Source organism: Streptomyces sp. NPDC053673 (assembly GCF_055585225.1).
The window spans coordinates 327,056-384,726 of the sequence record NZ_JBVJKN010000002.1 but is presented as its reverse complement, the minus strand read 5'-3'; the positions used below and the strand labels follow the sequence as shown (position 1 = coordinate 384,726).

Here is a 57,671-nt window from a genome sequence, read left to right as displayed (position 1 = left end):
TGATGCGCGGGCCCGTACGACCACCAATTCGCGGTCGGGCACGATGTCTTCAATCACAACTCCTTCGACCTGGTGGAACCACAACACGCTGGGTAGCGCATGGCCTGACCATCTGCTTCGGCGCCGTCCAGGAGTTGGCGGCGACGCAGCATGAGACGCAGGTGGCGTGCCTCGTCGACGTCATCGTCCGGCCCAGGGTCGAGCAGGACCGCACATGGACCGACAGCGCCCTGGGGCCGTACCAGGACGTCGACAGGGTGCCCGTTGACGCTCTCGCCGAGCGCCGCTCTCGTACCAGGCTGTGCGGACATGACTTGGTAGAGGCGCCGCAGCAGGTCACCTCCGCCGCGCTCGTCGACGCGAGGGCCGTTCGTGGTGGCGGCGTTCAGGAGCTCGGCGGCGGCACCGCCCCACTTACGCCACAGGTTCATGTCCCCGACCACGATGAGGTGGCTGCGGGCCCGAGTGATGGCGACGTTCCATAGGTTCAGCTGGCGGTGAACCCAGCCGATCGCGCTGTCATGCATACCCTCACCCAGCGACGAGGGAGAAGATCATGACGTCGCGCTCGCCGCCCTGGAAGGTGTGCACGGTGCCGACACGCAGCCGTTGCCGGCCGTATCGCCTCAACTGGCTGCGGAGTTCGTCGGCCTGGGGTGTGCCGAACTGGAGGTCTTCCAGGGAACCTCTCTGGAAGGCCTTCAGGCATGCATTGGGAGCACCCCGGGAACGCGAAACCGAGAATTGCTCATATTTCGGACACCTTTGCGCTCCCTGGACCGGCTCATCGGCCACTTCGACCGCAGGGTCAACGCAGCGTCCATATCGCCACAAGGTCGAAGTGGCGGACAAGGCCCCGGCCGTCAGCGAGGGGACCTGGGCTGCATCGGCCTTACGGGCCGTCACCCGGACAACGGTGCCTGCGATGCGGGCGGGGAATCAGGGGCTGACCCGCGGCGACCTGCTCGGAGCCTGCGGATGATCACGCCGGTGACGAGCAGGCCCGCGAAGAGGGCGGCGATCAATGCGGGGCCGATCGTGTCCAGCGCGTTGGCGATCGTGCGCTGTACGGCACCCGCAGCGTCGATGACCGGGTCCTGGGCGGTGGGGTCGCGCTGAACGCGGATCTCGTACCAGCCGTAGTAAGCGACGTACACGCCGACGAGAAGGAGGAGCCCGCCGCCGAGGCGCGGGGCAAGAGCGCCGATGCGGCGGAGCCGGGTGACGGCGGTGGTACGGGTGAGGGCGACGGTCAGGGAGGCGGCGCCGACGATCAGGCCCATTCCGCCCGCGTAGGCCGCGAACAGGGCGATGCCCTCTCCGTTGGAACCGCTGCGGAAGGCGGAGACCACGATGGCGAGGAACGGGGCAATGGTGCAGCCCAGGGAGGCCGTTGCGTACGCCATCCCGAACAGCGCCATGGAGGGGAGTGAGCGGGTGACGGTCGGAGCCCGCCTGATCTTCGGGGTCAGGGCGGGGAGTTGGCGTCCGGCCAGCAGCCAGGCCCCCGCAGCGGCCATGAGGAGTCCGAAGGCGATGGTGAACCAGGGCAGCTGCTCCTGGACCTGTCCCGCGACGGGCTGGACGGCGAGGCCGAAGACGCCGAAGAGCGCGGCGAATCCGGCGGTCATCGCGGCGGTGGCAGTCAGGGCCCGGCCGACGGCGACTGTGCGGCGGGGGGTGTCGTCGCCGAGGACGAGCAGGGACAGGTACGCGGGGAGCAGGGCGAATCCGCACGGGTTGACGGCGGCGAGCATGCCCGCGGTGAGTGCGAGAGCGAGGGGCAGGTCGTTCATGGGTTCAGCCGGTGAGTCCGGCGACCTTCTCGGCCAGTCCTTCGCCGCCGGGCAGAACGCCTTCGTAGACGGTCTTGCCGTCCTTGTCGAGGATGACGTAGCGGCTCTGCTCGGTGACCTCGAACCGCTTCCAGACCTCGCCCTTCTCATCCGAGAGGTGAGAGAAGGTGTCGGTCTCGGTGTCGGAGACGAAGTCCTTCATGGCAGCGTTCTTGTCCAGGCCGGCCACGCCCACGACGTTCGCCTTGCCCGCGTACGTGGCGGCCACCTTCGCGGTCTCGGCGGCCTGGGCCTTGCACTTGGGGCACCAGGGCGCCCAGAACCACAGCACGGTGGGCTTGCCGGCCAGAGTCCTGGCATCGAAGGCTCTGCCGTCCACGGTGGTGGCGGTGAACTTCAGAGCCTCGGGCACTTCGGCCCCGGCCGCTCCAGTCTCGCCGCCGTCGGAGGGGGCGGGCGGCTGTGCAGGCGATGACGCCTTCGAGGGTGCGGCCCCCGCATCCCCGGCGGAGTCGGAGCCGTCATCCGCTCCGCACCCGGTGACGCTGAGCAGGGCGGCGGCCAGGGCGGCCGGGAGGAGGGTGCGGGCGCGCATGGAGAACTCCTGTGTGTTCGGGACCGGATGTGACTGTAGATCCACCAGGCCCGGTAGGTGCGTCGCAGTGTCCTTACGGTTCGGTGACGTCAGCCCGAGGCGTCAGCCTGCGGCGTCCTTGAGGCGGGCGGTGTCGAGGACGGTGATGCGGCCGCGGGCGAGGCGCAGTAGTCCTTGGTCGGCGTACTCGCGCAGCACCTTGGTGCACGTTTCGCGGGAGGTGCCGGCGAGGGCGGCGAGCTGTTCGTGGGTGAGTGCGATCTGCGCGTGCCGTCCGCCTGGCCGCAGCGGGCTCGCCGGGGGCTGGGCGGACGTGAGGGTGTCGAGCGTGGTGGCGATGCGCTGGGCGACGGTCTTGAAGACGCTGTCGGACAGGCGCTGTTCGAGGTCGGCGAGACGTCGGCCGAGGATCGCGGTGATACGGGCGGCGATCCGGGCGTCGGTCAGCAGCAGCCGGTTCACGTCGGCGCGGCTCATCACGCAGACGACGGTGTCGTCGAGGGCCTCAGCGTAGTTGTCGTACATGTGCTGCCCGAGAAGCACCATCTCACCGAAGATGGTGCCCGGGGTGATGATCGCAGTGGTCAGCGCCCGGCCGTCGGCGGAGACGCGGAAGACACGGACCCGGCCCTTTTTGAGGATGAACAGCACCTCGCTGGGCTGGGCCGGCGAATAGAGGATCTCACCCGCGCTGTAAGCCTTCATCGGCGCCGCAGTGGCGATGGCCTCCATCTCCTTCTCCGACAGGTCGCAGAAGATGTCGACCTCGGCCATGCACCAGGTCTTGTCAGCATCCCCGGTGTCGCCCGTACCGGCGTCGATCATGGTGTGTCTCTCCTCGCGTCGTCCCGGTGCCCATGGCGGGGGCGCGGCTCCCCACGCCGGGCTGGCCAGCGCATCGGCGCTGTCGGCCAGACAGTAGGACACCGCCACACCGTCGTCGCCGATCCGGCGCGGCGCTGCCCCCGGCCGTGGACCATCAGGGCCCGGTGTTGACGCGGGCGGCGGAGGGCTCATCCGCCGGCCGGGCCAGTGCGGTGCTTGTCCGCGGCCTGGGCCATCGCGGCGAACGTCAGTCCGGCGAGCAGCCCGAACACCAGGTGTGCGCCGAGGCTGGAACTGCCGACGTCGTTCCATTCGAAGACCGGCATGCCCATGTTCGCGGGCATGATCCACAGCGCGCCGATGAACCACCACACCGCTCCGTACACAAGGCCGAGGACGACGGCGGGAGCGAGGCGCTGGGCGAACTGCCCGAGCAGCGCGCCGAAAGCAATGCCGGCGAAGAGCGCGATGGACAGGTGGATCAGCCAGCCGACGAAGGCGTTGGTCGAGCCGAGGAGTCCGGCGACCATGGTGATCATCGCGGTGTCCGTCATCGGCCTCGACACCGACATCCAGATGCCCATCCCGATCCCGCCGACCAGCCCGGCAGCAGCGCCCCATGCCGCATGGACCGGGATGGCGGCCGTGCTCGGGGATACCTGCGTCGTCGTTGTCATGGTGAGCGCCCCTCTCACATTCGGTGACGTCTTCTTCTCGGCTCCGACGCTATGGCCGCCGACGGCGCAGGTATGTGAGGGCGCTTACGTACGCGGCGGTAGATCACCGCCCGTCAGGGTGATTTCACGGCGGTCAGCAGGGAGTAGCCGAGGGTGCCGTCGGCCACGGCGGTGCGTGCGGCGTTCAGGACGGCCGGCGCCGCGTCCAGGTCGACGCCCGCGTCGGCGAGTCTGGCCGGGGCGGTAATGCGCAGCAGGTTCAGCCTCGCCTCGATCTGGTCGATCATGCGGAGCATGGCCCGGTCGTGGCGTTCGGTGGTGATGATGCGCAGGCCGGCACCGTCCAGGATGTCGGCGTACTCGGCGAGCGGGCGGGCGTCGGCGACGCAGGCGATCCGAGCACCCAGCCCGCTCAGCTCTGGTGGAAGCTTTTCCGGGGTGGCGGTGACATCGGTGATGCCGAGACGCCCACCGGGGCGCAGGACGCGGGCGAACTCGGCGGCGGCCTGCGCCTTGTCGGGGAAGGTACACAGGGCGCACTCGCACACCACCGCGTCGAACACGCCGTCCGCGTAGGGCAGGTGCTCCGCATCGCCGGTGACGAACACGGCCTGCTCCGCCAGCCCAGCCGTCTGCGCTGCTCCTTGGGCGAGGGCGGTGTTGGCGGCCGCGTAGTCGACACCGTCGACTCGTACCCCGTAGGCGTCGGCAAGGAGGAGTGCGGTGGTGCCCCGGCCGGAGGCCACATCCAGCACGCGGCTGTCGCGGGCGAGGCCCAGCGTGTCGGCGAGGCGGCGGGTGAGGGCGGTACCGCCGGGGTGGTAGGAGTCGCCGAGCAGCAGCGCGACGATGTCCTTGGCGTAGGCGTCGGCGCAGCAGGTCTTGATCTCGTCGCTGTTCATGGCCGACGCCCCTGTGCCGTCGTGCGGGCGGTCTTCGAGCCATACGGTGTCGTGGTGAGCCGGTCGGCGAGCGGCAGCGCGTTCGGGGCGACCTGCGCAACGGGGACATCGGACATGGCCTCGCGGACTTGCTCGCGGTAGCCGACGGAGTTGTAGGCGCAGAACGGGATGAGGCGCCCGTCCGGGGTGATCTCCTCGACACAGCACTTCATCAGTTGCTTGACATTGAGGGTGTAGGGGTCCTGGAAGTCCTGGACGACGATCATGAACGTCTTGTCGTTCAAATCCTTCACGGCCTCGGGGAGATCGATGCCACAGGCTCCCCCGTAGCCTTCGGCACGGGTGGGGGTGCCCCCGGCGAAGCCAGGGGGAGTACCCCCAGCGCAGCCCAGTGCCTCGGCGGTCGCACGGAGCTTCTCCTCAGTGGTCTCGGTGCCCATGAAGGCGGAGGCGGACCAGAGCTTCTCCAGGGCCTCGCGGATACCGGCATCGGGCATGACCCGGTTGGTGACGTAGTCGAGATAGTCCTCCACGTGCAGGAGCCGCGGGACGGGCACGACCGTCCGGTTGCCGGGATCACCGTCGACCAGCAGGTAGGTGACAGACCGGCAGGTGGGGAAGCAGCACGGGACAGGGAAGAAGTCGCCCTTCTGAAACCACTGGGGGCGCTGGGCGTTGATCAGTTTGATGACGTCGGGGTTGGTGAGCCGGTTGAGAGGGTCGAATTCCAGGTGGCGGCCGGAGTGAGTGACCGGCTGGAAGGCCACGGAGCGTACGGCAGGGTGGTCGATGCCGTACTCGATGATCGCGCCGAGTTCGTGCTCGTTCAGGCCGCGTTCGACGGCGGCGACCAGGGTGACGGTCAGCCCGGCCTCGGCGCAGTTGTCCAGCGCCTTCTGCTTGAACGTGCGTAGGTCCCGGCCGCGGATCTCCAGGTGGGTGCGTTCGTCGAAGCCGTCGAACTGGAGGTAGATGTTCACCGACCGGCCGGGCACCTGGTTGCGCTTGCCGAGCTCGGTGACGAAGTCCCTGTCGGTGGCGAGGCGGATGCCGTTGGTGTTGAGGTTGACGCTCTTGATGGGGCGGGCCTGCGCCAGGTCGATGAAGTCCAGGATGTGTTTGTGGATGGTGGGTTCGCCGCCGGAGAACATCACCACCTCCGCTTCACCCTCGGACTCCAGGAAGACATCGAGCATCCCTTCGCACTGCTCGTGGGTGATGGAGTAGCCGTCGCTGTGGTGGCCGGAGTCGGCGAAGCAGATGGGGCAGTCGAGGTTGCAGCCGGTGTTGACCTCGATGATGCCCAGGCAGGCGTGCTGCTTGTGCTCCGGGCACAGCCCGCAGTCGCTGGGGCAGCCGTCCTTTACCTCGGTCTGGAAGGTCAGCGGGATCGTGCCGGGCTTGTTGAACCGGGCCGAGGACATGTACTCCTCCGCGTCCCCATAGACCAGTGCTTCGAACTCGCCGTGATCGCGACAGCGTTTGCGCAGATAGACCTTGCTGTCACGGATGTTGACCTGGGCGTCGACGGGCGTCTTGCACATCGGGCAGATCGACTTGGTGAACTCCACGAACACTTCATCACGGTCCACCTTGCGTCGTGGCGCGGATGCCTGGGCCATCTTGGTCCTCCGTACGGATGTGGCCATCTCCCGTGACCTGGCCAGCGGGTGGCGCGGCCCTTGTGGCAGTGGCGCGGATCAGCGAGGTGCTCATGCTGGTCAGGGTTCTCGATGCTGCGGGGCGTCGTCCCCGCTCTGCCCGTGAGCTTCGGGGGCGTGGGCGGTTGAGGGGCGCGGCGGGGACGGGCGGCAGTTTTCGGGCCGGGCGGCACGTCGCCGGCGGGCTCGGCAGTGCAGGAGGTACCCGCAAGCCATGAGCGCCACGACCGCGCCGACGGTGATCAGCCACGGGTTACGCAGGGCCCCGCCGACGGCACCGAGCGCCCCAGCCCCCAGGAGCAGCGGGCCGGCGCAGCACAGCACCATCAGGACCCCGGCGCCCGCCAGACCGAGGGTGCCGCCCAGACCGGGGCGTTCACGCAATCCGGACATCACACAGCGCCTCCTCGGACCGGCTCATCGCACGTCGGCGCCCTTGCCCTGCCGGTGGCCCGAGCCTCGGGTGTCGGCTGCCCCGGAATCTGTGACAGGGGCCCTGCGAGTTGTGCGTATCAGTAGCCCGGCGTAGAGCAGCAGCAGCGCGTCCTGGACGAGCACGAACCAGCTCAGGCGCTGGGAGAAGTAGATCCCGAAACAGCCGCAGTTGGCCACCGTGAGCCCGCGTGCGTACGCCTGCACGGCCAGCAGCGCCCACACCATGGCGACACCGGTGAACACCCACACGGGGGCCATCGCGCGGGACCGCGGGCGAGCAAGAAACCACACCCCGCACACCAGCTCGCCCACGATCAGTGCCGCGGCGAGTACGGTCGCACCCGAGCCGGCGACCAGCCCGTACCCGGCCAGAATCGCGGGCATCTGCCGGACGGACGCAAGCTGCCCGGCCGCCATCGCGGCGAACAGCGCACCCAGCACGATCCGCAGCACCATGCCCCGACGGTATGCCCGCGATGTTGCCGAGAACTGTAAGCGCGCTCACCGAGCGGGCACCCCTCCGCGCGGGATCCTCGGGAGTGTGGGAACCGTGTCCGGAGGCGGTGAATCACGGTGAGCGGTCAGCGGCCGTCCAGGCGGCAGCGCCGGCAGGTCGTGAAGGGCGCCGGGGTGATCGGGGGTGTCGTCGTCCTGCTTGTGGGCGGCGGTGTCATCGGCTGGCAGGCTGTCTCGCGGACCTGGCAGACGGCCGACTCGCCCGCCGCCACGGCAGCGTGGCCCCCTTCGGTGACTACGCCGACTCCTTCGCCGACGCAGCCTTCTGAACCTGGCTGGCTCTGCGGCACGAACCCAGCCGCACCGTACGGGCCGCGACCATCGCCGCCTGGGTGCTACCGGCCGCCACCGTTACCGCCCTCGGCGTTCGACGCGGCACGATGCCCGAGCGGCCCCGCCCCACGCTGCTCCGCCCCGCCGCCGCGATGCAGGGCGTTGTCGCGCTGCGGCATTTCCTGCACCACTGACGGACCGTCGGCCACGCACGCACAGCGGGCAGTGACAGTGGTTGAACAACTGTCAGCGCCAGCGCACGCTGCCTGCGTGATCAGGGCAGGCGTGCCCGCCGTTCCGCCTCGTGCTTCACCGAGGCGAGCGATGCCGTGACAGTCGCCTCCCAGCGGGCAGCGACCTTCGCGCCCCACCACGTTCCGGCCCGCCACAGGTCGGTGCCGAGCTCCCCCTCGTACACCAGGCGAGTCGCCGCGGCTTCCTCGGCCAGGGCGAAGGACTCGACGACGTACGGCACGGGACCGCGCACCAGACGGAAGTCGACGCGCTCGGGGCGAGTGAACCGCACCGTCTCCACGGTCACAGCCTTCCACCGGTCGCCAAGGGGCGTGTAGTGGGCGGCGAGCACCATGTCACTGCCGCGCTCCAGAACCCGGACCTTCTCCCGCATGGCTCCCGTCGTGCGCCCGAGGTACGGCTGGGCGATCACGTCGAAGACGATGTCCCGGGGCGCTGCGATGTCCACCGAATGTGGCCCGAGCCGTCGGATGCGCCGGCCCATACCGAGATCGACAGGCAGCGCGCCGGAGACCAGCCCTGCGTAGCTGCCGACGGCGACGGCTGCGGCGAATGCGGTAAAGGCCGCCGCGCGGGCCAGACGGTGCCCGTTCACGGTGCGGTCTCCGGCTCGCCCTCGACGCGCACTCCCTGCCAGAACGCGACATGGTTCCTGATCCGGCGTGCGAAGGGGCTGGGGTGCGGGTAGTACCAGGCCGCGTTCGGGTTGGCCCGCCCCCCGGCGGTGACGGTGTAGTACCGGGCGAGCCCCTTCCACAAGCACAGCGACCGAGAGCGACTCTCGGTGAAGTACTGGCGGTGCAGCGCCTCGGGCGGGAAGTAGTGGGTGCCTTCGACGATGACCGTGCGCGGGGCCTCCGCGATCACCGTGCCGTTCCAAACCGCCCGCAGCATGGCCATGCTCCTCATCGTGCGCCAAACCGGGACCTTCCCAGTCCCTGATCACGCTATGCGCGGCCGGTGCGTGGTTCAGTGACGGTGCTCACCGTTCGCCGCGTCGTTCGTCCCGATGAGGATGCGGCAGATGTCGGTGTCGGTGCAGTCGGCCGGATCTGTCGCGGCTGCCCCCGAGGCGGGGGCGCGCAGAGCTGTTCGGGTGGCGTGGAGTTCGGCCATACGCCGTTCGATGTCGGCGAGATGCTGGTCGATGAGTGTCGTGACGTGCGCGCAGGGGGAAGCTCCGGCATCGCGCAGGGCGAGCAGGGAACGGATCTCGGCCAGGGTGAGCCCAGCCCCTTGGGCGTCGCGGATGAACGCCAGCCGCCTTGTGGTCTGCTCCGGATAGTCGCGGTAGCCGTCCGGGGTGCGCGGCGGGGCGGGCAGGAGCCCGGCCTGCTCGTAGAAGCGGATGGCCTTCGTGGTCAGCCCGCTGGAGGCGGCGAGGGCACCGATGCGCATGTCCCCAGGCCAGCCCTTGCCCTTCCACCTCACTGGAAGGTCTACGGTCCAAGACAGAGCCCATGAGCCGGGAGGGCACGCACGCCATGAACGAGCGGGAGACAGCGGCGCGGATCACGGTGCTGACGGTTCCGGACTGCCCGAACGCCCCGGTCGTACGCGAGCGGCTCCAGACCGCCCTGGCAGGCCGGGCCGAGCCAGTGGACCTGGTCGAGGTATTCGACGAGGCCAGTGCCACCCGTTGGGGGATGTGCGGCTCACCCACCGTACTCATCGACACTCATCGACGGCGAGGATCCATTCGCCGCTGCAGGCGCCCCGCCCAGCGTGTTGTGCCGCCTCTACCGTCAGCCGGACGGCACCACCGACGGGGCACCAAGCGTGGCGGACCACGACGGGCGCTCGCGCAGGCCGGTCTCCCCGAGGCGGCCGGAGAAGAGTGCTGCGAGGCGGACATCCTCGATCCTCTACTAGGACGGGCATGCCGGGTCCGCCGCGCGCCCCCCGAACGCGGGCTGCGGGCGGTGCACCAGGCGGTGCTGCTGCTCGGACTCCCCGTCCGGGGCCGTTGTGCGTGAGCGGACGGAGAGTCGATCTCCCGAATATCGCCCAGAGGATCCACACCATCCGGGGATCTGCACCATCCGGCACGGGCTCCGAACCGGTCGGACATGGCATACTTAAAGTATGGCAACCCGGAAGATCACCATCACTGTGCCGGAAGAGCTGGTGGAATCGATCAAAGAGCGCGTCGACGCACGCGGGGTGTCCGGCTACATCGCGGCTGCTGCCGCTCATCAGGACGCCATGGACCGACTGCGCGAGCTGGCCGGACGCCTCGAGGAAGAGCACGGTGCCGTGACGGACGACGAGCAGCAGGCAGCGCTCGACCGCATCGCCGCCATTGACGGCTGGCATGACGAGCAGCGATCACATTCGGACGAGGCCGCGTGAGCCGCACCGCCCGGGCCAAGCTGCACCGCCCGCGACAGCGCGTCTTCGTGTTCGACTCCGAGGCTCTTTCCAAGGCAGTTCAGGGCGATCGGGAGATGACTGCGCTGATCAAGACAGCTCCGCGGCTCGACATCCCGATCGTCACCTCATCGCTCACAACCTTGGAAGCATGGGACCCTCGCGAAACGTCGAGGCAGGCACTGTGGAACTGGACCCTGTCCCGGATCCGCGTCGTGCACACGGACGACCAGGTGATCACCATGGCACGCGACATGCTGAAGACAGCCGGCCTGCATGGGCACAAGTACGCCATCGACGCAATTCTGGCGGCTGTGGCCGGACGGGAAGCCGCGCAGGGAGCTGAGGCAACCGTCTTCACCTCCGACACCGACGACATGAATCAACTCCTCGCGGGACACTCCGTGCGAGTCGAGCAGGTCTGACGAGACGCCGCCCGCACGTCGCTCCGACGACTCGCCAGCTCCCCCGACTGCCCGCTGGCCGTACACCGACGGGCACCCTCTGTCAGGAGTTACCCATCCGTGGCGGCGCATCGCGGGTACGTATAACTGCGCGGACCACGGATGGCGCACTCGGATCAGGGGCTTTGCGGCGTCGGACCGCCAAGCACACGGGCCCCGGAACCGCCCCGCCCGCTCACTGTCCCCGCGTGCCGCCGCGGTCCGTGAGCGCTAGGTCGAACCGTGAGACCGCGCCCAACTTCTTGAGCGCGCGGGCGACATGCTGCTCCACGGTCCGCGGGGACAGATGCAGCGTTGCCGCGATCTCGCGGTTGCTCAGGCCCGCACCGGCGAGTTCGGCCACCTCCTGCTCGCGTGGTGAGAGCCGCTCACCGTAGCGGGGACGGCCTGGCGGGCGGCGCTCGGCGCTGGGATGGGCGCACAGCTCCGCCCGTACCCGGGCCAGGTCCCAGGCCGCCCCGAGGTTCTCCAACTCGTCTGCCGCTGCGGTCAGTTCAGAGATGCCCGCGGTTGTTTCCGCCGGGTTCCCGGCGAGGGCGCATCGCCCGGCGGCCTCCGCGGTGAGGGCCGCCTCGTAGGGTCGGGGAAGCGCCTGATACCGGGTACGGGCGTGCCGGAAGCCGTCCGCCGCCTCCGCGAACGCCGCCGGGCCGCCAGCACCTCGGCCTAGCGGCCGTGCAGCTCCCGCCGGACCGGCCCGGGCAGCAGCTGATAGACGGCCGCGGCCTCCATCGGCATACGGAACCCGTACTGACCGAGCCTGAGCTCATGAAGCACCGCTTCGGACAGCGTGGCCGTCAGCGCGGCCCGGCCGCTCTCTGCCGACAGGGCGGCGACCGAGGCCAACTCGTCCTCCGTCGCAAGGTCGTCGAGTACGGCAGCCGCCCACACCAGGCGCCGGGTCTGATCGTCCAGGTCCGCCATCCGGCCGACCACCAGCTCGGTGAGCCGGACCGGCACTGCGGCTCCGTCCACGTGCCGGGCGGTCAGCCGGGCCGGCCACGGTGGACTTCGCGTCCGGGAGGGCGCCGGCCGCTTTCAGCTCTGTCAGCAGATCGGCCACCGCCTGCGCGATGCCACCCGATCGTTCGTACAGCCGGGTGACGAACCGGGCCGTAACAGCGCTCCTCGCCCAGCACCTCCACCGCCATCCGGCGGACCTCTGCCTCGTCGAGCGGCCCGAGCCGCAGCCGTACGAGACTCATCTCGGCGGAGATGGCGCGTCCCCGGCGCTCCGGTGGTGCGAGCGCGGCGGCCGCGGCGACGGCGGTGGGAGTGGCCATGGCGCCGCCGAGCCCGGCGAGTGCCCGCGCGAAGAGGGCCACGCCGAAGTCGGGTCGCCGGCCAGGCGCCTCGACCGAACCGATCCCCTCGGCGGTCGCCAGGTCCGCGCGGCGACAGGTAGGACGCGGCCCAGCTGTTGCCGGCGCCAGTCTCCTGCTGGCCGAGCGGTCTCGCGCGATCAGACTCCGTTGGCCGCGCTGAAGGCGGCGAACCCGAACCCAACAGCGGAGACCGGCAATCGGTGGGGAGCCGAACCGCTCCTGGATTCGACGGGTGCTGTCGCTGAGCCGGTCCCTGTGGACAACCCCGGGCACACTGGCGGTGCATTGAGGCAGAATCTCGGGAGATCGAAGGCCTGACGGCAGATAACAGTCCCGGCATGGCCACGGAGCACAGCAGGCGTGGGGACGGGGAATGGCCGAACCGGAAGTTCGGGGCTTGGCCGCGGGCCGCTATCAGCTGAACGAGCTGATCGGACGCGGAGCCATGGGGGCGGTATGGGCGGCCCAGGACGTGAAGCTGGGGCGTGCGGTCGCGGTCAAGGAGATCCGGGCACGCGTCGATCTCGACCCCGAAGAGTGGCGTCGACGGGCGGAGCGGGCGCTGCGGGAGGCAAGGGCCGCGGCACTGGTCCAGCACCGGAACGTGGTCGAGATTCACGACGTCGTCATGGACGATGACCGGCCGTGGATCATCATGGAACTCGTGCCGGGGCGTTCCCTCGCGGAGGAACTGACAATCGGTCGCGTGGCGGTCGGCGATGCCGCTCGCATCGCCCGCGAGGCACTGGACGGGCTGATCGCGGCCCACGCGACCGGTGTGGTGCACCGCGATGTGAAACCGTCCAATCTTCTGCTGACCCGCCCTGACGGCCGTACCGTTCTGACCGACTTCGGCATCGCCGCGGTGGCCGGCGCAGACACCCTGACCGTGCCCGGCGCGATGATCGGCACACTCGACTACCTGTCGCCCGAACGCGTTCAGGGTCTGAGAGCCGTACCGGCATGTGATCTGTGGTCCCTGGGAGCAACCCTCTACGAAATGGTCGAGGGACGCTCTCCGTTCCGCCGCAACAGCGAGTTCGCCACCCTCCAGGCCGTGCTCGACGGCACGTACGACCCGCCCCGGAACGCCGGTCGCCTCAGCGAGGTCATCGACGGCCTGCTCATCAAGGACCCGGCGCAGCGGATCACGGCATCAATGGCCCGGTCCCTGCTGGTTGCCGCCGAGCGCCCCGACGCGCCGTCGCCACAGGGACTCACACTCCGCACAGAGGCGGCGACCCATACCGCGGCATCCGCTCGTGTCCCCGGCGACCGGCGGCGATCCGAGTTCGGAACCGGCGTGGCCTCCGAGGAACGCCGGCCCGCCGCTCCTCCGGCCGACCGGCACAGACCCGTCCGGCCCGAAGACACAGACCCGCCGCAGGTTCCCGGTCGCGCCTCCCGCCGCTGGATCGCCCGTGCACTCATTGGCTCGACGGTCATCGCTCTCGCCGCCGCAGGACTCTATGCCGTGCCTCCCCTGCTGGCCGAACGGTCCACGACTCCCCCCAGCAGCCAAGCCGCACCTCCGGTTTCACCGACAGCCACCCGCCCCGGGTTCCGCGCGATCAGCGATCCGGCCGGATTCACCGTGGAGATCGGCAAAGACTGGACCGGACCGTATGCGGACAAGCGCCGCATCTTCTACTACTCGGCGGACAAAGCCTATGGACTCGGCGTCCATCTGAATCCGCCTGACGGCAAGGGGGATCCGTATGCCGAACTCTCGGCACAGGACAACGACGGAACCGGCACCTCGGCGGCCGGCGACTACCCGGAATACCGGCGCGTCCGGCTGGAGCGGGTCGAGCACGACGGCGCACCTGCCGCTGTCTGGGAGTTCACTTGGTACGACGCCGCCTCAGGCGTTCGCCGTCGCTCGATCGATCTGCGATACACCAAGAACGGGCGGACTTACGACTTCTGGGTCGCCGGACCCGACAGCGCAGTCCCCAACATCCGAAGACACTTTGACGCGGCTCGGGAGAGTTTCTCCCCCACTCGGATAAAGCACGGATAGACGCGGGTGGTTCAACCGGAGTTGATGATCCTGGCCTCAACAGCTGGTCGCGGATCGCACGATGGCGGATGACTTCGCCGTGGATGCCGTGGGACTTCGACCGGCGGAAGGCACCCACGCGTTGAACGCGGAGTCCAGTTCCTCGATGGAGGAGAAGGACCGAAACCGTCCGGCCGGCAGATGAGCTGACGGGGCGTCTGCAACCGGCTGCGGTTGGGCTGTCGACGGCGCCGGCCACGAGGTTCGACAGACGCGCCTACATCTGCCACGGCACCGGCACCGTCGCCTCGATCCGGCTCCGGCTCCGGCTCCGCGCATGACCGGCCGGACAGGCCCTAGAGCAGGCTGAGTGCCTGCATCGCATCGCGTTCGATGCGCGAGAGCTCGTGGAGGATGGAGCCGGCCTGCATGAGGTTCTTCGCGTCGCCGGATTCGCCTGCTGCCGCGACGAGTGCGGCCACCTGTGTCCAGAGGGTGGCGGCCTCGGCATACAGGGTGTGGCCGGTGCGCAGGTGACTGCTGTCGATCAGCTGGGCGCACTCGGCGAGGAAGTCCCGGTAGAGATTGCGGAACAGGGCGCCGCCGGTGCCGGCTCTCTCCATGAGGACGGCGGTCCGTGGCAGGTCTTCCCGCGGATTGTCGCTGCGCTGCAGCCACTTCGGCACTTGCTTGGCGGTCTTCTCGATGCCCCGGTGGCCCAGGTTCGCGATGGGCGGGTTCAGGAAAGCGTCGGCGCAGGTCTTGATCGCGGGGATGATCCAGTCCTGCGGTGGCGTCGGGCTGCTGGGCGCTGTGATGGTGAAGGAGCGGTGCTTGGCGGTCATGGGGCCGCGCTCGGCCCTGGCTCTGGCCAGGCCGGCGAGGCTGGTCGAGACGGCTCCGCCCTGCGGGTCGGTGTCCACCAGGTAGGCGTCCTGTTCGTCGTAGCCGTACATGGCCACGACGTGCCCGCCGAAGTGCACCTTGGTGGTGAAGTAGTCCAGGTGGTAGCTGTCGAGTTGCAGGCCGACCGGCCGACCGGCGTCGATGGGTGCTGCCACGTTCTGCCATGCCCTGCGCGGGGAGGTGGTCTCCCCGATCAGCAGCTCGAGCCCGAGGGCGGCGGCCAGGTTCCTGGTGAGCTCGAACGGCTTGACCCGACCTCCCAGGAAGGGAAAGCCCATGGCTTTGCTGTCCCAGTAGATGAAGGACAGCCCGGAGCCGAGCCCGAACAGCATGGGCTCGGACAAGTCGAGTCCCTCATGCCGCAGAAGCACGCCCAGCGCCGTTGTCTCGCAGTGCTGCATGCCGCGGACATCGATGTCTTTCACCATGGCCATGCCGCTCATTCTCCTCCCTCACCTGACGACAACCCTGCGGATGAGCGTGCCGGACCACCGCGTCCCAGGGATGTCTTTGGCATCCACGTCCGAGATCGACGGCTCTGATCACTCGCGGCCGGACCACAGTCCGGCGATGACGTCAGCGCCGGACCACCGTCCGGCGATGACGCCAGCGGCCGACACCAACACGGCCGATCGTCGGCGCGTCCCGGCGGACTCACGCGGCAGGTTGGCGCAGCACGGGTCGGGATCCGCGGGCGGAACAGGGCCGGGCGTTGCATCGATGCTCGACAGGCCGGCGTCCACCTGGTCGCAGGCGAAGACGCGGCCGGGGCGGACCCGGGCGTACGCGAACCAGGTCCCCGCACGGGACGGCATGACGTAGCCGACCGGATAGCCGCCAGGGAGCCCGTCGTCCACGCATACGTACACGATCTCGGCGGCATCGCTCCGCTCCCGTGTGAGGAAGAGCATCCGCTGTTTCAGCAGGTTCGTGAGAGACCGGTCGATGACGGTCACGTTCGTGCCCCTTCCTCGGGTCGGGGCGGCGGCCGTTCCCCCTTCGACGGCCGCCGCGCCTGCGAACCATTTCGGAAGGCGCTGCGATGCGGAGTCGTGAGCAGTTGCTCGGCGGGGTCTGCCGGCCAGGCCGCTGGGGTGCGGCCCTCCTGCGAGGGCGTGATCCTTTTCTGGCAGGATCGGCGGGAGATCGATGGTCCGGTCGTGTGGGCGAGCTGCCCCGGCCGGACAACGGGACATTCAACGGGGAAAGTGAGAACGAGATGCGTACGTGGACTCGCGCCGTACCGGCGACGGTGGGTGCTCTGGCCCTGGCCCTGGCGCTGACCGGCTGCAACGACTCAGGTTCGGGGAAGAAGCGGGGCGGCTCCGGCTCCCAGGCGTCCGCGTCCGCTTCGGGCGCGTCCGACGAGAAGAGGACGTTCCGCCTGGGTGAGGCCAGCCCGGAGCAGGAAAGCGACATGAAGGCATCGTCGGGTGCCAAGTACACGGTCACGCCGACCAAGGTGCAGACCGGCACCAAGGCCGACATGGACAACTCCGGACTGAAGAAGGACAAGGAGGACGGCCCGCAGGTCCCCGTCTACGTGTGGTCGACGCTCACCCACAAGAGCGGCAAGGCCATGGAGATCGGCGACATGGACGGCGACCTGGCCGTCAGGACGGACACCGGCCAGCGCACCCGTGCCCTCATCGTCATCATGGGCGAGGCGAAGTGGCCCAACTGCCCGGCGACGGACTCGGGAAAGAAGCTGGCCGCGGGCCAGTCGGAGAAGATCTGCACCGCCTTCCTCATTCCGGAGGGCCAGAAGGCCGCCGCGGTGGAACTGACCCAGGGCTACTACAAGGAACCGCTGGAGTGGCCGGTCAAGAACTGACCGGCCTCCTTTGGACGCGACCGAGGACGCGAGCGACAGCGGGGCCCGCCCAGAGGGGCGGGCCCCGGCCCGTGCGGGCTGCAGCAGGCCGCTCGAACTCCCGTGACGCGGACGCGAGGTTCGTAGGCGCAGAACGACGCGGGGAGATCAATGAGCCCCGTCAGCAAGCACGGCGCGCAGCGTCTGCTCAGGTGCTGTCGGGCCAGGGGAACCCGAGCTCCTCGGCCCGCTCGCGGCTGCCCCCGCACACCCGCCCGTAGGTCTTCGGGTCCTCCTCGGCCAGCCGTTGCAGGGCAGCGGCGGCCTGTGCCTCGGGCGGGGTGCCGTCGTCCGGCACGACCCAGCGGAACTGGAGGGCGGCGCCGCCGGCCACGTCCGGCTTTCCTGCGGCGAGCCCCGGCTCGTACCAGAAGGTCACCACGGTGGTGTCGGGGTCGTCGAAGCCGCTGCTGATCCAGCCCCGGCCTGCATCCCATCGGCTCAGCAGCTCCGGCCGTTCGATCAGCCCCGCTTTGATCAGGCGGGCCGTGGTGCGGGCCGGCCAGGACCAGGAGCGGTCGGTCTCCGCCCGGGCGATCTCCGCGTCGTAGGCGGCGGCGTCGAACCGGTAGGCAGGCAGCTCGGGCGCGGGCTCCCGGGAACCCGGCATGATCCGCGGCCGCCGCCAGTCCTCCCACACCACGTGGTCTCCGGCGCGACGGATGGTGACGTAGAGCGCGCCACAGCACCCCTCGGAGCAGTAGGCCTCCGCGAGCTGCACCTCGCGGGGCTCCGGCCCGGCCCGTAGCAGGCCGTCGTCCAGCAGGTGTTCGGGGCTGTGGGCCGGACCGCGGGCGAAGACCGCCGGGACCACTGGACGCCCGTCGACGAGGATGCGGGTCTCGACGGGTTCACGATCCACGGGGTCGCCCGCCACCACCTCGATGCGCAGCCTGCCAGGCGCGTCCGGGCGTGTGAAGGGCTGCCGCCCCGTGCGCCGGATCCAGCCGGCCCGCTGCCGCTGGTCAGCCTCGCCTGCGGCGGTGTCCGCCGGCGAGGCCCATCGGAGCTCGGCCAGCAGCCGCCCGAGTGATTCCAGCAGCGTCGCGCGCCGGCCGGGAGCCCAGTCCAGCAGCACGCCGGGGCCGCTGCTCAGGTCCAGGGCGAGCGAGAGCAGGGTGGCATGGTTGTCGAGGGTCGGCGGCAGTAGGCCGGCCCGTGTGACGACTCTCTCGTACACGGTGAGCGCGTCGCGGTAGGCGAGGAGGTCGGTCGAGTCGTCGTGCGAGCAGCCCATGCGGACGAGGAGTCTGCCCGCCCGGGCGAGCAGGGCCGTGTCGGAGGGGTGTTGGTCGAGCAGGTCGGGCAGCCGGGTGGCTTCCGCGATCCGGCGGGCAGCCGTGCTGCTGACGAAGCGGGGCAGGGCGGGGAACGCGACCAGCTCCGTACGGATGGCCTGTTGGTCCTCCGTCCACAGGGCGCGGACGAGTGGTCGCAGCTCGTCGCGGCGGGCGTAGGCGGCGAGCCAGACGACGGCGGCGGACTGGCGGTCGAGGGCGTCGAGGGCGTCGAGGGCCGGGCCGGAGAGCACCCGGAGCAGCCCGAGGACGGAGAGATGCGGGACGTCCTCGGGCTCGCCGAGGCGGATGAGCAGGGCGAGGCCGGCGGTGACGGCGGGCACGGTGGTGCCGGTCCGGGTCAGCTGCCGGCCCAGGGAGCGGGCCGCGTCCCGCTGTCCGGCCGGCAGTGGCAGGTCGGCGACGACGGACCGGATCAGGTACGTGTGGCGGTCCCGGATGCCGAGCTGGGCAAAGCGGCGGTGCAGGGTGGCGGAGTCGTCCGGCAGCGGGTTCAGCGCTTCCCGGATGGCGGTCTTCGCCTCGTGCCAGGGCAGCAGGGCCTCGCCCGGTTCGGGCTTCCCGGGAAGGGAGTAACCGCGCCCGGGCGGGACTCCGTCGGGGGACTCACGCAGCAGGCGCAGGGCGCGGTCGTACAGGGCGAGCGGGAGGGTGAGCGCGTCGCGCTCTTCCTGGGCGCTCACCGGGCGGGGTGGGACTCGATTCCGTAGGTCATGTGCGCAGCCTGCCAGCCCGGTTCGTGCTCTGTCGAAAGAATTAGGGGAGGGATCCAGAGGGAGACCGGACGATCAGGGAGGCACCCCTGGCCACCGCCGACGTCCAGAGGTCGCTGACGCGATCCCGGCCGCACGCAATGCGCGCGGGTGCAGGAACCGGCGAGGCGGTGGGGGTGCTCTCGTCAAGCAGGGCGAAGGGCACCGCACACCGCCTTGGTCACACATACGGACACTGAATTCCGACGGCCCCGCGTCCGCGCGGGCCGCTGTTACAGAACCGTCTTCCTTCCGCGTGCAACTCCTACGCCCTCTGCACTGTCTACCAGGCGGAACTCGCACCACACGCGCATAAGGAGTCGACAGCCGTGGGGGACATTCGCCGACGAGGAGTCGTCGCACTCGGGATCACCGCGCTGGTGGCCCCGCTCACTCTGGTCATGGGGAGCACGACCGCTCAGGCTGCGTCGTGCACGACGCAGACCGGGCCGTACCAGAAGCAGGTCGAGAAGTTCCTCGGCCGCCCGGTGGACGGGAGGCAGTCGGCCGCCGACTGCAAGGCGATCCAGACATTCCAGACGAAGCACTCGATCAGCCCGAACGCTGGGCTGGCGGGCCCCATCACCTGGGGCGTCATGAATCTCATGAACAAGCAGAAGGCTGTCGGGACGAACCCGAACAAGGCCGGCAAGTGCCCGACCAGCAAGGGCCGCATCGCCTGCGTCGACCTGACGCTCCAGCTCAGCTGGATCCAGGACGGCACGAAGCTGGTGTACGGACCGGTCGCGGTACGTACCGGCCGTGACGGGCACGAAACCCGCACCGGCCTGAAGAAGATCACTTGGCGCAACATCGACCACGTGTCCAGCCTGTACAACGTGCCGATGCCGTACAGCCAGTTCTTCGACGGCGGCCAGGCGTTCCACTCGGTCGGCATCAGCGTCTGGGCACCGCCCGGCTCGCACGGATGCGTGAACATGACCAAGACCGACGCCGCCAAGTACTGGAGCCTGCTCCGCAACGGCGACGACGTCTTCGTCTACGGCCGCAAGCCCGGAACCTGAGAAACCCCGCGGCCGGACAGGTCCCTTCCGGTGGGAAGGGACCGTGCGACACGACTCACGCAGGACACGGCATCATCGGTGCCATCCGCTCCAGCGCTCCACCAGACGCAGGCCGGCCCGCTCGGCGAGAAGGTCGCTCTCGAACGGGAAGGCGTACCGCAGCACATGGTGAGTGGTCTGCGGCGTACCGCCGTCAACGCTCAGGACCGGGTGACCAGATCGAACTGCTCGTCCATGCCGGCGATCGGCTGCGTGAAGTCCCCCAGTACGGCGTTGACCGCATCTCGGATCGAGCGAGTCGGGCTGGATGGGGAAGATCGTGGAAATGTGCGTCAAGGCGGCTCATCGCGCGGTCTCAGTCTTCTTCAGCCGGCTGCCGGATTCCCGACGGGTCATCCGGTGCAGGATCCGGGGCGCGATCAGGAATCCCATGACCGCCCACAGACCGACGATGAGATACACCTTGGACAGTTCCCAGCTGCCCCCCGGTTCGGCGGCCAGGGCCGAGTCCGGCATGAGCGCGGCCCGTACGCCCTGGGCGATCCACTTCAGCGGGAATCCCTGCACGACGTTCTGGGCGACTTCGGGAAGCACCGTGACCGGAAAGTAGATTCCCGAGAAGATCAGCAGGGCGAGCAGCGGGATCATCACCATGCCGAGCGCTTCACGCGAGTTCGGCAGGAGGGCGCCGATCACCGCGCCTATGGGTGCGAGGGCCACCAGTCCAAGAGCCAGGACCGACACCAGGGTCAGCCAGTGCGCCGGGTCGCGCGGCAGTGAGGAGCCGAGCGCCAGCACCCCGGCGAGCAGCATCAGGGCCGCGCCGCCCAGTGCGGTCACCACCATGACGAGGGTCTTCGCGACCAGGTAGGCGGGGATGCCTCCGGGCAGCGTCTTCATCCGCAGGAGCGTGCCGTCCTCGCGCTCCACGGCCAGGGTCTGCGTCAGGGTCAGCAGCCCTGCCTGCACGACCATCGTCGTGACACCGCCGGCGACCATCAACTCGGCCATCGGAACGGTGCTTCCGGGGATGTCGCCGTCCATGACCGAGCCCAGGACGAGGAACATGAGGGGGGTGCTGAGCTGGGTGAACACCTCACGTGGGGTACGCAGCAGCTGCATGAGCTCCAGGGAGCCCCGGCGCAGGCCGACGGTGAAACCGTGAGACATGATCACTTCACCTCCGCGATCATGCGCAGATAGATGTCCTCGAGAGTGGGCCGGTGCACCTCCAGGTCCGGGACCGGGGCCCCGAACTTGTTGTGCAACTCCCAGGCGAGCCGCGACGGGTCGTCGGTCTGCTGCTCCTGCCGGACGCCGTCCGCCGACCAGACCACCCGGGCCTGGGCACGCGCCTGCTCGCCTAGTTCCTCCGCCGTGCCGAAGGCGGAGATCCGGCCGTCGATCAGGATGGCGATGCGGTCGGCGAGCCGCTCCGCCTCGTGCAGGTCGTGCGTCGTGAGCACCATCGTCATGCCGTCCGTCTTCAACCGCTCCACCAGGTCGTGGAATTCACGCCGCACGACCGGGTCGAAACCCGTCGTCGGCTCGTCGAGGAACAGCAGCTCCGGGTCGCCGATGATCCCCAGGGCGACGTCCAGCCTTCGCCGCTGGCCGCCCGACAGGTTCGAGCACAGTTGGCCGGCCTGCTCGTCGAGCCGCAGGACCTCCAGCACCTCGGTCACATCCCGGGGCCGCTCGTAGCACGAGGCGAAGTGGTGCAGGAGCTCACCGACCCGCCAGCGGGCGTGGTCACGCCAGGTCTGCAGGACGATGCCCAGCCGTCCGCGCCACTTTTCGTCCACGTCGTTCGGGTCTTTGCCGAGGACCGTGACCGAGCCGCTGGTGCGCCGCCGGAACCCTTCCAGGACCTCCACTGTGGTCGTCTTGCCGGCACCGTTGGGGCCCAACAGGGCGAGTACCTCACCATGGTTCACCGTGAGATCCACACCACGCAGGATCTCCTTCTTCCCGTACCGCATGGTGAGGCCGTCGACGGATATGGCGGGTGCACCCACCTCAGGCGGATTCCGAATCGGTCTCTCCCTTCTGTGCGTTGTCCTGTGCTCTGTGCTCTGTGCTCTGTGCTCTGTGCTTCTGGAGTTCGCGATGGACTGCTCGGAGACCTGGGCCTCCCGGGCCGCTTCGGCGACGGTCCGGTCCTTGAACAGGACGGAGATGACAATCCTTGCCTTCTCGCCGGAAGGCAGCGCAGGGGGACGGGCCATGGCTCACACGCCTTCGAAGGCCGGGAACGGCGGGAGAACCGATGTTGCGGGCCGGCTGTCGTGGATCGGCGCCGGATTCCGTCATTGCTCGCGGACCGCCGGGGGGAATCCCCCACGGCTGAGCAGACCGACCCCCGTCCGGGACGCCGGTGCTGCCAGGACCCGGCCGCCGGTGGCCACCACGCGTACGGCACTCACGAGCATCTGCGGGCTGATGTCCTGCTCCAGGACTCCCGCGGCGCCCTTCAGGAGTGCGTCCGCGGCGAGGGAGCGTCCAGCCGCCCGGCCGGGAGGACGACTTCGGGTGGGCCAAGGTGACTGCGCAGAGCCTCGATCGAGGACAGGGTCCGTGTCCGGGAGGGCTGATCTCCCAGCACGACCACCCGCGGGCGAAGCCGCGCAGCCGTCTCCGTCACGGTGGATCTCTGGCAGGCGCCATCCACCTCGATGCCGTCTTCGTGCTCGAAAACGCTGCGCAGCCCGGCTTGAAAACAGCACTTGGTCGTGCGCGATCACTGCGTCGATCATGCTTTCCCCCTGCTGGCGAGACGCACGAGGTCAGCGTGGTCTCACACGTAGCTTGCCTGTCATTGAGACCCTGATCAACTTTGCACAAGAAATTTGAGCTGGTCATGAGGCTTCTCACGTTCCGACCGGGACCCCGGCATCGGGGTTCCGCTTCGGTCGCGTGAGGCCGTGCCGCGGGCCGGAGTACGACTCGACCGGGAAGGCCGCTTTCGTTCGCCGACGGTGGTCGGATCGGGGTGAACCCCCGCCACCCGGGGGGTTCTTGAACCGACGATCGGCCGATGCATCAGGACGTCGGCACCGTTCATGATCAAGGCATCGGCATACGCCGGTGAAGACCGTGGTGAACTGGGGGGATCCGTGCGCTTGGAACACAGTGCCTTCGCGCCAGTCGAGCTCGGCACAGTCCCGGAAGTGAATCGGCTGCTCGCCGGCCTCGGGCTGGCCGAGCTCCGGCGCTTTCCCGTACCCGAACCTCGAACTGATCCCCCTCGGCACGGCCGGATGACACAACGGCCGTCAGGTGCGGCAGTTCAGCCTCATCTGGGCCGCGGCATGGTGTGCTCCCACTCGCTCGGCGGTGCCCCAGTCACGGCCGCGGTCGACGAGCTGGACCGCGAAGACCTTGTCGCCCTTGACCGGGTAGCTGCCGACTTGGACCAGGCTGCCTCGGTGGTCGGTCTGGCGGACGCCGAAACCGGTGTAGCCGGAGGTCACGTCGGCCGGGTCGGCGAGGACGCGGTAGAGCGTGGGGTCGCCGGCCACATCGGTGGCGTGGTTGGTGCGGGGCACGAACACGGCGAGTGAGCACTGCCGGTAGCTCCGGTCGAGGTCCCAGCTCCAGATCGCCGTACCCCCGTGGTCCTTGGTGGCGCTGCCCGACATGGGGACCGCGGTGAAGCTGCCGTCGCACGAGGAGTCGCGCTGCCCGCCGGAGCGGACGGTGTACCAGGCCGCGACGCCGTTCTCGAAGCGGCCCACTTCGCGGTAGTGGCCCGTCGTGCAGCCCGGGCCGGCCCACTCCTCGAATCCAGGAGCGGGCGACGTCGGGGACCCGGCCGGTGGTGAAGTCCCGGACTCGTCCTCGTCCGGGAGCGACGTGGGGCCGACCCGCGTCGGCACACCCCCGCCCCCGATGGAATCGGCGCCGTCCGCCGACGAGCGGCCGTCGTCGGCCTCGGAGCTGGTGAACATCGCGGCCGCCGCGACGAAACAGCCCAGGACGACCACCGCTCCGGCAGCGAGCAGGCCCTTGCGGAACCGGGAGAGCAGGGAGATCCGGCCGACGACCGTCTCACGGGCGACCCACGACGGACCCGCACCCTTACTGCCCTGCACCACGAATCCGCAGTCGGGACACCTCATGCCCGGCAGTGGGCTGTGCCTTTCACTGCCGCAACGATCGCACGCCATACCAGCTCACTATGCAGGAACCTCACACGTCACGGGGCGAGAACGCGTTCATGCCGTACAGTCCGCCCGGATCTGGGCCGCGGCGTGATGCGCGTCGTCGAGGTCCCCGGACCCCCAGTCCTGCCCGCGGTCCACGAGCTGGATCGTGAACTCCCCTTCCCGGACCGGAAGATCGTTCACGACCACGATCCCGCCGCGCATCGACCGCTGGTCGATCTCGAAGGCCGCGAGGATGCTCCCCGAGGCGCCGGGGTCCGCCAGTACGTGGTAGCGCGTCGGATCACCCGCGACGTCCTCGTCGCGGGGGCTCCAGGGAATGTGCACCGCCGCGGAGCACCGCGTGTAGCCGTTGCCCGGGCGCCAGTTCCAGGTGACCGTGTTGCCGCGGTCCCGGTCGCGGGCGCCGGACATGGGGACGGCGATGAAACGGCCGTCGCACGAATTCCCCTCGTGGCCCCCGGAGTCGACCTCGTACCAGCCGTAGCCGCCGTCCGAGAAGCGGCCGTACGTGCGCACGCCGTTCGCACAGCCGGGTCCTGCCCACTCGCTGAACCAGGGTCTTTCGGGTGACGGCCTGGTGGTACCGGACCTGGAAGGCTTCGGCCTGGGCTTCTGCTTCTGCTTCTGCGCGGGCGTGGGCCTCGCCCTGGAGGGTGTCGCGCTCGGCGACGGTGAGTCCTGCGGTACGAAGGTCGGGCCGACCCGGTCCGGCAGTCCGCCCAGCGCGACGCCGTCCACGACCGGGCTCACGTCGTCGTCGACGCGGTCGTCGTCACCGTCTGCGGTCGCGAGGAGCGTGGCGCTCAGCATCAGTACGCACAGGGAGGCCACAACACCCGTGCCCACGAGCATCGTTCGTTCGAAGAGCGGTTCCTTGGCCGCCCGGCCGGGTGACGCGGCATCGACGGTGCAGGTGTCCGACACCATTCCCGGCAGCGCGCCCCGGTGCGTGCCACCGCATTTGTCGCAGACCATGCGGGTCACTGTGCAACGAGGTTCATATCGAGCGGTAGGCATCAGCCGGTATCAACGCGATATCGATCCGCATCGATCCGCATCGGTCCTCGGGCGTCACGCCGGACACCTCGCGGTTGACCTTGCCCCTGGGACAGGGCACAACGTCCTCGGTGCCGGACGGAACGCCCGCCCGGTGACGGAGGATGGGCCCGTGCACGACGACTCCCTGCTCTCCATCGGAGCCTTCGCCTCACGGGCGCGGCTCTCGCCGAAGGCCCTGCGCCTGTACGACCGGCTCGGGCTGCTCGCCCCCGAGTACGTCGACGAGGCGACGGGCTACCGCTGGTACCGCGCGGACCAGGTGGAGCGCGCCCGGCTCGTCGCGCTGCTGCGGCAGATCGACATGCCGCTGGCGCGCATCGCCGAGGTGGTGGAGCTGCCGGGCGCGGAGGGCGCGACGGCGCTGGCCGCGTACTGGGCCGAGGTGGAGGAGCGCCGGGCCGTACAGGGCACCCTTGTGGCTCATCTCCGTGAACGGCTTTCGGGCAGGAGACCCACGATGTACGAGATCAAGACCGTGGACGTACCCGAGCAGGCAGTGCTCGCGGAGCGCAAGCACGTGCGGGAGGACGAGCTGCCGACCTGGATTCCGGCGGCTCTCGACCGCCTGGCAAAGGCAGCCGAGGAGTGCGGGGGCATCGCGGGTGCGCCGTACGTGGCGTACCACGCCGAGGTGTCCCCGGACAGCGACGGCCCGGCGGAGGCGTGCGTCCCCGTCACCGACGCCCGCGCCGCGGAGGCCTGGGCGTCGGCGAACGGCCTCGGCGCCGTGCTCCGCGTCGAGCCCGCGGGGCGGCTCGCGTACACCCGCATCACCAAGGCGCAGGTGGCGTACCCGCAGATCATCTCGGCGTACGACGCGGTCGAGGCGTGGATCGCCCAAGAGGGCCTGACGATCACGGGCCCCTGCCGCGAGGTGTACTTCGCCGACTGGGACTCGGCGACGGCGACGGACGAGGTCTGCGACATCGCCTTCCCGATCGTCTGAGCAGCCCCGAGCCCCGGGCCACCGGGCCTGCTCGGTACCGCCCGGTGGCCCGGGGTGGCCGTCCTCAAACTCCCGTGACTGTCTTGGTCGAGAGCAATTTCGGGACGGCTTCGCGCAGGCGGTCGAGGAGTACCCGGGCCGCGGGGCTCGAAGGACCGGCTGCCTGCCAGGCGAGCGCGATGCGGGCACGCATCTCGGGCCGGACGATCCGCAGGATGCGGAGCTGTCCGTCGAGGGCGGACTCGTCTTCTCCGGCAGGCAGCACGGCAATGCCCAGGCCCCGCGCGGCGAGCCGTGCGAGCACGTGCGGGGCTGCCGCCTCGAAGGTGACCCGGGGCCGGAATCCCGCCCGCGAACAGCCGCGTTCGAGCGCCGCGCGCACCCCGGTGCCGCGCGGCAGGCAGATCAGCGGCCTGTCGCGGAGATCGGCAAGCGCGACGCTCGTGCCGTCAATGCGGTCGAGAAGCGGAACGCCGGGCGCAACAGCGGCAACCAGCGGGACGTCGATCACCGTCTGGAAGGCCACTCCGCGCGGTGGCACCTCCTCTGCCGGCCCGAGGACGGCGATGTCGAGTTCGCCGGCCAGGAGCGCAGCCTGCATCCGCTCCGTGGTGTCCTCGATGAGTGCCAACTCGACCGAGGGGTGGGCGTCGTGGAAGTCCGCGAGAAAAGCGGCGATGTCGAAGGCGTGGCCGGTGGCGCCGGAGACCAGCCCGAGCGTGACCCGGCCGCGCAGCAGCCCCGTGTACGCATCCACCGTCTGCCGCACCGCCTCCGCCGAGGCCAGTGCGGCGCGGGCGTGCGGCAGGACCGCCCGGCCCGCCTCGGTCGGCGTCACCGACCGGCCGGAGCGGTCGAGCAGGGGCTGCCCCAACTCCTTCTCCAGCTGGCGGATCTGGGCGCTCAGGCCGGGCTGAGCCAGATGCAGCCGTGCGGCGGCTCGGGTGAAACCGCCCTCCTCGACGACACAGACGAAGTAGCGCAGCTGACGAAGCTCCATAAGCGATGATTCTAGGTACCAGCAGAACTATCTACTGGCGTTATCGCTCGGTCGGCCGCAGGCTTGATCACATGGAGAACCCGACATCCCGCAAGGGGAAGAACGCCGAGGTCAGGGGCGGGATCAGGGCCGCGATCGCAGCGGAACGCCGAGAACTGGCCGACCTGCTCGACACTCTGCGAGCCGACCAGTGGAACGGACAGAGCCTCTGCGCGGGATGGCGAGTTCGCGAGGTCGCGGCACACATGTCGATGGGGTTCCGGCTCTCCCTGCCCGTGGTGCTCGGCGAGCTGGCCAAGGCGCGCGGGAACCTTGACCGCATGACCGACCGGGTCGCGCGCAGGGATGCGGCCGCCCATTCCACCGCCGCACTCGCCGCCTTCCTGCGGGACAACGCCGACCACCCCTGGACACCACCGGTCGGCGGGCTCGCGGCGGCGCTCGGCCACGACGTGGTGCACGGGCTGGACATCACCGTCGCTCTCGGCCTCGACCGGCGCGTCCCCGAGGACCGGCTGCGCATCCTGCTCGACGAGATCCGGCCCAGCAGCCTGAGATTCTTCGGCGCCGACCTCGACGGAGTGCGGCTGTGCGCCGAGGACCTCGACTGGGCATACGGCTCCGGCTCACCGGTGTACGGCCCCGCCCAGGACCTCCTGCTGCTGGCATACGGCCGCAGGATTCCGGGCAGCCGGCTCCGAGGAGAGCCGAGCAGCCGCTTCACCCGGCCGGTCAAGGGAGCATGAACCATGCGCACCCGGCTCCTCCTGGCCGTGTCCCTGCTGTCCACCGGTCTGCTCGCCGGAGCCTTCGGCTACGGCGCCGCCAACCTCGTCCCGACTTTCGACTCCGTGCCCATCGACATGAGACTCGACTTCCACACCGAGCTGATGAAGATGAACGGGATCACCGTGCAGGGGGCGATGGCGGTCTCGGCTCTCAGCGCCGTCGCCCTGGCCGCCCTGACACGCGGCCGGGCCCGGGTCCTCGCAGCAACGGCAGGGCTCCTGACCGTCACGTCCTTCCTGATCACCCGGTTCGGAAATGTCCCGATCAACAGCCGTATCAAGCAGTGGGCCGCCACCACGCCGCCGGTCGACCATGCAGAGATCCTGCGCCGCTGGGAACTGTTCAATGACGCCCGTACGTGCACTGCCATAGTTGCGTTCGCCGTCCTGATCTCTGTTGCCCTGCGGCAGGCAGGCGAGCAAGCGACCGAGCACCACTGACCGACCCCGGGGGCTGCCCGGCCCCCTCACTCCTCCGCGCCGCGCAACTCCTCCGGACACGGTGTCCCGCGCGGCAGCTGGTACGGCGCTGCCAGGCGGTACACGCCCGGGCGCGGGGCGAGGAGTTCGGTCCATTCGTCGCCCGCCGCGTCCTCTTCCGCCTTCATGAGGCAGCCGGAGACGTTGACGAACGTCTTCGGCTCGTCGTCCTCCCGCAGCTTCGACGCCTCCGTCTCCTTCGGCTGCTCCACGCTCCGCCCCTCCCCGTCGACGAGGCCGAGCCACGGCGAGTACGGGATGCGGATCAGCACCCGGCCCGCCGTCTTCACATGGATCGTGAGCTCACCGGCGCCGGCCCGGTCCACCGTCGCGGGCGGATCGGCCAGCGGCATCGGGTTCCGGACGGAGAACAACTGCCAGTTCGCGTCGGACCAGACCCGCTTCAGATACGGCTGGCCCTGCTCGATCAGCTCCGCCTCCTGCCCGCCGCCCGAGTCCGGCTTGCCCGTCGGCAGCACCACGAAGTGCACGGCCCAGCGGTCCAGCCATTCGCGGTAGTTGGCAGCGCTGAGGGTGTCGTCGTAGAAGAGCGGGTTGCGCTCCATGTCCGCCTGCCGGTTCCAGCCGCGGGCGAGATTGACGTACGGCGCGAGAGCCGACGCCTCCCGGTGGCTGCTGGCCGGGACGACCTCGACGCGGCCCTTCTCCGCGCCGACCTCCTGGAGCTCGTTCACCAGCGGCGCGAGTTCACGCGTCCAGGACGCGGCCGGAGCCGTACGGACGATGTCGTCGACGCTCTTGAAACCGATCCAGAAGTTGAGCCCGACGAAGGTGAGGACCAGCGCGTACCACCTGCGGGAGCGCGGCACGGCGTACGGCAGCGCCGCCAGCAGCACCACACCGGCGAACAGCATTGCGAGCCGCGAGACGTTCGACCCGATCTGAGAGTCGACGAGGAAGGTGAGGAGGGTACCGAGGGCGTACACCGCCGCGGCGGTGCGGACCGTCCGCCAGTCCTTCGGTACGAGGACGAGCACGAAGACCCCGAAGAGGAACGGAAGCGACGTCGACGCGAACGACATCGGCTGCGTACCCGAGAACGGGAACAGCCACGCCGACAGCGCCACGACCACCACCGGGGCGAGCCCGAGCGCGTACGCACCCGGCCGGCGCCGGTTCAGGAACAGCGCTGCCGCGACGACTCCGAGGAAGAGCCCGGCAACCGGACTCGACGCGGTCGCGAGACCCGCAAGCGGCGCGGCGACGGCGGCCTTCGCCCACCGTTTGTAGCGCCACCGGTGCGGCCAGCAGAACACCGCCGCGACCGCCCCCAGCGCGAACATCATCCCCAGACCGAACGTGACCCGCCCCGACAGCGCGTTGCACAGGAACGCGAACACCCCGGCCAGCGCGCAGGCCAGCGGGTTACGGACGGCAGGGACGCGGGTGAGGATCAGCGCGGTCAGGGCGGCGGAGAGCGTGCCGACGACCATCATCGTCGTCCGCACGCCGAGGAGGGACATCAGATACGGGGACACCACGCTGTACGAGACGGGGTGCATACCCCCGTACCAGGCGAGGTTGTACGCGGAGTCGGGGTGCCGGCCGACGAACTCGGCCCAGGCGTCCTGCGCGGCGATGTCACCGCCACTGTTGGCGAAGAAGAAGAACCAGAGGAGATGGAGGAACCCGGCGAGGACCGTCGCGACGAGGACGGGGTGGCGGCTGAGGCGCGCCCTGAGAGCGGACGGAGCACCCTTGGGCTCCGTCGAGGAAGCCGAGGAGGTCTCAGAGGTCGAGGAGGTCTCGGAAGCCGAAGAAGTCTCGGAAGTCGGGGAATTCGTAGAGGTCCCGGAAGTCGAGGAGGCCTCGGAGCGGAATGCGGGCAGCCCTATTCGCGGCTTCGCGGTTCGCGGCCCCCTCGCGGCGCTGCTCTCGTCCGCACGTGTCGGCTCGGCGGTGGTCACTGCGGCTCCCGTGGTTCGCTTCCCGTGCTCGAGGACGCCGTCCCGGCTTCCGCAGGTTGCCCCGGGGGGCCGGATCCGGGGACGCTAGCACGGTGCCGATGCGGCGGACGGGGGCGCGAAAGATCGTGCCCCCGTCCGGCCGCCGATGTCAGCCCAGGTGGGTCAGCTTGGCGCCGAACCCGGGTTCCACGAGCTCGTCCTGCAGCGCCACCGGCACCGTCACCTGGCTTGCGCCCTGGCCCACGGTCAGCGAACCGACGACCGTGCCGGCCGCTGCGGCGTGCGGCAGCGCCTTGCCGCCGTTCGTCAGCTTCAGCTTCACCGTCAGGCCCGACCAGCCCACCGCCGCCACGTCCTTCGTCGCGACGACCGGCACCGAACCGCCCAGTCCGTCGTCGACCGTGCCGACGACCTGGCCCTTCTTGACGATCGTCGCGGACTTCAGCGCGTCCTGGGTGGCGAGCATGAGGTCCTTGCTCGCCCGGATCGCGGTGCCGAGGATCGGGGTGTCGTGCTGGGCGAGCACGGCACCGACGATCAGCTGGTCCGTGTCGCCGACCATCTTGTGGGCGGCGAAGAGGAGATTGCCGCCCGCCTTGGTGGTGCTGCCGGTCTTGATGCCGAGCGCGCCGTCGAAGGGCGGCAGCTCGTTGTAGTTCCGCCACTTCTTGCCGGAGGGGTCCGTCCACTCGGGCAGCTTGGTGATGTCCATCAGGGCCGGGATCTCCACCAGCTTCAGACCCAGCTTGACCTGATCCTCCGCTGTGCTGACGGTCGTCGCGTTCAGACCGGAGGGGTCCGTGTACGTCGTGTTCGTCATCCCCAGCTCCTTGGCGGCGTCGTTCATCTTGTTGACGAACGCCTCCTCGGAGCCCGCGTCCCAGCGGGCCAGCTGGCGCGCGATGTTGTTGGCGGACGGAATCATGATGGCCGACAGTGCGGCCTTCAGGCTGATCTTGTCGCCCTGCTTGACGGTGTTGAGCGTCGACTCGTTGTCCGTCTTGTCGAGCTGTCCCTCGGACTCGCCCTTGGCGTCGATCTCGATCATCGGACCCTCTTCGCCCCGCTTCAGCGGGTGGTTCTTGAGGATCACGTACGCCGTCATCGACTTGGTCACGCTCGCGATGGGCACCGGCGTCTGCTCACCGGAGCTGCCCAGCGCGCCGAGCCCGGACGCGGCCATGTAGGCCTGTCCCTTGGCGGGCCAGGGCAGCGTCGGGGCCGCGCCGTCGAAGGTGTACGTCGGCTTCGCCGTCAGCGACAGAGCGGGGGCCGGCAGCGGGCGTACGGCCTGTACGACCGCAAAGATGATCAGGAGCAGCACGACCAGCGGCGTCCAGATCTTGACCCGGCGGAACGCGGTACGGACCGGGGTCTGAGGCGGCGGCGGGGTGTTCGTCAGCTCGGCGAGCAGATCGAGCGGCGGCCTCGGCGGCAGCGGCTGCTGCTTGGTCCGCTCGGCCTCGGTGAGCGACGCGGGGGCGGCGGCGGGGGACGCGGCGGCGGGCCCTGCGTCGTCCCGGCGCAGCGGCACGAACTGGCTGGTCCGCTCGGCCTCGGGCTCGGGCCTGGACTTGGGCGCCGACTTGGGCGACTTGGGCTCGGACTCGCGCTCCGGTGCCGGCGTCGGCTTCGCGGGCGGCGGGGTGACCCTCAGCGCGGTGGTGTGCTCGGGCGCGGCTTCCGGTGCCGGCTTCGGCTTCGCGGGCGGGGTGACCTTCAGCGCGGTGGTCGGCTGATCCACGGCAGGCCGCGGCAGCGCCTTGAACACGGCGGTCGGCTGGTCGACGGGCCGGTCGACCGAGTCATCGCCCTCATCGCCCTCGGCGGCCCTCTGAGCGGCCTTCTGCGACGCCTTCAGGGCAGGCTTGTCGCCCTGCTTGGCACCGGCCCAGCTGGGCACCTTGGCGTTGCCCTCGTCGGCGTCGGCGTCGTCATGGGGCTTGTCGGCGTCGTCGGCCGCCTTGCGGGACGCGGGAGCCGCGGCCTCCTCCTCGGGACCGTCCGAGTCCGCGGCGTCGTCCCCGGGCTCCGCCGAGTCGTCTTCGGCAGCCGCTTCGGCCGGAGCCGAATCGTCCTCTTCAGCTTCAGCCTCGGGCGTGGGCGCAGGCTCGGCTTCGGCTTCGGCCTCGGCCGTCGCAGCTTCCGCCTCGTCGGCGGCAGCGTTCGCCTCCGGCTCCTCCGACTCCTCCGGGCCGTCCGCGTCACCGGTGACAGCGTCGTCGTCGGAAGCGCCCTCACGAGCCGTCTCGTCCGCGGCGGACTCGGCCTTACCCTCCGCTGTCTCCGCCGTCTCCGCCGCCTTCGTAGCCTCCGTGGAGACCCACGCCGCCACCGCCGCACGGAGCCGGGCATCGCCGTTCGGCGTGTCCTCCGCCGCGTCGCGCTCAGCCGCCGAAGCGGATCCGGAACCGGATTCGGAACCGGATTCGGGCTCCGGGGCGTCCCCGTCGCTGTCCGAAGACGACGGCTCCGTGGCCGACGTCTCCGAAACCGACGGCGGCGTCCTGAACACCGCCGTAGGCTGGTCTACCCGTCCCTCGGTGGGCGCCCCCGCCGAACGGGCCACGGCAAGCCGCGGATCACGTTCGCTCGGAGTCGTCTCCCCCGACGACTTCTGCTGCTCCGACTTGTCGGGGGACTCGCCCGCCACCGTGCCTCCTCCATGCGCCATGCGTGAACCGCCGAGGCGATGTCACCGCCGACATCGCTGTCCGAACCATCTACCAGTGTCCTGTGTGAGCACTTGGCTCCCGTGCTAGACGAGAACGACATACCTGCCGGTTCCCGTACGAAGCACCCAGGCGCTCTCGACAGACCAATGTGAGAGGGGTCACCCTGTCATTCATCCACGCGGGGAGGCATGGATGGGCAGGAGCCGCAGAACTATTCCGGAGGAGCTTCTGCTGCTCGCTCTGGACCCGGCCACGGGTACCACAGCGCAGCCGCAGTCGCTCGACCTCGGCCTGGCCGGAGCACAGCTAGTGGAGCTGGCTCTGGCAGGACGGATAGCCCCAGACGGGGATCGTATCGCCGTGGTGATGCCACGGCCGACAGGAGATCCGACACTGGACTCCGCACTGGAGCTGTTGCGCAGACGCGGCAGCCCGGTCCGGGCCGTCCACTGGATCGGCGGGCCCCGGCTGGGGCTGCGCCAGACCTACCTTTCGCATCTGGAAAGGTGCGGCATGGTGCATGCCGTGGCCGGACAGATGTGCGGGGTGCTGCCGACGACTCGCTATCAGGCGACGGACACGGCGATCAGCCGGGAAATCAGGGCCCGGCTGGACAGTGCGATCCGCACCGGCGTACCGCCGGACCCGCGGACCGCGGCGCTCGCCGCGCTGGCCCACGCGGTCGGTCTCGGCAAGCACCTCTACCCCGGCAACGAGGGGCGGTCCTCCCGCTCCCGGCTCCGGGATCTGATCAGGCACGACCCCATGGGCGGCCTCGTGGCGCACGCCGTGATGGACGTCCAGAACGGTGCGGCCGCACAGCCCCGCCGTAACCCCGCAGCGGGCGGCCGCCAGTCGGCCGTACCGATGCAGCCGCGCCACGGGACCATGGCCCGCGTCGCGGCGCACTGAGCAGCACCGAACAGCACCAAGCAGCACCGAGCACCGAGCAGCACGAAGCAACCACACCGCCGCACCGCCGTCGTCCCCAGACCCGGTTCGGGAGCCGCACGAGTGCGCGGGGCAGTCAACACGACTGCCCCGCGCACTCACTTTGTCCCCCGCATTGTGCGCGCGTGTCGTCATTTCCCAGCGCGGCCAGCACCTTTGGTGGCAGTCTGCTGAGACGTAGATACGCACAGCAACAAAGCCGGAGGTGCAGTTCCCGTGGCGTCCAACGTCAACCCCACCGTCAGGCGCCGCCGTTTGGGTCAGGAGCTGCGTCGGCTCCGCGAGCTCAAGGGCATGACCGCGGAGGAGGTGGCGGAGCGCCTGCTCGTCTCCCAGTCGAAGATCAGCCGACTGGAGAACGGCCGGCGGTCGATCAGCCAGCGCGATGTGCGCGACCTCTGCGGGGTGTACGAGGTCGAGGACCACCGGGTCGTCGACTCGCTCATGCAGATGGCCAAGGACTCCCGCCAGCAGGGCTGGTGGCATGCCTTCGGCGACATCCCGTACAGCGTCTACATCGGCCTGGAGACGGACGCGGCCAGCCTCCGCGTCTACGAGCCCCAGATCGTGCCCGGACTGCTCCAGACCCGGGAGTACGCGGAGGCGCTCATCACCGGCGCGCTGCCGGAGACCCCGGTCAGCGATGTCGAGAAGCGCGTCCAGGTCAGGATGCGCCGGCAGGAGCGGGTCGCCGCGCCCGAGAGTCCGCTGCGGCTGTGGGCCGTGGTCGACGAGGCCGCGCTGCGCCGGGTGGTGGGCAACAAGGAGCTGATGCGCGAACAGCTCGAGTACCTGGTGGAGCAGTCTCAGCTTCCCCATGTCACGGTCCAGGTGCTGCCGTTCAGCATGGGCGCCCATCCGGGCATCACCGGGCATTACGCCATCCTGGAGTTCCCCGACACCTCGGATTCGAGCGTCGTCTACATCGAGGGCGTCACCAGTGATCTTTACCTGGAGAAGGCGAATGACGTCCACAAATACACCGTGATGTACGAGCATTTGCGGGCCCAGGCACTGAATGTGGACCACACCCGGGAGTTCATCGAGGACATCGCCAAGACGTACGCGAAGTAACGTACGAACGCCCCTCGTGGGCCGTACGAACCGCGCACGGGAGGCGCGAGGGCGCACGGTACACCTTCGCGACCTTTTCCCGGAAGAGCACATTGGAATATGCCATCCGGTCGAGTGAACGGACGTTCTCATCCGTCGAGCGTGCCAAGTAGCGTCGTGATCACGCCGTCAAGAACGTCGGCCGCACCGTCGAAACACGGAACCGGAGAAAGACATGGCTATTCACCAGGGCGCCACGGACACTTGGATCAAATCCTCATACTCCGGTGGAAATGGCGCATGCATCGAAGTCAAGTCCCCTGCCGTGCAGGCGATCGCCGTGCGGGACTCCAAGGCTCCCGAGGGCCCGTCCATCACCTTCGTTCCCGGCTCGTGGACCGCGTTCGTGCACGGAGTGACCAAGGGTTCGCTCTAGAGGCTCCACCGGCCGGACCGGATCTCGGTACTCACGGGACCCCGGTACAGCCCGAGCCCGGTACAGCCCGGTACAGCCCGGACCCCGGCACACACAGGATCCCAGGACAGACCGGATCCGGCGAACAGTACCGGATTCAACGAACAGAGCCCTCTCGACTGGTCCGCCGTCCCGGCCGAGGGGGCTCGGCCCTGTTCCGGCCCCACTCCGCCCCCTTCGGCCCCACTCAGCGCAGCTCGTCCACGTAGCGGTCCGTACCCGGCACGGTCGGAATGAACGGCGCCACCAGTTCGACCCTCCCGAGCTCCCCCGCGTCGAGATCCGCGAAGTGCTCGTCCCAGCACTCACGCGGATCCTGCTCCAGGAACCAGAGCAGCGTCAGCCGCGTGTCGACGCCCTCCACCTGCTTCACGTACGTCATCCGCTCCAGCGGCAGCGGTGTCGGCCGGAAGACCGTCACCATCGCCGCCGGGGAACCGGCAAGCCGCCCGGGCAACTCCCCCGACCGCAGCCGTTCCAGCAGCTCGGTCCGCTGCTCCGGCCCCTCCGCGTCGATCACCTCGACGACCAGCCCCGCGTACGGATGGTCCAGCGCGTGATAGTCGCGAGGCCCCGCCGCCCCGTCCCGGTACACGGTCCCCGCATGGTCCTGGAAGGCGGTGAACACATGTGTACGGGCCTGATGGACGCGACCGTCGCGGTTCAGCCGCTTGTTGATACCGACGGTCCACTTCATGTGGTCGTCGTAGCGGCCGTCGGTGATCCAGTACGTGGAGATGTAGCAGCCGGCCGTCACCGGCTGGGCGACCGCCGACTTCTCGGGGTAGCGCAGGAGCTGCAGCTCACGGGTCGCCACCCAGCGCCGGCCGGCGTACATCCACGGCATCGCCATCGCGCCCGCGTAGTAGTGGTCGTCCTCGTACCAGCGGTTGTACGCGTACTCATGGCCGGGATGCGGTTCGACCATGGTGATCAGGGCGTGGCCCGGGTGGACTCCATAGGGGCCGACGGCGGCCAGTTCCGCGTACACCTCGGACCGGGTGTCCTCACTCACGACGCTCCCCTTCCCTCATCCGGCGGACAGACCTACTCTGACGCACCGTCAGATGAAGGACCAGAGCCGGGAGGCGCCGAGATGCTGCTGCAGGGAAAGACCGTCATCGTGTCCGGTGTCGGCGCCGGACTCGGACACCAGATCGCCGCAACCGTCGTACGGGACGGGGGAAACGCCGCCCTCGGCGCCCGTACGGAGGCGAACCTCGCCAAGACCGCCGCCGAGATCGACCCCGAGGGCGCGCACACCGCCCACCGCCCCACCGACATCACCGACGAGGCACAGTGCGAAGCCCTGGCGGCGCTCGCGGTGGAGAGGTTCGGGGGCATCGACGCGGTGGTCCATGTCGCCGCCTGGGACAGCTACTTCGGCGGCCTCGAAGACGCCGACTTCGCGACCTGGCAGGAGGTCGTGGACGTCAATCTGCTGGGGACACTGCGCATGACGCGGGCCTGCCTGCCGGCACTCAAGGAGCGGGGCGGCTCGGTCGTCATCATCGGCACACAGTCGGCGGTGGCCGCGCCGTCCCAGGTGCGGCAGGCGGCGTACGCGGCATCGAAGGGTGCGCTCACTTCCGCGATGTACTCGCTCGCACGCGAGCTGGGACCGCACCGGATCAGGGTCAACACCGTGCTGCCCGGCTGGATGTGGGGGCCGCCGGTCCAGGCGTACGTACAGTTCACCGCGCACACCGAGGGGGTGCCGGAGTCCGAGGTGCTCGGCCGGCTGACCGAGCGGATGGCGCTGCCGGAACTGGCGACGGACGGGGACGTCGCAGAGGCCGTGACGTTCCTCGCCTCCGACCGGGCCAGGGCGATCACGGGCCAGTCGCTGCTGGTCAACGCGGGAGAGCTGATGCGTTAGCGCTCGGCGCTCGCCGCCCCGGGCCGCACCGGCGAACTTCGCCGCGTGCGGTCCTTTTTCACCCTTCTGTCGATCACGAATGTGAACCGAGGTCAACAATCCGAACGATTTTACTTGCTGTTGACTCTTCGACGCGTTGTCGCGGCCGCTCAGTTGGCCACACCATGAACGGCGTTCACAAGGCGGACCCCTGGAGGGGGACATGAACAGTCTCGACTGGACCGTGCTCATCGGCTACTTCGGCGTGATGGTCGCCATCGGTATCTGGTCCCACAAGCGTGTGGACAACGTCAGCGACTTCTTCACGGCCGGCGGCAAGATGCCGTGGTGGCTGTCGGGCATCTCGCACCACATGTCCGGCTACAGCGCTGTCATGTTCACGGGTTACGCGGCCATCGCGTATACGTACGGCGTGACGTCGTACGTCACCTGGTCCTTTCCCATCGCCATCGGTATCGCCATCGGATCCCGGCTCTTCGCCCCACGCCTCAACCGGGTCCGTTCCCGCCTGCACGTCGCCTCACCGCTCGAATACCTCAAGAGCCGCTACAACCTGCCCACCCAGCAGGCCCTCGCCTGGTCCGGCGTGCTCCTGAAGATCGTCGACGTCGGCGCCAAGTGGGCGGCCATCGCCACCCTGCTCTCCGTCTTCACCGGCGTCTCGCTCAACATGGGCATCCTGATCACCGGTGCGGTCACCGCCGTCTACTGCACGGTCGGCGGCCTGTGGGCGGACGCACTCACCGAACTGGGGCAGTTCATCATCCAGTTCGTGGCCGGCATCGCGATGCTGATCGCCGTCATGGCCGAGCTCGGCGGCTTCAGCAGCCTCTGGAACGTCTGGGACGAGCCGGTGATGTCCGGCCACACCGAGCCGCTGGCCGGCCCGTACCTGATGGTCTTCCTGATCGCGTACCTCTTCATCAAGACCTTCGAGTACAACGGCGGGATGTGGAACCAGGCCCAGCGCTACATGGCCACCGATTCCGCCAGGTCCGCCGAACGCTCCGGCCGGCTCTCCGCCCTGCTCTGGCTGATCTGGCCGCTGGTGCTGTTCTTCCCCATGTGGGTGGCGCCGGTGATCCTGGCGGACGAGAAGAACGTCGTCCCGGCCGACTCGTACGCCATCATGGCCGAACAGCTGCTGCCGCACGGCCTGCTCGGCCTGGTCGTCGTGGGCTTCTTCTCCCACACGATGGCGATGTGCTCCTCCGACGCCAACGCGATCGCGGCGGTCGTCACCCGCGACATCATGCCCGCCGTCTCCCGCAAGGTCCGGGAGTGGGACACGCGCGCCGGACTGCTCGCCGCCCGCTGGTCGACGCTCCTCTTCCTCGGCCTGTCGATGGCCATCGCGACCCAGGTCAACTCGGACTTCTTCGGTGACATCATCACCGTCGTCATCAAGTGGGTCGCAGGTCTGATGGGCCCGATCGCGATCCCGCTGATGCTCGGCATGCTCCCGTGGTTCCGCAAGAGCGGCCCGACGGCGGCGCTGCTGAGCTGGGGCCTGGGCCTGGTGACGTTCTGGCTGGTGAACTACCCGATCAGCTGGAACGTCGAGGGCGGCGTCCCGCTGCAGTACCAGGTGTCGATCCCGCTCGCGATCTCGCTGGTGCTCTTCGTCCTGATCGGCTACGTGAAGCCGGAGGACACCCCGGAGCGGGACGGAATCCTCGCGCAGCTCAACCCCGGCGGGGACGGGGAGGGCGCGGCCGCCGTCCCGCAGCCGGCCACGGCCGGCGACACGGTGGCGCAGCCGGCCGCGAAGGAGTAGTCGCGGCTCGATGATCAGGGGTGGGCGGGGCCGGTACGGGCCCGCCCACCCCCGCTGTCTTCGGTGGCGTTGGTGACGTTCTGTCTCTGGTGACGTTCTGTCCCTGGTGACGTTCCGCGGTTCAGCCGCGCGGGTAGCGCTGCAGCCAGCCCGTGGCCGAGACCGCCGGGCCGTGGAGGGCGGGGCCCTGGGTCATCTCCATGGCGAAGTCGTCGGCGAGTTCGAGGATGGTGGGGCGGCCCTCCAGCTCCGCGAGCCAGGCCGGCGGCAGGGCCGTCTCGCCGTGGAGGGCTCCCAGGAGGGCGCCGCAGACGGTGCCGGTGGTCTGGGAGGGGCCGTCGTGGTTGACGGCGAGGCGCAGGCCGTGGCGGATGTCCTCGCTGACGAGGGTGGCGTACACGGCGACGGCGAGGGCGTCCTCGGCGTTGTTCGGGTCGCCGAGGGCGGCGATACGGGCGGGGCTCGGGATGCCCTGGCGTACGGCGCCGAGGGCCTGCTTCAGGGCGTCGGTGACGGGCTGGTGGCCGGGGCGGGGCGTGAGCAGGGCGAGGGCGCGCTGGACCGAACCGTCGACGGTCTCGCCGCGGGCCAGGCCGTGCACGATGACGGCGAGGGCGCCGGCCGAGAGATACGCGGTGGGGTGGCCGTGGGTCTGCGCCGCGCACTCGACGGCGAGCTGGCAGACCAGCTGCGGCTCCCAGCCCACGAGCAGTCCGAACGGCGCGGAACGGACGAGGGCCCCGGCGTCGCGCGCGGTGGGGTTCTTGGGCTTGTCGAGGGTGCCGAGTGTCTCGTCACCGAGTCCGGTGAGACAGGCGGGAGCCGGGTCGCGGCGGGCGTACAGCCATTCCTCGCGGGCAAGCCAACCGTTGTCCTTGCGGCGCTCGTCGGGGCCCCAGTCGCGCTGGGTGGCCGCCCAGCGCAGATGGGCGCGGTGCACATCGGTCGGCGGATGCCAGGCGCCGGTGTCGCGGCGTACCTGGGCGCGTATCAGCCCGTCGACGGTGAAGAGGGTCAGCTGGGTGGCGGCGGTGACGGCGCCGCGGCGGCCGTACGCGGGGACGAAGTCGGTGTCACCCTCGGCGCCGTGAGCGGCGCGTATCTCCTCGACCGTGAGCTCCGCGATTCCGGCGCCGAGCGCGTCGCCGATGGCCGCTCCGAGCAGGCAGCCGCGCACCCGGGCGCGGAAGTCCTGCTGTTCGGCACGGCCCCAGACGGCTGTGGCTGCTGTCGTCACGCGGTGTCCCCTCCCCTCTCGTCCGCAGCACTGTAATCGACCGCATGAGATCGGTTCATGGGCGGAATCAAGCCGGAACGGCTTGTGAAACGGTATGTGGCCCGTCGCCCTTCAGGCCGGTTTTGATCACTGCTCATGATGGATCTCCCGGTGCGACGTGCGGGCCCGCAGGATCCGCCGGCTGAAGGCGGGTCGGCCGCGAGCGGTGCCCGAGCGGCCATCGGTGCGGCCATGGGTAGGGGCCGAACGGGGGAAAACAGCCGGGCGAGCAGGTCCTGTGAGGCGCCGGACGACCAGGGTCCACCAAGGTTTTCGGCATGTCTGTTCTCCCTTCCTCCCCGGCCCAGGACCTCAAGCCGCGCACCGACCAGGACCCCGGCGACGTCGACGGCACACGCGGCACGGAGGTCGCCGACGGCACGGGCGGCACCGGCGCGGACCAGGACCGGACGCCGGAAGCCGCGCAACGCCCGGAGAAGCCGGCCCCGGCCCCCGCGTCGCCCGGCGTATGGATGTGGCCGGCGCTGGCCACCCTCGCCGCGGCGATGTACGGAATCGGCCGGCCGCTGATGTGGGGCGACGAGCTGACCAGCTGGGACGTGGCCTCCCGCAGCACCGGGCGACTTCTGGCCACGGTCCAGCACGTGGACGCGGTGCTCGGTGCGTACTACCTCCTCCTGCACGGGTGGATGGGTGTCTTCGGGGACTCCGCCGCGGTCGTGCGCCTGCCCTCGGCCCTGGCCATGGCCGGTGCCGCCGCCTGCGTGGCACTGATCGGGCGGCGGCTGTTCGGCTCCCTCGCCGGGCTGGCGGGAGGCCTGCTGTTCGCCCTGATCCCCGCGGTCAGCCGGTACGGGCAGGAGGCCCGCCCGTACGCCCTGGTCGTCTGCGCCGTCGCACTGGCCACCCTGCTGCTGCTGCGTGCCCTGGACCGCCCGGCGAACCGGTGGCGCTGGGCGGGCTACGCCCTGTCCCTGGCGGTCGTCGGCCTGCTGCACCTGCTGGCACTGACCGTGGTGGCCGGGCACCTGGCCGCGGTGGCCGGGCGGGTCCGCTCCGAGCGCCGGGTGCTGTGGGGCTTCTCCGCCGCGGCACTGGCGGGAGTGGCCTGTGCGGCACCCGTACTGCTGCTGGGCAGAGCGCAGGCCGGGCGGCAGATCTCATGGATCCCCGAACCCGACGCCTGGGGTCTGCTCACGGTGTGGCCGGAGTTGTACGTGTCCGGCCTGCTGGCCGGGGCGATGACGATCCCTGCCGTGATCGCGTGGCGGGAGGACCGTGCCGCCGCCCTGTTCGGCACCGCGGTGGCGGTGCTGCCCCCGCTGGTGCTCTGGGCCGTCTCGCACGGGGACGTCTCGTACTTCTACCCCCGGTACCTGATGTTCGTCCTCCCGGCGTGGGCCGTGCTGGCCGGGGCGGGACTCGCCGCGGCACGGTCCCGGAAGCTGGTCGCGGCGGCCGTGGTGGTACTCGCGCTGCTCACGCTTCCCGACCAGAAGCCGCTCCGGGAGGCGAACGGGCACTCCTGGCAGGGCCTGGACTACGAGGGAGCGGCACGGACCATCGAGAAGTTCCACGTCGCGGGTGACGCGGTGGTCTACGACCGGGCGGAGGAGCGCATGCTCGGCGTGGGCGTCGGCTTCTACCTGTCCCGCGAGCTGAAGATGCGCGACGTCTTCCTCGCCGAATCGGCCGCCGACCGCCATGACCTGTCGTCGGCCGACTGCCCGGTTCCGGCCCGGTGCGTGGGGGACGAACGCCGCGTCTGGGTGGTGGTGCTCGGGACCGCCTGGGATCCGCTGCAGGGGCTGCCCGACGCCCAGGCGCAGGCACTGCGGGCGCACTACAAGGTGAGCGGAACGGAGCGGCTGAAGGGGCTGACCGTGGCCCTTCTGAGGCGCACGGGCTGAGCGCAGGGACCGGTGGGCGTCTCCCGGCGCAGCCCGCGGATTGGTCGGGATCTCGGGCGAGCGAGGGGACTGATCGGCGTCTCGGCCAAGCGCAGGGGCCGACCGGCGTCTCGGCCGAGCGCGCGGACCGGCCCGCGGACCGGCGCAACCCGCGGACGGTCCGCGCACCAGCTCGGCCCGCAGCCCGGTCCCGTTCAGTCCGCGGACCGGCCGCGCACCCACTCAGCCCGCGGACCGCCCGCGCACCCGCTCAGTACACAGACCGGCCGCGCACCCGCTCAGTCCGTCAGCAGCGGCAGCAGTTCCGGCAGGTGTCCGTCGGAGGCGGCCGCGGCCGCCACGCGCTCCTGCGGCACCTCCCCGTACAGCGTCGTACGCGGCTTCGCCGGCCGCCCCGCCGCCTCCGCGATCGCGACCAGGTCCTGGATCGAACGGTACGAGCCGTAACTGGACCCGGCCATCCGGGAGATGGTCTCCTCCATCAGCGTGCCGCCGAGATCGTTCGCACCGGAGCGCAACATCTCCGCCGCACCGTCCGCCCCCAGCTTCACCCAGCTCGTCTGGATGTTGGGAATGTGCGGATGCAACAGGAGCCGGGCCATCGCCGTCACCGCACGGTTGTCGCGGGTGGTCGGCCCGGGCCGGGCGATCCCGGCCAGGTAGACCGGTGCGTTGGTGTGGATGAAGGGCAGGGTCACGAACTCCGTGAAGCCCTGCCGCCCGGCCTCCAGCGCGGCCTGCTGAATCCCGGCGAGCGTACGGAAGTGGCCGAGCCAGTGCCGGGGCTGGTCCACATGCCCGTACATCATCGTCGACGAGGAGCGGATGCCCAGCTCGTGCGCGGTGGTGATGACCTCGATCCAGGTGGCGGTGGGCAGCTTGCCCTTCGTCAGCACCCAGCGCACCTCGTCGTCGAGGATCTCCGCGGCCGTCCCGGGGATGGAGTCGAGCCCCGCCTCCTTCGCGGCCGTCAGCCACTCGCGGATCGACATCCCGGTCCGGGTCGCGCCGTTGACGACCTCCATCGGCGAGAACGCGTGCACGTGCATGCCCGGAACCCGCTTCTTCACGGCCCGTGCGATGTCGAAGTAGGCCGTGCCGGGCAGGTCCGGGTGGATGCCTCCCTGCATGCACACCTCGACCGCACCGACGTCCCACGCCTGCTGCGCCCGGTCGGCGACCTGGTCCAGGGAGAGGGTGTACGCGTCGGCGTCCGTGCGCCGTTGGGCGAAGGCGCAGAAGCGGCAGCCGGTGTAGCAGACGTTCGTGAAGTTGATGTTCCGGGTGACGATGTACGTGACGTCGTCGCCGACGGCCGACCGGCGGACGTCGTCGGCGATCCGGGTGAGCGCGTCCAGCGCCGGCCCGTCGGCGTGCAGGAGCGCCAGCGCCTCGTCGTCGGTGAGCCGGGTGGGATCGTCGGCGGCGGTCGCCAGGGCCTGTCGTACGTCCGTGTCGATCCGCTGGGGCACCATGCCGGGCGCGGCGGCCTCGCGCAGGGCCTCCCAGTCGCCGTACACCTCGTCGAAGTCGTCCCGGCGGTCGCTCGTCCGCCCGTCGGTGTCGATGGTGCGGTGCAGGTCGGTGCGTCCGGCGGCCGTGAACGCCTCCTCCGGCTCCTGCCAGGGCCGCCCCTGCACGAGCGCGTCCTCGTCCGCCAGGCCGGTCTCCGGGTCGGCGAGCGCCCGTACGTGCGGCAGCAGCCGCGGGTCCAGCCAGGGCTCGCCGCGCTGCACGAACTCCGGGTACACACACAGCCGTTCACGCAGCTCGAAACCCGCCGCCGTGGACTTCTCGGCGAGGGCGTCGATCTGCGGCCACGGTCGCTCGGGGTTGACGTGGTCGATCGTGAGCGGCGACACCCCGCCCCAGTCGTCGATCCCGGCCGCGATGAGCCGCCCGTACTCGTCGTCCACCAGATTCGGCGGCGCCTGCAGACAGCCCGACGGCCCCATGATGTGCCGGGCGACGGCCACGGTGGCGACCAGGTCGTCCAGCTCGGCGTCCGGCATTCCGCGCATCGCCGTGTCCGGCTTGGCGCGGAAGTTCTGAATGATCAGCTCCTGGATGCCGTGGTACGCCCGGGAGATCCGGCGCAGCGCGAACAGCGACTCCGCCCGCTCCTCGCATGTCTCCCCGATCCCGATCAGCAGCCCGCTGGTGAACGGCACGGAACTGCGCCCGGCGTCCTCCAGCACCCGCAGCCGCACGGCCGGCTCCTTGTCCGGCGATCCGTGGTGCGGCCCGCCGGGCTCGGACCAGAGGCGGGTGGCCGTGGTCTCCAGCATCATGCCCATCGACGGGGCGACCGGCTTGAGCCGCTGGAAGTCGGTCCAGCTCATGACCCCGGGGTTGAGGTGCGGCAGCAGCCCGGTCTCCTCCAGGATGCGGATCGCCATGGCCCGTACGTACGCGATCGTGTCGTCGTACCCCTCGGCCTCCAGCCACTCCCGCGCCTCCGGCCAGCGGTCCTCGGGCTTGTCGCCGAGCGTGATCAGCGCTTCCTTGCAGCCCAGTTCGGCCCCGCGCCGCGCGATGTCCAGCACCTCGTCCGGCGACATGAACATCCCGTGCCCGGCACGCCGCAGCTTCCCGGGCACGGTGGCGAAGGTGCAGTAGTGGCACTTGTCCCGGCACAGCCGGGTGAGCGGAATGAACACGCTCTTCGAGTACGTGATGACCCCGCCCCGCCCGGCCGCCTCCAGCCCCGCGTCCCGCACCCGGGCCGCCGACGCGCAGAGGTCGTCCAGATCCGCCCCACGCGCCTGCAGCAGCACGGCGGCCTCGGTGACGTCGAGAGCGACACCGTCCCTGGCTCGCTTGAGGGCGCGGCGCATGGCGTTGTCGGTGGGGCGTCCGGGCTGGCGACCGGGCTGTCCTCCGGGCTGGTGATCCGTCATGAAAGGAGCATACGAGCGCGCGCGGACAGCCAAGCGTGTCCGGGTAGTACGGTGCTTGCGTGAAGATCACCACGGGACGGATGCGGCCCGTGATCAACCAGGGGGACGACTTGACGCCACCGGGCCGGCCCATGAGGGCGGCCGACTTGGCGAGGGGGCCGGCGGAGCCGGCGAGCGACGGGCGGCGCGCACGAACAGGCCCGAGGGCGGGAGTCGTCACTTGCCCCGGAGCCCCAGGCCAGTGGCCTGGGGCTCCGGGGCCTGCGGGCGGTGCCCGGGACTACTCCTGGTTGACCGGCAGGTGGACGAAACGGGCCTTGGACGGGATGCCGGTGCTGTCGACCACGACGAGCAGGTAGTTCCCGGGCGGTGCCACCGCGGAGGTCTCGGGGGTCCGGAACTGGATGTTCCAGCGCTCGTACGCGTCGGATTCCTGGGCCGTGGTGCGCAGCCACACGTAGCGCTGGTCCATGTTGTTGCCGTGGGTGGTCGAACCGAACCGGATGAGCGCCACCTTGGTCTGGGCGTCGAGGCCGGCGCCACGGGCCTGGAGTCCGATCTCCGTGTCGTAGCCGAGTGTGGTCCAGGCCTTGTCCTCTCCGGCCACGGCGACGATGGCGGGGCGGGGGCCGCGCCAGAGGTACGGCGGGTAGTAGCGCTCGGCGGTGGTGTGCTCGTCGAACAGGGACTCCTTGGAGTCGGGATCCAGGGAGAAGCCGCCCGTGCTGCCTGCCTTGAGCACGGTCCCGTCGGGCTGGAGCAGCGCCGTCGAGTGGTAGCGCCGGTCGGTGAGCGCGGAGGCGGCGGGCTTGAAGGTCTCGGTGTCCGGGTCGAAGATCTCGGAGGCGAGGACCGGCACCTTGTTCATGTCGCCCCAGCCCTGCTCGGACCCTCCGCTCACCAGGACCGTGCCGTCGGCCATGAGGGTCGAGTCGCACAGCACTCGCGGGTGAGTCATGCCGCCGACCCGCCGCCAGCCCTTCTGGCGGTTCAGGGGCTGGTACGCGTCGACGTCCAGGATCTCCGCGGTGGCCGTGCTCTTCTGCTCGAAGGTGAGGTCGCGATGGTTCGTCTGCTCCTCGTGCTGGCCCCCGATCACCAGGATCCGGTGCCGGGGCGCGCCCGGGCGGAGCGGTAGCAGGACGTTCGAGCCGTACGTGGGATAGCTGCGGGAGCCCTTCCCGCGCATGGTGTAGACGGCGGGCGCCCTCACCAGCGGGGCGTCCATGGTCTGGTCGTACTGGTAGAGCCAGGCGCGGTTGCTCTCGACCATGGCGACCAGCGGCATCGACGTCGCCGTCTTGCCGGGGAGGACGAAGATGTTGGGGTAGGTGGCCAGCCGGTCCCGCGACGAGAGCAGCGTGGGGTCGATCAGCGACTCCGCCTGGTTCAGGGGGGTCAGCGTGCCGTCGGCGGGGTCGTAGACCTGGTAGTTGTTGTTGAAGCTGTTCCAATAACCGTCCGGTGCTTCGTCCTTGGCGGGGCTGCGGGCGGGGTTCGTGCGGCTTCCGCCGGCGATGAGCATCCGGCCGTCGGGCATCGTCGTGACGGTCGGATACCACCGGTTGACGCCCATCTGCGGGCCCTTGCTCCAGCCGTTCACAGCGTCGGCGTCGTACACGTGTACGCCCTGGCCGTCTTCGAGGTCCTGGTGATCCGGGTCGACGTGTCCTCCGGCGACGAGGAGTCTGCCGTCCGGCAGGTGGGTGTGGCCTGCGCAGAAGATGTTCTTCGGTGTCAGGTCGCCACCGGTCATGGGCCGCTTACGGGTCTTCAGGGTGTCGAGGTCGAGAGCACGGGCTTCGAGGGCGCCCATGTGGAACGACTGCCACATCCACTTGCCCGGTCGGTCGGGGTTGGGGATCGGGTTGCCGGCCTCGTCCATCTCGCGCGACGGGGACCACATGACGACCTCGGCGCCGTCGCCCTTGCGGACCAGTGCGGCGTGTACGGCGACGATCTCCAGGTCCAGCAGCTGGAGGTCGCGGTCCGCGCCGAACCACCGTCCCCCGTCCGGCTCGATCCAGACGTCCACCATCGCGGTGACCTGCTGCGTCCGGATCTCCAGCCGGTCGGCGGGTACGCCGGGGGAGCCGAGGCGGCGCGGGGTCACCCAGAGCTCGCCCGGGCTGCCGGCGGCGGTGGCGCGCAGCACGACGGCGCCGTCCTCGGGCTTGTCGGGTGCGGCACCGATCCGGGTGAGCCCGGTGGTGCTGGTGACACGGATCTCGGTCGCCCCGGCCGCCGTGGACTCAGGGATGCGCAGGGGCACGCGTACGGGTGCGCCGCGGCCGTTCTCGTCGAGTCTCAGGTGGATCCAGCGCCGCCCCAGGAGGGTTTCCGGCCCGGTGACGTCGAGGGGTTCGAGCGACCTGGCGGCGGATGCCCGGGGTACGGCTCCGAGGAGCAGCCCGGAGGCCGTCACGGAAAGCGCCCCGGCCAACAGGGCGCGCCGCCCCGGTCTGGTTTCTGGAATTCCGTTGCGTGAGCCGTCTTCGGGCAGCCGGGATGATTGTGCCATCACGAACCTCGCACTCCGGGTAGGTTTTCCGGTGTTCTCGGCTGCACGCTAGCAGGGGAATTGGAGACCGCTTGAAAGTGCGGGAATCCGCATGTCAGGGAGCTTTCCGCATATTCGTATCGAGCGGCGGCGAGAAACTTTGCCGAGAAATTTCGCCGGGCCGGGAAGAGAATAAGAGGGGTTCTTTACGTCCCGTTTTTCGTGCGCGCCCCGGCGTGCGCCCCGGCGCATTAATGCGATGACGGAGAGCCGCGCGAGTGACCCGCTCTCGCAGTCGAGTGAATCGAACGCACGAAGCACTGCTCGCTCGATCGGGTGGCAAAGGATGGCGGGCGATGCCGTGGAGCGGCAGGAGACCGCCCCGCGAACCCCACCTCGACCAGCCACAGGAGGCTGCGTGACCACCCAACTCACCCGGATCGATTTCGACAAGGAAACCGGGATCGGACCCGAGGCACAGGACGGAGAGTTCCGTGCCGAGGAAGAGAAGTTCCTGAAGGAGCTGCAGGGCAACATCCTCAAGAGCCATGGACGGGACCACAGTCGTCATCTCTTCATCCGGTTCGGCCCGGGGAAGGCGGAGGCGGGCAGGAACTGGCTGAAGGCCATGAGCACAAAGGTGACCTCGGCCAAGACCCAGTGGGACTGGGCCGCCAAGCGCGCCAAGATCTTCGCCGACGCGCGGCAGCAGCCGGATCCCGAGGCATATCTGAGCCTCGAGCTGGCCACGAACGCCAGCCCGCCCTTCATCGGCCTGATGCTGTCCTTCCAGGGCTACAAGGCCCTCGGATACAACACACCCTCCGCCGACGATTCCTTCAAGGCCGGTACCAGAAGCAAGGAGATCCGCGAGAAGCTCGGCGATCCCCCCGAGTCGGAGTGGGAGGAGGGGTTCCGGAAGGACCTGCACGTGCTGGTCATCATCGCGGACGACAGCCCCGATGTCGTGAAGGCCATGGCGAAGACGATCCGCGACTCCGTGGAGACGGGCTCCGAACCGATCGGCAAGGTCGCTCACGAGGAGATCGGAAAGGTGCTCCGCCTGCGGCCCGACGGCCCGGTGCGCGAGCACTTCGGCTTCGCCGACGGCGTCAGCGAGCCGCTCTTCCTCACCAAGGACATCAAGAAGGCCAAGAAGCGGGACGGGACCAGCAAGTGGGATCCGGCGGCCCCGCTCAAGCTCATCCTGGCCAAGGACCCGGTGGCCCCGAAGGACGAGGAACCGTTCGCGGGCAACGGGGTCACCGGCTACGGCACGTACGTCGTCTACCGCAAGCTGGAGCAGAACCTCGCCCGCTTCAACCAGCAGCGCCTCGCGCTGGCGGAGGAACTCGCCAAGGCGGACGGCCGCAAGAAGACGCACGAGGGCGACCTCGAACTCGCCGGCGCCTACATGGTGGGCCGCTTCCGCAACGGTATGCCGGTCGGCGAACCCGCGACCGCGCACGGAATCGACGACCCCATCCCCAACGACTTCGACTACCTGCACGACCGGACGGGCGCGATGTGCCCGTTCCAGGCGCACACCCGTAAGACCAATCCCCGGGGCGACACCACGTGGCGGTTCGGCGCGGATCTGAAGGAGGAGCGGCTCCGCCGGATCACGCGCCGCGCCATCAGCTACGAGCAGAAGACCTCCACGGGCGAGAAGAAGGTCGGGCTGCTGTTCCTGTGCGCCCAGCGGAACATCGCCCACCAGTTCGAGTTCATGCAGCAGAGCTGGTGCAACAACGTCGACTTCCTCGTCGGCGGGAAAGACGGCGAACTCAAGACGGGACAGGACCCGGTCGTCGGCCAGGGCCACACCGCCCCCAAGCCCCACTGGCCCAAGAAGTACGGGGTGCCGGGCGCCACGTTCACGGCGGGCATCGAGGAGTCGGTGACCATGCGCGGCGGCGAGTACTTCTTCGTGCCCAGCATTCCGTTCCTCAAGAACGCGACCACAGTGGGCCGTTGAGCCCGCTGATCCCATGTCGTCCCTGAGGTGATGCCCGTGCCGGACGGCGGTCCGCCTCCCGGCACGGGCATCAGGGACGTGTCACGAGACGCCCAGGAGCGCGTCCTCGCGCACCATGCTGGTCATCTCCTCCAGGTCGGGGGTCATATGGCGGTCGGTGGTCAGCTCGGGAATCACCGCCCGGATGGCCGCGTGGATCCCGTCGGTGCCCTCGCCGAGCGGCAGTCCTTCCATGTCGGGCCGGATGAGGTCGATGCCCTGGGCGCTCATCAGCAGCTGAACAGCAAGGACCGTCTCGAACCGGTCCAGGTTGTCGTGCAGATTGCGGGCCGAGGCCATCGCCATGGTGTTGTGGTCCTCCTGGCCGTCCTTCTCGGGGCGGGAGAGCACACCTGACGGCATGGCGCGGGCCTGCATTTCGGGGATCAGCGCCGCCGCCACGGTCTGCACCTGGACCATGCCGGAGTTGAGGCCCACCGGCGGTGAGGCGAGGTTGGCGGGCAGGCCGTAGCTCCACTTCGGGGACAGCAGCCGCGCGGACAGCTCGTGGGAGAGTACGGCCACATCGGTGATCTGCGCGTTGAGTGTGTCCAGGGCGTGCCCGATCTGGGCGCCGTCCCAGTTGCCGCCCATCACGAACTCGTAGCCGTCGCCCCCGTCGCGGGGGAAGAGCAGGGGGTTGGAGGTGGAGGCGTTGGCCTCTCGCTCGACGATCCGGCGTGCCTCGTCCAGCGTCTGCCGCAGGGTGCCGGCGATGTGCGGCGCGGCGCGCACGGACACCGCGTCCTGGACACGCGGCTTGGTCTCGTCCAGACGAGCGCGGCCCTCGTCCGTCATCCAGCCGCTGTCCTTCACCAGCTCGCGCAGGCGCCCGGCGACGTCCTCCTCGGCCGGGATCCGCCGTTCGGCGTGCGTACGGGCGTCGAGCGAACCGGCCTCGGCCCGGGTGGCCTCCAGGAACAGCGCAAACGCGTACTCGAACTGGGTGGCCAGTGACGTGCCCCGGGCGATGGCGTGGACGTAGCGGGCTGTCAGCAGCCCGCTGCCGCTGATGATCGGCAGCGCCTCGCCCGCCTCCAGCGGGAAGGAGACCGGTAGCTTCGCCTCCGACAGAACCCTGCGCGCCGGACCGGTCCGGCCCCGGTACCGGGCCTGTCCATTCTCGCCGGTGAGGACGAGCCCGGCGGCGGCCATCGGCTGGAGGTCACCGGTGCCCAGCGACCCGACCTGCGGCAGCACCGGCGCCACCCCGGCGTTGACCAGCCCGAGCATCCGCTCGACCAGTTCCGGCCGCACGCCCATGTGCCCGCGCGCCATGGAATTGGCCCGCAGCACCAGGGCCAGCAGGGCCTCCCCGTCCGGTACGTCATCCCCCACACCTGCGGCGTGGGAGAGGAGGATCCGCCGCTGGAACTCCCGCTGCTGGTCATCGGTGAGCGGCTTGTCCTTCAGCGGCCCCAGCCCTTGGTTCCAGCCGTAGACACGCTGTCCTTCGTCGAGCGCGGCCAGCGCACCCTCCCGGGCCTGGCGCATGGACCGGGCGGCGGAGGGGGCGAGCGACAGCTCGACCGGGTGGCCGCGGACGATGTGCAACATGTCCGGCAGCGTCAGCTGCCCGCCGTCCAGGGAAAGCTTCAGCGGAGCGACCGGAGCGGTGGCCGTCCGGGACGCGGGGAAGGTGGTTCCGGTGACGGATGCGACTGCGGAGACGGATGCGGCTCCGGGCACACTGGTGGACGCAACCGCGGGAGCGGCGGCTCCGAGGGAGGCGACCAGGAGGACCGGGACGAGCGACAGCGGGAGCAGCGCTCTCCGGGGGCGGTGGGCTGTCACGGTCCGCGGGAGGCGCGAGGGACAGGTGCGGTGGGCTGTCACGGTCCGCGGGAGGCACGAGGGACGGGGGCGGTACATGGCAGAGGTTCCTTACCGGCTCGGGAATCGGTGGGGCACTTGCCGCGCACGACCAGACCCCGGTAGGGAATCAGTACGATCATCTTGCCGGTCTTCCCGGTCCGGCACACCGGCCCCACCCGGTCTTCACCCACGTGCCGCACAGCCGCCCATCGACCGGCGGTGGGCAGAGACACGTCTGGTGAAAATCCGTGACCTGCAACTCCTGTCCGGGCTGTCCTCCGGGCTGGTGATCCGTCATGAAAGGAGCACAAGAGGGCGCGCGGTCAGTGAAGCGTGGCCGGGTAGTGCGTTGCTTGCGTGAACATCACCGTGACACGATGCGGCGCGTGATCAACCAGGGGGACGACTCACCGCGGCCGGGCCGACCCATGAGGCTGGCCGACTTGGCGAGGGGGCCGGTGGAGCCGGCGGGCCACGAGCCGACGCGCACGGACAGCCCCGAGACCGGGACGCGGTCCGGTACCACGGCCGGGGCGGTGCCCGGAACGGCGACCGGAACAGCCGTCGGGACAGCCGTCGGGACGGCCGCCGGGACCGCTTCGGACGAGCAAATCGCCGCCGCCCGCCGAGAATTCGCCGTCCTGCTCGGCGAATTCAGGCGTACAGCGGTGCTCGTCCCCATCGACCCGTACGGCAGCCTGTGGACCGCCGAGCAGGGCGGTGTCCGCTGGATCTGCGCGTTCTCCCACGAGGAGGCACTGGCCCGGTTCGCGCACGCACAGGGGGACGCCGGGCGTGAGTGGACGTACCGGACGGTCCTGGGCGCGCGGTTGCTGGATGTGATGGTGCCGATGCTGCCGGGGCCGGCTGGTGTGGCGCTGGATGCGGGCAGCGAGGACGGGATGTTGTTCCCGCCGGTCGAGGGTGTCGTGCCGGCGTCGGCCGTTGTCGATATGGGGGATACGGAATGAGCGGGGACAACGCGGATCTCGCTGCACCGGCGGGCGCGCTCGAACAGATCGCGAAGGGCATCAACCTGGCGCATTCCGAGCTGAAGGACCTCACGGTCGGCCAGCAGGCGATCACGGGCCGCGGCTTCTCGGATCTGGCGCTGACGGGCGTGCAGCTGGGGCACAGCGGCCTGGCGGCGCAATTCGAGACGTTCTGCGACCGCTGGGGTTGGGGCGTGCGGGGGCTGATGCAGCGGGGGAACGTCCTCACGGCCGCGCTGGGTCTGTCGGCGGGCGCGTTCCATGAGCAGGAGCAGTACATCAAGGACACGTTCAAGATCGCTGTGAACGGGGTCAACGGAAACCCGCATCTGAGCGAGGACGAGGTCAAGGCCAAGAGCTGGGACGAGATCAGCTCGCAGTCGCCGTACGACGGTGCCGACTGGAGCGCGGAGTCGTTCAGCCAGGCACACGGTGAGGTCAAGCAGACCTGGAAGGACACCTCGTACGACGTCATGTACTCCCAGATGGACTCGATGGAGAACTACGGCGTGATGGACCCGGCCATGCGCGAGGCGGCGGAGAACAAGATCCGCGAAGTGCTGGAACCGTCCGAGGAGGCCGTCAAGCGCGCTGAGGAACCGGTCTGGGGGGACAACAGCTGATGGTGGACTGGAGCAAAGCCTTCAACGATGGCCTCGAAGCGGTCGGGGACGGTGTCGACTGGGGCAAGAAGAAAGTCGGCGAAGGCGTCGACTGGACGACGGACCGGCTCGGCGAGGGTCTCGACTACGTCGGCGCGGAGGGTTACGCCGACACCGTGGAGGACTGGGGCGACGACGCCGCGTCCTGGCTGGGTGCCGAGGTCGGCGAGGCGAAGCTCGGCGAGACCGAGGAGGCCAACGAGCTGATCCACGGCAAGCCCGGCGACATCACCGCGTCCGTGAAGAACCTGAGGGACTTCAAGTCGGCCTTCGACAGCGTCGGCCAGGGCCTGAAGGGCCTGGACTCCAGCCACTGGAAGGGCGAGGCTGCCGAGGCGTTCCGCGGCAAGTTGGAGACGCTCCCCACCGACTGGCTGCGCGCGGCAGACGCCTTCGACGACGCGGCCAGGGCCCTGGATGCCTACGCCACGACCCTCACCTGGGCCCAGGGCCAGGCCAAGGAGGCCATCGCCCTCTACAAGAAGGGCGACGAGTCGTCGAGAACGGCGGCCGACGCCTACAACAAGAAGGTCGACGCCTACAACGCGGCCCGCGACGGCGACAACCCGCTCCCCAGGCCCGACCCCTTCAGCGACCCGGGCAACGCCCAGCGCGAGCAAGCCCACGAGATCCTCAACAAGGCCCGCCGCCAGCGCAACGAGGCCGCGGAGACGGCGAAGACGGCCATCGCGGCGGCCCTGGCCCACGCTCCCGAGGAGCCGTCGGCGTCGGAGCGTCTGCGCTCCGATTTCGAGGACTACGCCATCGGCCAGGGGGCGGAGATGCTGCACCTGTCCGGTGGCGTCGTCAAAGGCGTTGTCGGCATCACCAACTTCGTCCGCTCGGTCAACCCACTGGACCCCTACAACATCACGCATCCGGCCGACTACTACAGAAACGTCAACATGACCCTCGCGGGGTTGGCGTCGACGGCGGCGAATCCGGACCGGGCGTTGAAGAACGCGTGGGAGGCGGCGAAGGGGGATCCGAGCGAGTTCCTGGGGCGACTCATACCGGAGCTCCTGGGCACCAAGGGCACCGGGCTCGTCAGGGGTGGCCTCCGCGCCGGTATGAAGGACCTCGCCGACAGCCCGAAGGGCAAGGGTCGCGAGAGCCACGACAAGGATCCCAACGGCAAGAGTCAGCACTGCGACGAAAAGAAGTGCAAGGGGGACCCGGTCGACATTGCGACCGGCCACATGATCCTGCCGCAGACGGACATCGCATTGCCCGGCTCGCTGCCGTTGGCGTTCCTGCGCACTTTCGAGTCGTCGTACCGCGCGGGCGGCTGGTTCGGCCCAACCTGGGCCAGCACGGTCGATCAACACCTGGAGATCGATGCCGAGGGTGTGATCTTCATCTGTGACGACGGCAGCCTGCTGGCGTATCCGCATCCGGCGCCGGGCGTGCCCGTCATGCCCACGCACGGCAGGCGCTGGCCTCTGGACAGAGTGGACGGCGGCTACACGGTCACCGACCCGGAGACAGGCTGGGTCCGGCACTTCGCCGACCACACGGACGAGCTGGCCCTCCTGGCTCAGGTCGACGATCGCAACGGCCGCTGGATCACCTTCGAACACGACGCAGCCGGCGCCCCGACGTCGATCGTCCACCACGGCGGCTACCACCTGAAGCTCACGACTCACGAGGGCAGGGTCACCGCCCTGCATCTCGCGGGCGCGGCGGCGGACGGCTCGGACCAGGAGATCACGCGTTACGGCTACACCGACGGCCATCTCTCCGAAGTCACCAACTCATCAGGCCGCCCATTGCGATTCGGCTGCGACGAACAAGGTCGCATCACGTCCTGGACCGACACCAACGGCAGTCACTACGACTACGTCTACGACAATCTCGACCGCTGCGTGTACCAGTCCGGTACGAACGGCCACGTCGAATCCCACTTCACGTGGGACGGCACCGACCCGGACACCGGCCTGCGGATGACCTCCATGACCGACGGGCTCGGCCACACCAGGCGCTTCGTGGTCAACGAGCGCTCGCAGGTCGTGGCGGAGATCGACGCGAACGGCGAAGTCACTCGGTTCGAGTACGACCGCCACAACCGGTTGCTGGCCGTCGCCGACCCGCTCGGCCACGTCACCAGCACCACGTACGACGAGCACGGGCACCCGACCGCGGTGGTCCGTCCGGACGGCCGGGAAGTGTCGGCGGAGTACGACGGCCTCGGGCTCCCGGTGCGCATCCGGGGCGCGGACGGCCAGGTGACGCGCCAGACGTTCGACGAGCGCGGCAACCGCACGTCGGTCACCGACGCGTCGGGCGCGACGACGCGGTTCTCGTACGACGAAGCGGGCCATCTGACGTCGGTGACGGACGCTCTGGGCCACACCAGCAGCGTGCGCTGTGACAAGGCCGGGCTTCCGCTCGAAGTCACGGACCCTCTGGGGGCCACGACGCGCTACGAACGGGACGCCTTCGGCCGCCCGGTCGCCCTCACCGACCCGCTCGGGGCGGTCACCCGCCTGGAGTGGACGGTTGAAGGCAAGCTCGCACGACGTGTCGAGCCGGACGGCAGTGCGCAGTCGTGGACATACGACGGCGAGGGCAACGGCACCAGCCACACCGACGCCATGGGCGGTGTCTCCACGTACGAGTACACCGACTTCGACCTGCTCGTGGCCCGGACCGGGCCGGACGGCGTGCGGTACGAGTTCGCCCATGACACGAACCTGCGGCTGACCCGGGTCACGAATCCGCAGGGACTGACTTGGTCGTATGAGTACGACGCGGCGGGTCGGCTCATATCAGAGACCGACTTCGACGACCGGACCCTGACGTACGCGTACGACGCGGCCGGGCGGCTGGCTTCCCGTACGAACGGCATCGGCCAGAGGGTCCGGTTCGAGCACAACGCGCTGGGCCAGATCACCCGCAAGGACGCCGAGGGCTCCGTCACCACGTACGAGTACGACATCTTCGACGAACTCGCGGTCGCGGCGAACCCGGACGCGACACTGACCCGGCTGCGCGACCGCTACGGGCGCCTCAGGACCGAGACGGTGAACGGCAGGAAGCTTGCCTTCGAGTACGACGTCCTGGGCCGGCGGACGGGCAGGACGACACCGGGCGGGGCCGTCAGCACCTGGTCGTACGACGCGGCGGGCCGCCGCACGGAGCTGACGACCTCGGGCCGTACGCTCACGTTCGAGCGCGACGCGGCGGGCCAGGAGCTCGCCCGTCGCATCGGGGAGACGGTCACGCTCACGCACGCCTTCGACGCGATGGGCCGCCTCACCGACCAGCACGTTGTGGGGACGGACCGCAGCATCCAGCGCCGTGGGTACACCTACCGCGCGGACGGCAACCTCGTCGGCATCGACGACCAGCTCGCCGGCGCTCGTCGTTTCGACCTGGACGCGGCAGGCCGTGTCACCGCGGTCCAGGCGGCCGACTGGACCGAGCGATACGCCTACGACTCGGCGGGCAACCAGACGGAGGCGTCCTGGCCTGCCTCCCACCCGTCCCAGGAGGCCACGGGAACCCGCGCCTACAGCGGCACGCTCATCACTCGCGCCGGCAACGTCCGCTACGAACACGATGCCCAAGGCCGCGTCGTGTTACGGCAGAAGACGCGTCTGTCGCGCAAGCCGGACACCTGGCGGTACGAATGGGACGTGGAGGACCGGCTCACCTCGGTGACCACCCCGGACGGCACGGTATGGCGCTACCAGTACGACGCCCTGGGCCGCCGCATCGCGAAACAACGCCTCGCCGACGACGGCCTTTCGGTCGCCGAGCAGGTCTCGTTCACCTGGGACGGAGCGACGCTGTGCGAACAGACCACCGAGGGCGCCAGCTTGCCCAACGCGGTCTCCCTCACCTGGAACTACGACGGCCTGCACCCCCTCGCCCAGACGGAACGCATCCTCTCGCCGGACGCCCCGCAGGAGGTCATCGACGAACGCTTCTTCGCCATCGTCACGGACCTGGTGGGCACCCCGAACGAACTCATCGACGAGTCGGGCGGCCTGGCGTGGCATACGCGGAGCACACTGTGGGGCACGACGACATGGGCAACGTCGAGCACTGCGTACACGCCGCTGCGCTTCCCGGGGCAGTACTTCGACCCGGAGACGGGTCTGCATTACAACTTCCACCGTCACTACGACCCCGAGACGGCGCGTTACCTCAGTTCCGATCCCCTTGGGCTCGGCGCGGGCCCCAACCCCGCAAGCTACGTTCACAATCCCTTCGCCTGGGCAGACCCGCTCGGCCTGACGCCATGCCCTCCCAAGGGAGAGCATTCCAACCCCTTCAAACACCGGCAGGATGCCGAGCGCGCAGCATTTGAAGCTGCCGGAGTACCCTACGGAACTACCCCCGACTCGCAATGGGTAGTCACCGGCGATAAGCGAATGAAGCATATGCCAGGATATGTCTACGCAAAGGACGAAACCCACTGGGGTAACTTCCGACAGTTCGAGACCCAAAATGGATCTCGCGTAGTCGTCGAGCACACTCACGATCCGGCAGGTCAGCACTTC

At 69.7% G+C, this 57,671-nt stretch carries 48 protein-coding genes (1 of these 48 cut by a window edge); 19 read left to right on the top strand and 29 right to left on the bottom strand.

Features of this window, described 5'->3' with window-relative positions:
- Positions 1-53 precede the first annotated feature (53 nt).
- From ACZ6ZQ_RS05010 to ACZ6ZQ_RS04970, 9 genes are all read right to left on the bottom strand, one after another.
- Positions 54-527 carry a hypothetical protein gene (locus tag ACZ6ZQ_RS05010; RefSeq protein WP_469767151.1) on the bottom strand — a complete coding sequence of 158 codons (474 nt, stop codon included), beginning with the start codon at positions 525-527 and terminating at the stop codon, positions 54-56.
- Positions 528-531: 4 nt separating this feature from the next.
- Positions 532-906, bottom strand: a complete 375-nt coding sequence (locus ACZ6ZQ_RS05005; protein WP_469767150.1) for a hypothetical protein — start codon at positions 904-906, stop codon at positions 532-534.
- Complete coding sequence (locus tag ACZ6ZQ_RS05000; protein ID WP_469767149.1) at positions 903-1,796, bottom strand: cytochrome c biogenesis CcdA family protein; 894 nt, start codon at positions 1,794-1,796, stop codon at positions 903-905. The genes ACZ6ZQ_RS05005 and ACZ6ZQ_RS05000 overlap by 4 nt, the downstream gene beginning before the upstream one ends.
- A gap of 4 nt (positions 1,797-1,800) precedes the next feature.
- On the bottom strand, positions 1,801-2,391 hold the full coding sequence (locus ACZ6ZQ_RS04995) for a redoxin family protein (protein ID WP_469767148.1): 591 nt from the start codon (positions 2,389-2,391) through the stop codon (positions 1,801-1,803).
- Between the two features lie 102 nt (positions 2,392-2,493).
- Positions 2,494-3,216: a Crp/Fnr family transcriptional regulator gene (locus ACZ6ZQ_RS04990; protein WP_469767147.1), complete on the bottom strand. Its 723-nt coding sequence runs from the start codon at positions 3,214-3,216 to the stop codon at positions 2,494-2,496.
- A 188-nt stretch (positions 3,217-3,404) separates the two neighbouring features.
- A complete protein-coding gene (locus tag ACZ6ZQ_RS04985) occupies positions 3,405-3,893 on the bottom strand; it encodes a hypothetical protein (RefSeq protein WP_469767146.1) in 489 nt (162 codons plus the stop codon).
- A 113-nt stretch (positions 3,894-4,006) separates the two neighbouring features.
- Positions 4,007-4,795 (bottom strand): class I SAM-dependent methyltransferase, encoded by a 789-nt coding sequence (locus tag ACZ6ZQ_RS04980; RefSeq protein WP_469767145.1) that lies wholly within the window; start codon positions 4,793-4,795, stop codon positions 4,007-4,009.
- On the bottom strand, positions 4,792-6,417 hold the full coding sequence (locus tag ACZ6ZQ_RS04975; RefSeq protein ID WP_469767144.1) for a radical SAM protein: 1,626 nt from the start codon (positions 6,415-6,417) through the stop codon (positions 4,792-4,794). Before ACZ6ZQ_RS04975 ends, ACZ6ZQ_RS04980 begins: the two co-directional genes overlap by 4 nt.
- Before the next feature lie 456 nt (positions 6,418-6,873).
- A complete protein-coding gene (locus ACZ6ZQ_RS04970; protein ID WP_469767143.1) occupies positions 6,874-7,347 on the bottom strand; it encodes a MauE/DoxX family redox-associated membrane protein in 474 nt (157 codons plus the stop codon).
- Between the two features lie 11 nt (positions 7,348-7,358).
- On the opposite strand from ACZ6ZQ_RS04970, the gene ACZ6ZQ_RS04965 reads away from it, so the two are divergent.
- The gene (locus tag ACZ6ZQ_RS04965; protein ID WP_469767142.1) at positions 7,359-7,676 is read left to right on the top strand and encodes a CDP-alcohol phosphatidyltransferase family protein; all 318 of its coding nucleotides are present in this window, start codon (positions 7,359-7,361) and stop codon (positions 7,674-7,676) included.
- Between the two features lie 278 nt (positions 7,677-7,954).
- Here the strand turns inward: ACZ6ZQ_RS04965 and ACZ6ZQ_RS04960 are convergent, their stop codons facing one another.
- From ACZ6ZQ_RS04960 to ACZ6ZQ_RS04950, 3 genes are all read right to left on the bottom strand, one after another.
- Positions 7,955-8,530, bottom strand: a complete 576-nt coding sequence (locus ACZ6ZQ_RS04960; protein ID WP_469767141.1) for an SRPBCC family protein — start codon at positions 8,528-8,530, stop codon at positions 7,955-7,957.
- Entirely contained in the window at positions 8,527-8,835 is a 309-nt protein-coding gene (locus tag ACZ6ZQ_RS04955) for a DUF427 domain-containing protein (protein ID WP_469767140.1), read from the bottom strand. Before ACZ6ZQ_RS04955 ends, ACZ6ZQ_RS04960 begins: the two co-directional genes overlap by 4 nt.
- A 69-nt stretch (positions 8,836-8,904) precedes the next feature.
- Positions 8,905-9,333: a heavy metal-responsive transcriptional regulator gene (locus ACZ6ZQ_RS04950; RefSeq protein WP_469767139.1), complete on the bottom strand. Its 429-nt coding sequence runs from the start codon at positions 9,331-9,333 to the stop codon at positions 8,905-8,907.
- 687 nt (positions 9,334-10,020) lie between these two features.
- Here ACZ6ZQ_RS04950 and ACZ6ZQ_RS04945 point away from each other — a divergent pair.
- Positions 10,021-10,287, top strand: coding sequence for a hypothetical protein (locus ACZ6ZQ_RS04945; protein ID WP_062698815.1), 267 nt, complete (start codon positions 10,021-10,023; stop codon positions 10,285-10,287).
- Positions 10,284-10,730: a hypothetical protein gene (locus ACZ6ZQ_RS04940; RefSeq protein WP_469767138.1), complete on the top strand. Its 447-nt coding sequence runs from the start codon at positions 10,284-10,286 to the stop codon at positions 10,728-10,730. Before ACZ6ZQ_RS04945 ends, ACZ6ZQ_RS04940 begins: the two co-directional genes overlap by 4 nt.
- A 214-nt stretch (positions 10,731-10,944) precedes the next feature.
- Here the strand turns inward: ACZ6ZQ_RS04940 and ACZ6ZQ_RS04935 are convergent, their stop codons facing one another.
- Positions 10,945-11,241, bottom strand: coding sequence for a helix-turn-helix domain-containing protein (locus ACZ6ZQ_RS04935; protein ID WP_469767137.1), 297 nt, complete (start codon positions 11,239-11,241; stop codon positions 10,945-10,947).
- A gap of 194 nt (positions 11,242-11,435) precedes the next feature.
- The gene (locus ACZ6ZQ_RS04930) at positions 11,436-11,744 is read right to left on the bottom strand and encodes a hypothetical protein (protein WP_469767136.1); all 309 of its coding nucleotides are present in this window, start codon (positions 11,742-11,744) and stop codon (positions 11,436-11,438) included.
- Positions 11,745-12,467: 723 nt separating this feature from the next.
- Between ACZ6ZQ_RS04930 and ACZ6ZQ_RS04925 the strand changes: the two genes are divergently transcribed.
- Positions 12,468-14,117: a serine/threonine-protein kinase gene (locus ACZ6ZQ_RS04925; RefSeq protein WP_469767135.1), complete on the top strand. Its 1,650-nt coding sequence runs from the start codon at positions 12,468-12,470 to the stop codon at positions 14,115-14,117.
- A gap of 335 nt (positions 14,118-14,452) precedes the next feature.
- On the opposite strand, the gene ACZ6ZQ_RS04920 is transcribed toward ACZ6ZQ_RS04925, so the two are convergent.
- Together ACZ6ZQ_RS04920 and ACZ6ZQ_RS04915 are read right to left on the bottom strand one after the other, a co-directional pair.
- A complete protein-coding gene (locus tag ACZ6ZQ_RS04920) occupies positions 14,453-15,436 on the bottom strand; it encodes a BtrH N-terminal domain-containing protein (protein ID WP_469767134.1) in 984 nt (327 codons plus the stop codon).
- A gap of 108 nt (positions 15,437-15,544) precedes the next feature.
- Complete coding sequence (locus ACZ6ZQ_RS04915; protein ID WP_469767133.1) at positions 15,545-15,958, bottom strand: hypothetical protein; 414 nt, start codon at positions 15,956-15,958, stop codon at positions 15,545-15,547.
- A 263-nt stretch (positions 15,959-16,221) separates the two neighbouring features.
- Between ACZ6ZQ_RS04915 and ACZ6ZQ_RS04910 the strand changes: the two genes are divergently transcribed.
- Positions 16,222-16,836, top strand: coding sequence for a hypothetical protein (locus ACZ6ZQ_RS04910; protein WP_469767132.1), 615 nt, complete (start codon positions 16,222-16,224; stop codon positions 16,834-16,836).
- A gap of 187 nt (positions 16,837-17,023) precedes the next feature.
- On the opposite strand, the gene ACZ6ZQ_RS04905 is transcribed toward ACZ6ZQ_RS04910, so the two are convergent.
- A complete protein-coding gene (locus tag ACZ6ZQ_RS04905) occupies positions 17,024-18,856 on the bottom strand; it encodes a hypothetical protein (RefSeq protein WP_469767131.1) in 1,833 nt (610 codons plus the stop codon).
- 398 nt (positions 18,857-19,254) lie between these two features.
- Here ACZ6ZQ_RS04905 and ACZ6ZQ_RS04900 point away from each other — a divergent pair, with 398 nt between their 5' ends.
- Entirely contained in the window at positions 19,255-19,950 is a 696-nt protein-coding gene (locus ACZ6ZQ_RS04900) for a L,D-transpeptidase (RefSeq protein ID WP_469767130.1), read from the top strand.
- 342 nt (positions 19,951-20,292) lie between these two features.
- Here the strand turns inward: ACZ6ZQ_RS04900 and ACZ6ZQ_RS04895 are convergent, their stop codons facing one another.
- From ACZ6ZQ_RS04895 to ACZ6ZQ_RS04880, 4 genes are all read right to left on the bottom strand, one after another.
- A complete protein-coding gene (locus ACZ6ZQ_RS04895) occupies positions 20,293-21,120 on the bottom strand; it encodes an ABC transporter permease (protein WP_469767129.1) in 828 nt (275 codons plus the stop codon).
- 2 nt (positions 21,121-21,122) lie between these two features.
- A complete protein-coding gene (locus ACZ6ZQ_RS04890) occupies positions 21,123-21,932 on the bottom strand; it encodes an ABC transporter ATP-binding protein (RefSeq protein ID WP_469767318.1) in 810 nt (269 codons plus the stop codon).
- 1,293 nt (positions 21,933-23,225) lie between these two features.
- Entirely contained in the window at positions 23,226-24,047 is an 822-nt protein-coding gene (locus ACZ6ZQ_RS04885) for an adhesin (protein WP_469767128.1), read from the bottom strand.
- Between the two features lie 120 nt (positions 24,048-24,167).
- On the bottom strand, positions 24,168-25,094 hold the full coding sequence (locus ACZ6ZQ_RS04880) for an adhesin (RefSeq protein WP_469767127.1): 927 nt from the start codon (positions 25,092-25,094) through the stop codon (positions 24,168-24,170).
- Positions 25,095-25,269: 175 nt separating this feature from the next.
- Between ACZ6ZQ_RS04880 and ACZ6ZQ_RS04875 the strand changes: the two genes are divergently transcribed.
- Entirely contained in the window at positions 25,270-26,124 is an 855-nt protein-coding gene (locus ACZ6ZQ_RS04875; RefSeq protein ID WP_469767126.1) for a MerR family transcriptional regulator, read from the top strand.
- A gap of 64 nt (positions 26,125-26,188) precedes the next feature.
- Here ACZ6ZQ_RS04875 and ACZ6ZQ_RS04870 read toward each other — a convergent pair whose 3' ends face one another.
- Positions 26,189-27,124 carry a LysR family transcriptional regulator gene (locus ACZ6ZQ_RS04870; RefSeq protein ID WP_469767125.1) on the bottom strand — a complete coding sequence of 312 codons (936 nt, stop codon included), beginning with the start codon at positions 27,122-27,124 and terminating at the stop codon, positions 26,189-26,191.
- Between the two features lie 71 nt (positions 27,125-27,195).
- Between ACZ6ZQ_RS04870 and ACZ6ZQ_RS04865 the strand changes: the two genes are divergently transcribed.
- The gene (locus ACZ6ZQ_RS04865; RefSeq protein WP_469767124.1) at positions 27,196-27,870 is read left to right on the top strand and encodes a maleylpyruvate isomerase family mycothiol-dependent enzyme; all 675 of its coding nucleotides are present in this window, start codon (positions 27,196-27,198) and stop codon (positions 27,868-27,870) included.
- A gap of 3 nt (positions 27,871-27,873) precedes the next feature.
- Entirely contained in the window at positions 27,874-28,353 is a 480-nt protein-coding gene (locus ACZ6ZQ_RS04860) for an anthrone oxygenase family protein (RefSeq protein ID WP_469767123.1), read from the top strand.
- Between the two features lie 26 nt (positions 28,354-28,379).
- Here ACZ6ZQ_RS04860 and ACZ6ZQ_RS04855 read toward each other — a convergent pair whose 3' ends face one another.
- Complete coding sequence (locus ACZ6ZQ_RS04855; protein WP_469767122.1) at positions 28,380-30,320, bottom strand: MFS transporter; 1,941 nt, start codon at positions 30,318-30,320, stop codon at positions 28,380-28,382.
- A 148-nt stretch (positions 30,321-30,468) separates the two neighbouring features.
- Positions 30,469-32,994, bottom strand: a complete 2,526-nt coding sequence (locus ACZ6ZQ_RS04850) for a hypothetical protein (RefSeq protein ID WP_469767121.1) — start codon at positions 32,992-32,994, stop codon at positions 30,469-30,471.
- A gap of 193 nt (positions 32,995-33,187) precedes the next feature.
- On the opposite strand from ACZ6ZQ_RS04850, the gene ACZ6ZQ_RS04845 reads away from it, so the two are divergent.
- The 3 genes from ACZ6ZQ_RS04845 (at position 33,188) to ACZ6ZQ_RS04835 (ending at position 35,435) form a co-directional block, all read left to right on the top strand.
- Positions 33,188-33,907, top strand: a complete 720-nt coding sequence (locus ACZ6ZQ_RS04845) for a GOLPH3/VPS74 family protein (RefSeq protein ID WP_469767120.1) — start codon at positions 33,188-33,190, stop codon at positions 33,905-33,907.
- Positions 33,908-34,162: 255 nt separating this feature from the next.
- The gene (locus ACZ6ZQ_RS04840; RefSeq protein ID WP_453668696.1) at positions 34,163-35,020 is read left to right on the top strand and encodes a helix-turn-helix domain-containing protein; all 858 of its coding nucleotides are present in this window, start codon (positions 34,163-34,165) and stop codon (positions 35,018-35,020) included.
- Between the two features lie 214 nt (positions 35,021-35,234).
- Positions 35,235-35,435 (top strand): DUF397 domain-containing protein, encoded by a 201-nt coding sequence (locus tag ACZ6ZQ_RS04835; protein ID WP_469767119.1) that lies wholly within the window; start codon positions 35,235-35,237, stop codon positions 35,433-35,435.
- A 226-nt stretch (positions 35,436-35,661) separates the two neighbouring features.
- Here ACZ6ZQ_RS04835 and ACZ6ZQ_RS04830 read toward each other — a convergent pair whose 3' ends face one another.
- On the bottom strand, positions 35,662-36,489 hold the full coding sequence (locus ACZ6ZQ_RS04830; RefSeq protein WP_469767118.1) for a hypothetical protein: 828 nt from the start codon (positions 36,487-36,489) through the stop codon (positions 35,662-35,664).
- A gap of 81 nt (positions 36,490-36,570) precedes the next feature.
- On the opposite strand from ACZ6ZQ_RS04830, the gene ACZ6ZQ_RS04825 reads away from it, so the two are divergent.
- Positions 36,571-37,353: an SDR family oxidoreductase gene (locus ACZ6ZQ_RS04825; protein ID WP_469767117.1), complete on the top strand. Its 783-nt coding sequence runs from the start codon at positions 36,571-36,573 to the stop codon at positions 37,351-37,353.
- Positions 37,354-37,555: 202 nt separating this feature from the next.
- Positions 37,556-39,130, top strand: coding sequence for a sodium:solute symporter family protein (locus ACZ6ZQ_RS04820; RefSeq protein WP_469767116.1), 1,575 nt, complete (start codon positions 37,556-37,558; stop codon positions 39,128-39,130).
- Positions 39,131-39,251: 121 nt separating this feature from the next.
- On the opposite strand, the gene ACZ6ZQ_RS04815 is transcribed toward ACZ6ZQ_RS04820, so the two are convergent.
- Positions 39,252-40,367, bottom strand: coding sequence for an ADP-ribosylglycohydrolase family protein (locus ACZ6ZQ_RS04815; protein ID WP_469767115.1), 1,116 nt, complete (start codon positions 40,365-40,367; stop codon positions 39,252-39,254).
- Between the two features lie 317 nt (positions 40,368-40,684).
- Here ACZ6ZQ_RS04815 and ACZ6ZQ_RS04810 point away from each other — a divergent pair, with 317 nt between their 5' ends.
- Entirely contained in the window at positions 40,685-42,277 is a 1,593-nt protein-coding gene (locus tag ACZ6ZQ_RS04810) for a glycosyltransferase family 39 protein (RefSeq protein WP_469767114.1), read from the top strand.
- A 278-nt stretch (positions 42,278-42,555) separates the two neighbouring features.
- On the opposite strand, the gene ACZ6ZQ_RS04805 is transcribed toward ACZ6ZQ_RS04810, so the two are convergent.
- Both ACZ6ZQ_RS04805 and ACZ6ZQ_RS04800 read right to left on the bottom strand, forming a co-directional pair.
- Positions 42,556-45,177, bottom strand: a complete 2,622-nt coding sequence (locus ACZ6ZQ_RS04805) for a bifunctional FO biosynthesis protein CofGH (RefSeq protein ID WP_469767113.1) — start codon at positions 45,175-45,177, stop codon at positions 42,556-42,558.
- Positions 45,178-45,457: 280 nt separating this feature from the next.
- The gene (locus ACZ6ZQ_RS04800) at positions 45,458-47,602 is read right to left on the bottom strand and encodes a galactose oxidase-like domain-containing protein (protein WP_469767112.1); all 2,145 of its coding nucleotides are present in this window, start codon (positions 47,600-47,602) and stop codon (positions 45,458-45,460) included.
- Between the two features lie 493 nt (positions 47,603-48,095).
- Here ACZ6ZQ_RS04800 and ACZ6ZQ_RS04795 point away from each other — a divergent pair, with 493 nt between their 5' ends.
- A complete protein-coding gene (locus ACZ6ZQ_RS04795; protein ID WP_469767111.1) occupies positions 48,096-49,655 on the top strand; it encodes a Dyp-type peroxidase in 1,560 nt (519 codons plus the stop codon).
- Between the two features lie 81 nt (positions 49,656-49,736).
- On the opposite strand, the gene ACZ6ZQ_RS04790 is transcribed toward ACZ6ZQ_RS04795, so the two are convergent.
- Positions 49,737-51,488, bottom strand: coding sequence for an HAL/PAL/TAL family ammonia-lyase (locus ACZ6ZQ_RS04790; RefSeq protein WP_469767110.1), 1,752 nt, complete (start codon positions 51,486-51,488; stop codon positions 49,737-49,739).
- Positions 51,489-51,952: 464 nt separating this feature from the next.
- Between ACZ6ZQ_RS04790 and ACZ6ZQ_RS04785 the strand changes: the two genes are divergently transcribed.
- The 3 genes in view from ACZ6ZQ_RS04785 to ACZ6ZQ_RS04775 are tightly spaced (each overlapping or abutting the next) and all read left to right on the top strand, a layout consistent with a single transcriptional unit that may run on beyond the window.
- The gene (locus tag ACZ6ZQ_RS04785) at positions 51,953-52,480 is read left to right on the top strand and encodes an SseB family protein (protein ID WP_469767109.1); all 528 of its coding nucleotides are present in this window, start codon (positions 51,953-51,955) and stop codon (positions 52,478-52,480) included.
- A complete protein-coding gene (locus ACZ6ZQ_RS04780; RefSeq protein ID WP_469767108.1) occupies positions 52,477-53,124 on the top strand; it encodes a hypothetical protein in 648 nt (215 codons plus the stop codon). Before ACZ6ZQ_RS04785 ends, ACZ6ZQ_RS04780 begins: the two co-directional genes overlap by 4 nt.
- Positions 53,124-57,671, top strand: the 5' portion of a protein-coding gene (locus ACZ6ZQ_RS04775) for a putative T7SS-secreted protein (RefSeq protein WP_469767107.1). 159 nt of this gene lie beyond the right edge of the window; 4,548 of the gene's 4,707 nt are visible here — the first part of the coding sequence; its start codon is at positions 53,124-53,126; its stop codon lies beyond the right edge, outside the window. The genes ACZ6ZQ_RS04780 and ACZ6ZQ_RS04775 overlap by 1 nt, the downstream gene beginning before the upstream one ends.

What these genes read in the sequence shown, in the direction of transcription:
- ACZ6ZQ_RS05010 (WP_469767151.1), bottom strand. Translation starts at nt 527, where the DNA reads ATGCATGACAGCGCGATCGGCTGGGTTCACCGCCAGCTGAACCTATGG.
- ACZ6ZQ_RS04860 (WP_469767123.1), top strand. Translation starts at nt 27,874, where the DNA reads ATGCGCACCCGGCTCCTCCTGGCCGTGTCCCTGCTGTCCACCGGTCTG.
- ACZ6ZQ_RS04945 (WP_062698815.1), top strand. Translation starts at nt 10,021, where the DNA reads ATGGCAACCCGGAAGATCACCATCACTGTGCCGGAAGAGCTGGTGGAA.
- ACZ6ZQ_RS04820 (WP_469767116.1), top strand. Translation starts at nt 37,556, where the DNA reads ATGAACAGTCTCGACTGGACCGTGCTCATCGGCTACTTCGGCGTGATG.
- ACZ6ZQ_RS04890 (WP_469767318.1), bottom strand. Translation starts at nt 21,932, where the DNA reads ATGCGGTACGGGAAGAAGGAGATCCTGCGTGGTGTGGATCTCACGGTG.
- ACZ6ZQ_RS04925 (WP_469767135.1), top strand. Translation starts at nt 12,468, where the DNA reads ATGGCCGAACCGGAAGTTCGGGGCTTGGCCGCGGGCCGCTATCAGCTG.
- ACZ6ZQ_RS04865 (WP_469767124.1), top strand. Translation starts at nt 27,196, where the DNA reads ATGGAGAACCCGACATCCCGCAAGGGGAAGAACGCCGAGGTCAGGGGC.
- ACZ6ZQ_RS04850 (WP_469767121.1), bottom strand. Translation starts at nt 32,994, where the DNA reads ATGGCGCATGGAGGAGGCACGGTGGCGGGCGAGTCCCCCGACAAGTCG.
- ACZ6ZQ_RS04950 (WP_469767139.1), bottom strand. Translation starts at nt 9,333, where the DNA reads ATGCGCATCGGTGCCCTCGCCGCCTCCAGCGGGCTGACCACGAAGGCC.
- ACZ6ZQ_RS04870 (WP_469767125.1), bottom strand. Translation starts at nt 27,124, where the DNA reads ATGGAGCTTCGTCAGCTGCGCTACTTCGTCTGTGTCGTCGAGGAGGGC.
- ACZ6ZQ_RS04965 (WP_469767142.1), top strand. Translation starts at nt 7,359, where the DNA reads ATGCCCGCGATGTTGCCGAGAACTGTAAGCGCGCTCACCGAGCGGGCA.
- ACZ6ZQ_RS04985 (WP_469767146.1), bottom strand. Translation starts at nt 3,893, where the DNA reads ATGACAACGACGACGCAGGTATCCCCGAGCACGGCCGCCATCCCGGTC.
- ACZ6ZQ_RS04880 (WP_469767127.1), bottom strand. Translation starts at nt 25,094, where the DNA reads ATGGTCTGCGACAAATGCGGTGGCACGCACCGGGGCGCGCTGCCGGGA.
- ACZ6ZQ_RS04980 (WP_469767145.1), bottom strand. Translation starts at nt 4,795, where the DNA reads ATGAACAGCGACGAGATCAAGACCTGCTGCGCCGACGCCTACGCCAAG.
- ACZ6ZQ_RS04990 (WP_469767147.1), bottom strand. Translation starts at nt 3,216, where the DNA reads ATGATCGACGCCGGTACGGGCGACACCGGGGATGCTGACAAGACCTGG.
- ACZ6ZQ_RS04910 (WP_469767132.1), top strand. Translation starts at nt 16,222, where the DNA reads ATGCGTACGTGGACTCGCGCCGTACCGGCGACGGTGGGTGCTCTGGCC.
- ACZ6ZQ_RS04825 (WP_469767117.1), top strand. Translation starts at nt 36,571, where the DNA reads ATGCTGCTGCAGGGAAAGACCGTCATCGTGTCCGGTGTCGGCGCCGGA.
- ACZ6ZQ_RS04975 (WP_469767144.1), bottom strand. Translation starts at nt 6,417, where the DNA reads ATGGCCCAGGCATCCGCGCCACGACGCAAGGTGGACCGTGATGAAGTG.
- ACZ6ZQ_RS04845 (WP_469767120.1), top strand. Translation starts at nt 33,188, where the DNA reads ATGGGCAGGAGCCGCAGAACTATTCCGGAGGAGCTTCTGCTGCTCGCT.
- ACZ6ZQ_RS04810 (WP_469767114.1), top strand. Translation starts at nt 40,685, where the DNA reads ATGTCTGTTCTCCCTTCCTCCCCGGCCCAGGACCTCAAGCCGCGCACC.
- ACZ6ZQ_RS04780 (WP_469767108.1), top strand. Translation starts at nt 52,477, where the DNA reads ATGAGCGGGGACAACGCGGATCTCGCTGCACCGGCGGGCGCGCTCGAA.
- ACZ6ZQ_RS04835 (WP_469767119.1), top strand. Translation starts at nt 35,235, where the DNA reads ATGGCTATTCACCAGGGCGCCACGGACACTTGGATCAAATCCTCATAC.
- ACZ6ZQ_RS04955 (WP_469767140.1), bottom strand. Translation starts at nt 8,835, where the DNA reads ATGGCCATGCTGCGGGCGGTTTGGAACGGCACGGTGATCGCGGAGGCC.
- ACZ6ZQ_RS04970 (WP_469767143.1), bottom strand. Translation starts at nt 7,347, where the DNA reads ATGGTGCTGCGGATCGTGCTGGGTGCGCTGTTCGCCGCGATGGCGGCC.
- ACZ6ZQ_RS05000 (WP_469767149.1), bottom strand. Translation starts at nt 1,796, where the DNA reads ATGAACGACCTGCCCCTCGCTCTCGCACTCACCGCGGGCATGCTCGCC.
- ACZ6ZQ_RS04995 (WP_469767148.1), bottom strand. Translation starts at nt 2,391, where the DNA reads ATGCGCGCCCGCACCCTCCTCCCGGCCGCCCTGGCCGCCGCCCTGCTC.
- ACZ6ZQ_RS04805 (WP_469767113.1), bottom strand. Translation starts at nt 45,177, where the DNA reads ATGACGGATCACCAGCCCGGAGGACAGCCCGGTCGCCAGCCCGGACGC.
- ACZ6ZQ_RS04920 (WP_469767134.1), bottom strand. Translation starts at nt 15,436, where the DNA reads ATGGCCATGGTGAAAGACATCGATGTCCGCGGCATGCAGCACTGCGAG.
- ACZ6ZQ_RS04895 (WP_469767129.1), bottom strand. Translation starts at nt 21,120, where the DNA reads ATGTCTCACGGTTTCACCGTCGGCCTGCGCCGGGGCTCCCTGGAGCTC.